Origin of the sequence: Streptomyces sp. LaPpAH-108 (assembly GCF_000373625.1) — a bacterium.
Taxonomy (GTDB): Bacteria; Actinomycetota; Actinomycetes; order Streptomycetales; family Streptomycetaceae; genus Streptomyces.
Genome location: NZ_KB891994.1, coordinates 172,150 through 229,820, shown reverse-complemented (window position 1 = coordinate 229,820; position 57,671 = coordinate 172,150). Strand labels below are relative to the sequence as shown.

At 73.1% G+C, this 57,671-nt stretch carries 50 protein-coding genes and 1 tRNA gene (1 of these 51 running past the window's edge); 35 read left to right on the top strand and 16 right to left on the bottom strand.

Features of this window, described 5'->3' with window-relative positions:
- Positions 1-62: 62 nt before the first annotated feature.
- The 5 genes from B079_RS0116725 to B079_RS32195 all read left to right on the top strand — a co-directional run bounded on the left by B079_RS0116725 (position 63) and on the right by B079_RS32195 (position 8,841).
- Complete coding sequence (locus B079_RS0116725) at positions 63-2,495, top strand: MFS transporter (RefSeq protein ID WP_018546985.1); 2,433 nt, start codon at positions 63-65, stop codon at positions 2,493-2,495.
- 553 nt (positions 2,496-3,048) lie between these two features.
- The gene (locus B079_RS0116720) at positions 3,049-5,562 is read left to right on the top strand and encodes a SpoIIE family protein phosphatase (protein ID WP_018546984.1); all 2,514 of its coding nucleotides are present in this window, start codon (positions 3,049-3,051) and stop codon (positions 5,560-5,562) included.
- Positions 5,563-5,684: 122 nt separating this feature from the next.
- Positions 5,685-6,404 carry a class I SAM-dependent methyltransferase gene (locus tag B079_RS0116715; RefSeq protein ID WP_018546983.1) on the top strand — a complete coding sequence of 240 codons (720 nt, stop codon included), beginning with the start codon at positions 5,685-5,687 and terminating at the stop codon, positions 6,402-6,404.
- 265 nt (positions 6,405-6,669) lie between these two features.
- On the top strand, positions 6,670-8,397 hold the full coding sequence (ctaD, locus tag B079_RS0116710) for a cytochrome c oxidase subunit I (protein WP_018546982.1): 1,728 nt from the start codon (positions 6,670-6,672) through the stop codon (positions 8,395-8,397).
- A gap of 3 nt (positions 8,398-8,400) precedes the next feature.
- The gene (locus B079_RS32195; RefSeq protein ID WP_018546981.1) at positions 8,401-8,841 is read left to right on the top strand and encodes a hypothetical protein; all 441 of its coding nucleotides are present in this window, start codon (positions 8,401-8,403) and stop codon (positions 8,839-8,841) included.
- Between the two features lie 16 nt (positions 8,842-8,857).
- On the opposite strand, the gene B079_RS0116700 is transcribed toward B079_RS32195, so the two are convergent.
- Both B079_RS0116700 and B079_RS0116695 read right to left on the bottom strand, forming a co-directional pair.
- Positions 8,858-9,214, bottom strand: coding sequence for an ASCH domain-containing protein (locus B079_RS0116700; protein ID WP_018546980.1), 357 nt, complete (start codon positions 9,212-9,214; stop codon positions 8,858-8,860).
- 80 nt (positions 9,215-9,294) lie between these two features.
- Positions 9,295-10,293 (bottom strand): NAD-dependent epimerase/dehydratase family protein, encoded by a 999-nt coding sequence (locus tag B079_RS0116695; protein ID WP_026248767.1) that lies wholly within the window; start codon positions 10,291-10,293, stop codon positions 9,295-9,297.
- A 415-nt stretch (positions 10,294-10,708) separates the two neighbouring features.
- Here B079_RS0116695 and B079_RS0116690 point away from each other — a divergent pair, with 415 nt between their 5' ends.
- The 8 genes from B079_RS0116690 (at position 10,709) to B079_RS0116655 (ending at position 19,162) form a co-directional block, all read left to right on the top strand.
- Entirely contained in the window at positions 10,709-11,908 is a 1,200-nt protein-coding gene (locus tag B079_RS0116690) for a radical SAM/SPASM domain-containing protein (RefSeq protein ID WP_199779926.1), read from the top strand.
- Between the two features lie 229 nt (positions 11,909-12,137).
- Positions 12,138-12,971, top strand: a complete 834-nt coding sequence (locus B079_RS0116685; protein WP_026248766.1) for a M55 family metallopeptidase — start codon at positions 12,138-12,140, stop codon at positions 12,969-12,971.
- Entirely contained in the window at positions 12,964-14,268 is a 1,305-nt protein-coding gene (locus B079_RS0116680) for a M20/M25/M40 family metallo-hydrolase (protein ID WP_018546976.1), read from the top strand. The genes B079_RS0116685 and B079_RS0116680 overlap by 8 nt, the downstream gene beginning before the upstream one ends.
- Before the next feature lie 4 nt (positions 14,269-14,272).
- Positions 14,273-16,237 carry a S9 family peptidase gene (locus B079_RS0116675; protein ID WP_018546975.1) on the top strand — a complete coding sequence of 655 codons (1,965 nt, stop codon included), beginning with the start codon at positions 14,273-14,275 and terminating at the stop codon, positions 16,235-16,237.
- Positions 16,234-17,157 carry a S66 peptidase family protein gene (locus B079_RS0116670; RefSeq protein ID WP_018546974.1) on the top strand — a complete coding sequence of 308 codons (924 nt, stop codon included), beginning with the start codon at positions 16,234-16,236 and terminating at the stop codon, positions 17,155-17,157. The genes B079_RS0116675 and B079_RS0116670 overlap by 4 nt, the downstream gene beginning before the upstream one ends.
- Before the next feature lie 38 nt (positions 17,158-17,195).
- Entirely contained in the window at positions 17,196-17,939 is a 744-nt protein-coding gene (locus B079_RS0116665; protein WP_018546973.1) for a MerR family transcriptional regulator, read from the top strand.
- The gene (locus B079_RS0116660; protein ID WP_018546972.1) at positions 17,936-18,601 is read left to right on the top strand and encodes a hypothetical protein; all 666 of its coding nucleotides are present in this window, start codon (positions 17,936-17,938) and stop codon (positions 18,599-18,601) included. The genes B079_RS0116665 and B079_RS0116660 overlap by 4 nt, the downstream gene beginning before the upstream one ends.
- A gap of 9 nt (positions 18,602-18,610) precedes the next feature.
- Positions 18,611-19,162, top strand: coding sequence for a GNAT family N-acetyltransferase (locus tag B079_RS0116655; protein ID WP_018546971.1), 552 nt, complete (start codon positions 18,611-18,613; stop codon positions 19,160-19,162).
- Between the two features lie 56 nt (positions 19,163-19,218).
- Here B079_RS0116655 and B079_RS0116650 read toward each other — a convergent pair whose 3' ends face one another.
- Positions 19,219-19,566, bottom strand: a complete 348-nt coding sequence (locus tag B079_RS0116650) for a VOC family protein (RefSeq protein ID WP_018546970.1) — start codon at positions 19,564-19,566, stop codon at positions 19,219-19,221.
- 271 nt (positions 19,567-19,837) lie between these two features.
- On the opposite strand from B079_RS0116650, the gene B079_RS0116645 reads away from it, so the two are divergent.
- Positions 19,838-21,682: a transketolase gene (locus tag B079_RS0116645; RefSeq protein ID WP_018546969.1), complete on the top strand. Its 1,845-nt coding sequence runs from the start codon at positions 19,838-19,840 to the stop codon at positions 21,680-21,682.
- A gap of 28 nt (positions 21,683-21,710) precedes the next feature.
- Here the strand turns inward: B079_RS0116645 and B079_RS0116640 are convergent, their stop codons facing one another.
- Both B079_RS0116640 and B079_RS0116635 read right to left on the bottom strand, forming a co-directional pair.
- Positions 21,711-22,538 carry a class I SAM-dependent methyltransferase gene (locus B079_RS0116640; protein ID WP_018546968.1) on the bottom strand — a complete coding sequence of 276 codons (828 nt, stop codon included), beginning with the start codon at positions 22,536-22,538 and terminating at the stop codon, positions 21,711-21,713.
- Between the two features lie 132 nt (positions 22,539-22,670).
- A complete protein-coding gene (locus tag B079_RS0116635; protein ID WP_018546967.1) occupies positions 22,671-24,167 on the bottom strand; it encodes a bifunctional phosphatase PAP2/diacylglycerol kinase family protein in 1,497 nt (498 codons plus the stop codon).
- Positions 24,168-24,292: 125 nt separating this feature from the next.
- Here B079_RS0116635 and B079_RS0116630 point away from each other — a divergent pair, with 125 nt between their 5' ends.
- The 5 genes from B079_RS0116630 (at position 24,293) to B079_RS0116610 (ending at position 29,808) form a co-directional block, all read left to right on the top strand.
- The gene (locus tag B079_RS0116630; protein WP_018546966.1) at positions 24,293-25,912 is read left to right on the top strand and encodes an ATP-binding cassette domain-containing protein; all 1,620 of its coding nucleotides are present in this window, start codon (positions 24,293-24,295) and stop codon (positions 25,910-25,912) included.
- Between the two features lie 97 nt (positions 25,913-26,009).
- Entirely contained in the window at positions 26,010-26,267 is a 258-nt protein-coding gene (locus B079_RS0116625) for a DUF6158 family protein (protein ID WP_018546965.1), read from the top strand.
- Between the two features lie 252 nt (positions 26,268-26,519).
- Positions 26,520-27,314 carry a hypothetical protein gene (locus B079_RS33300; RefSeq protein ID WP_018546964.1) on the top strand — a complete coding sequence of 265 codons (795 nt, stop codon included), beginning with the start codon at positions 26,520-26,522 and terminating at the stop codon, positions 27,312-27,314.
- A 149-nt stretch (positions 27,315-27,463) separates the two neighbouring features.
- A complete protein-coding gene (locus B079_RS0116615) occupies positions 27,464-28,717 on the top strand; it encodes an aminotransferase class I/II-fold pyridoxal phosphate-dependent enzyme (RefSeq protein WP_018546963.1) in 1,254 nt (417 codons plus the stop codon).
- Positions 28,714-29,808, top strand: coding sequence for an MBL fold metallo-hydrolase (locus tag B079_RS0116610; RefSeq protein ID WP_018546962.1), 1,095 nt, complete (start codon positions 28,714-28,716; stop codon positions 29,806-29,808). Before B079_RS0116615 ends, B079_RS0116610 begins: the two co-directional genes overlap by 4 nt.
- Positions 29,809-29,846: 38 nt before the next feature.
- Here the strand turns inward: B079_RS0116610 and B079_RS0116605 are convergent, their stop codons facing one another.
- Both B079_RS0116605 and B079_RS0116600 read right to left on the bottom strand, forming a co-directional pair.
- Positions 29,847-30,479, bottom strand: coding sequence for a DedA family protein (locus B079_RS0116605; protein ID WP_018546961.1), 633 nt, complete (start codon positions 30,477-30,479; stop codon positions 29,847-29,849).
- Between the two features lie 14 nt (positions 30,480-30,493).
- Positions 30,494-31,267: an MBL fold metallo-hydrolase gene (locus B079_RS0116600; RefSeq protein ID WP_018546960.1), complete on the bottom strand. Its 774-nt coding sequence runs from the start codon at positions 31,265-31,267 to the stop codon at positions 30,494-30,496.
- Between the two features lie 82 nt (positions 31,268-31,349).
- Here B079_RS0116600 and B079_RS0116595 point away from each other — a divergent pair, with 82 nt between their 5' ends.
- The 3 genes from B079_RS0116595 (at position 31,350) to B079_RS0116585 (ending at position 34,565) form a co-directional block, all read left to right on the top strand.
- Positions 31,350-31,781 (top strand): hypothetical protein, encoded by a 432-nt coding sequence (locus tag B079_RS0116595; RefSeq protein WP_037801635.1) that lies wholly within the window; start codon positions 31,350-31,352, stop codon positions 31,779-31,781.
- A gap of 189 nt (positions 31,782-31,970) precedes the next feature.
- Positions 31,971-34,046, top strand: coding sequence for an alkaline phosphatase family protein (locus B079_RS0116590; RefSeq protein ID WP_018546958.1), 2,076 nt, complete (start codon positions 31,971-31,973; stop codon positions 34,044-34,046).
- Between the two features lie 93 nt (positions 34,047-34,139).
- Positions 34,140-34,565, top strand: coding sequence for an OsmC family protein (locus tag B079_RS0116585; RefSeq protein WP_018546957.1), 426 nt, complete (start codon positions 34,140-34,142; stop codon positions 34,563-34,565).
- A gap of 66 nt (positions 34,566-34,631) precedes the next feature.
- On the opposite strand, the gene B079_RS0116580 is transcribed toward B079_RS0116585, so the two are convergent.
- A complete protein-coding gene (locus tag B079_RS0116580; RefSeq protein WP_026248764.1) occupies positions 34,632-35,696 on the bottom strand; it encodes an alkene reductase in 1,065 nt (354 codons plus the stop codon).
- 120 nt (positions 35,697-35,816) lie between these two features.
- Here B079_RS0116580 and B079_RS0116575 point away from each other — a divergent pair, with 120 nt between their 5' ends.
- Complete coding sequence (locus B079_RS0116575; RefSeq protein WP_018546955.1) at positions 35,817-36,293, top strand: MarR family winged helix-turn-helix transcriptional regulator; 477 nt, start codon at positions 35,817-35,819, stop codon at positions 36,291-36,293.
- A 47-nt stretch (positions 36,294-36,340) separates the two neighbouring features.
- Here B079_RS0116575 and B079_RS0116570 read toward each other — a convergent pair whose 3' ends face one another.
- Positions 36,341-37,204, bottom strand: coding sequence for a helix-turn-helix domain-containing protein (locus B079_RS0116570; protein WP_026248763.1), 864 nt, complete (start codon positions 37,202-37,204; stop codon positions 36,341-36,343).
- 166 nt (positions 37,205-37,370) lie between these two features.
- On the opposite strand from B079_RS0116570, the gene B079_RS0116565 reads away from it, so the two are divergent.
- Positions 37,371-38,114 carry a class I SAM-dependent methyltransferase gene (locus B079_RS0116565; RefSeq protein WP_018546953.1) on the top strand — a complete coding sequence of 248 codons (744 nt, stop codon included), beginning with the start codon at positions 37,371-37,373 and terminating at the stop codon, positions 38,112-38,114.
- A 221-nt stretch (positions 38,115-38,335) separates the two neighbouring features.
- Complete coding sequence (locus B079_RS0116560; protein WP_018546952.1) at positions 38,336-39,235, top strand: class I SAM-dependent methyltransferase; 900 nt, start codon at positions 38,336-38,338, stop codon at positions 39,233-39,235.
- 111 nt (positions 39,236-39,346) lie between these two features.
- On the opposite strand, the gene B079_RS0116555 is transcribed toward B079_RS0116560, so the two are convergent.
- Entirely contained in the window at positions 39,347-39,955 is a 609-nt protein-coding gene (locus B079_RS0116555; RefSeq protein WP_037801634.1) for a TetR/AcrR family transcriptional regulator, read from the bottom strand.
- Positions 39,956-40,023: 68 nt separating this feature from the next.
- Here B079_RS0116555 and B079_RS0116550 point away from each other — a divergent pair, with 68 nt between their 5' ends.
- Complete coding sequence (locus tag B079_RS0116550) at positions 40,024-41,376, top strand: alpha/beta hydrolase (protein WP_018546950.1); 1,353 nt, start codon at positions 40,024-40,026, stop codon at positions 41,374-41,376.
- 16 nt (positions 41,377-41,392) lie between these two features.
- Here B079_RS0116550 and B079_RS0116545 read toward each other — a convergent pair whose 3' ends face one another.
- The 4 genes from B079_RS0116545 to B079_RS0116530 all read right to left on the bottom strand — a co-directional run bounded on the left by B079_RS0116545 (position 41,393) and on the right by B079_RS0116530 (position 47,269).
- Positions 41,393-42,088, bottom strand: a complete 696-nt coding sequence (locus tag B079_RS0116545; protein ID WP_018546949.1) for a glycoside hydrolase family 75 protein — start codon at positions 42,086-42,088, stop codon at positions 41,393-41,395.
- A gap of 146 nt (positions 42,089-42,234) precedes the next feature.
- Positions 42,235-43,071 carry an aldo/keto reductase gene (locus B079_RS0116540; protein ID WP_018546948.1) on the bottom strand — a complete coding sequence of 279 codons (837 nt, stop codon included), beginning with the start codon at positions 43,069-43,071 and terminating at the stop codon, positions 42,235-42,237.
- 138 nt (positions 43,072-43,209) lie between these two features.
- Positions 43,210-45,045 (bottom strand): AMP-dependent synthetase/ligase, encoded by a 1,836-nt coding sequence (locus tag B079_RS0116535; protein ID WP_018546947.1) that lies wholly within the window; start codon positions 45,043-45,045, stop codon positions 43,210-43,212.
- 718 nt (positions 45,046-45,763) lie between these two features.
- Entirely contained in the window at positions 45,764-47,269 is a 1,506-nt protein-coding gene (locus B079_RS0116530; RefSeq protein ID WP_018546946.1) for an MFS transporter, read from the bottom strand.
- Positions 47,270-47,400: 131 nt separating this feature from the next.
- On the opposite strand from B079_RS0116530, the gene B079_RS0116525 reads away from it, so the two are divergent.
- Entirely contained in the window at positions 47,401-48,384 is a 984-nt protein-coding gene (locus B079_RS0116525) for an Lrp/AsnC family transcriptional regulator (RefSeq protein WP_018546945.1), read from the top strand.
- Here B079_RS0116525 and B079_RS0116520 read toward each other — a convergent pair.
- On the bottom strand, positions 48,353-50,155 hold the full coding sequence (locus B079_RS0116520) for a stealth family protein (protein WP_018546944.1): 1,803 nt from the start codon (positions 50,153-50,155) through the stop codon (positions 48,353-48,355). The two genes, B079_RS0116525 and B079_RS0116520, sit on opposite strands and share 32 nt — an antisense overlap.
- Before the next feature lie 324 nt (positions 50,156-50,479).
- On the opposite strand from B079_RS0116520, the gene B079_RS0116515 reads away from it, so the two are divergent.
- From B079_RS0116515 to B079_RS0116490, 6 genes are all read left to right on the top strand, one after another.
- Positions 50,480-51,520, top strand: coding sequence for a bile acid:sodium symporter family protein (locus B079_RS0116515; protein WP_018546943.1), 1,041 nt, complete (start codon positions 50,480-50,482; stop codon positions 51,518-51,520).
- A gap of 134 nt (positions 51,521-51,654) precedes the next feature.
- Positions 51,655-52,185 (top strand): isochorismatase family protein, encoded by a 531-nt coding sequence (locus B079_RS0116510; protein ID WP_018546942.1) that lies wholly within the window; start codon positions 51,655-51,657, stop codon positions 52,183-52,185.
- A 246-nt stretch (positions 52,186-52,431) separates the two neighbouring features.
- Positions 52,432-53,766, top strand: coding sequence for an OFA family MFS transporter (locus tag B079_RS0116505; protein ID WP_018546941.1), 1,335 nt, complete (start codon positions 52,432-52,434; stop codon positions 53,764-53,766).
- On the top strand, positions 53,741-53,890 hold the full coding sequence (locus B079_RS35520; RefSeq protein WP_018546940.1) for an MFS transporter small subunit: 150 nt from the start codon (positions 53,741-53,743) through the stop codon (positions 53,888-53,890). The genes B079_RS0116505 and B079_RS35520 overlap by 26 nt, the downstream gene beginning before the upstream one ends.
- Positions 53,891-54,079: 189 nt before the next feature.
- Positions 54,080-55,027, top strand: a complete 948-nt coding sequence (locus tag B079_RS0116495; RefSeq protein ID WP_018546939.1) for a beta-ketoacyl-ACP synthase III — start codon at positions 54,080-54,082, stop codon at positions 55,025-55,027.
- Positions 55,028-55,187: 160 nt separating this feature from the next.
- Positions 55,188-55,272: transfer RNA gene (locus tag B079_RS0116490), tRNA-Leu, on the top strand.
- Between the two features lie 121 nt (positions 55,273-55,393).
- On the opposite strand, the gene B079_RS33975 is transcribed toward B079_RS0116490, so the two are convergent.
- A complete protein-coding gene (locus B079_RS33975; RefSeq protein WP_158685004.1) occupies positions 55,394-55,972 on the bottom strand; it encodes a TetR/AcrR family transcriptional regulator in 579 nt (192 codons plus the stop codon).
- Between the two features lie 328 nt (positions 55,973-56,300).
- On the opposite strand from B079_RS33975, the gene B079_RS0116480 reads away from it, so the two are divergent.
- Entirely contained in the window at positions 56,301-57,275 is a 975-nt protein-coding gene (locus B079_RS0116480; protein ID WP_018546937.1) for an NAD-dependent epimerase/dehydratase family protein, read from the top strand.
- A gap of 203 nt (positions 57,276-57,478) precedes the next feature.
- Positions 57,479-57,671: the 5' end (the start) of an ABC transporter permease gene (locus tag B079_RS0116475; protein ID WP_018546936.1), read on the top strand. It continues 758 nt past the right edge of the window; the window shows 193 of its 951 coding nt (coding positions 1-193); its start codon is at positions 57,479-57,481; its stop codon lies beyond the right edge, outside the window.

Below are 57,671 nucleotides of genomic sequence, written 5' to 3'. Positions count from 1 at the left end.
TTGTTCGCAGTTGTCCCTTGACGCGGGAAATGTGCGAAAAATGCGACGAGGGGAGCGGTCACGTGGCCGGGACGACGCTGGTGCGGGACGAGCCGGACGAGGGGATCGCCGCGACGATCCCGATCCCGGTCCCGGCCGAACAGGCGGACGCGGAACCGCCGACTCCCGGGTCCGGCCTCGGTCTCGGGCCGCGCCGGGTCCGGCTGGTCTTCCTCGGGCTGATGTGCGCGCTGCTCCTCGCCGCGCTCGACCAGATGATCGTCGCCACCGCGCTGCCGAAGATCGTCGGTGAGCTGCACGGCCTGGACAAGATGTCCTGGGCGATCACCGCCTATCTGCTGACCTCCACCATCGGCCTGCCGCTCTACGGCAAGCTCGGGGACCTCTTCGGCCGCAAGGGCGTCTTCCTCTTCGCCATCGTGGTCTTCGTCGTCGGCTCCGCGCTCGCCGGACGCGCGCAGAGCATGGACCAGCTGATCGCCTTCCGCGCCGTCCAGGGCATCGGCGCGGGCGGCCTCATGATCGGCGTGCAGGCGATCATCGCGGACATCGTGCCGCCCCGGCAGCGCGGTCGCTACATGGGCCTGATCGGCGCCGTGTTCGGCCTCGCCTCCGTCGCCGGACCCCTGCTCGGCGGCTACTTCACCGACCACCTCTCCTGGCGCTGGTGCTTCTACATCAACGTCCCCTTCGGGCTCGTCACCCTCTGCGTCGTCGCCCTCGTCCTCAAGCTGCCCCGGCCGCGCGTGCGGGCCCGGCTCGACGTGCCCGGCGCCCTGCTGCTCGCCGCCGCCTCGACCTGCCTGGTGCTGCTGACCAGCTGGGGCGGGACCGAGTACGCCTGGGGCTCCCGGCAGATCCTCGGGCTCGGCGCGGGCGCGCTCGCCTCGATCGTGCTCTTCCTCGTCGCCGAGCGCTTCGCTGCCGAACCCCTCATCCCGCTCCGGCTGTTCAGGGACTCCGTCTTCAACGTCTCCGGACTCGTCGGCCTGGTGATCGGCGTCGCCCTCTTCGGCGCGGCCAGCTATCTGCCGACCTTCCTCCAGATGGTCGACGGCGCCAGTGCCACCGAGTCCGGGCTGCTGATGCTGCCCATGATGGCCGGGATCGTCGGCGCCTCCATCATCGGCGGCCAGCTCATCAGCCGCACCGGCCGCTACCGGCTCTACCCGCTGCTCGGCAGCGCGCTCGCCGCGCTCGGCATGTGGCTGCTCTCGCTGCTCGAAGTCGACACCTCCCGGCTGGCGTACAGCATCTGGATGGCCGTCCTCGGTACCGGCATCGGCCTGGTCATGCCCGTCCTCGTCCTCGCCGTGCAGAACTCCGTGCGCCCCACCGACCTCGGCACCGCCACCAGCGCCAACAACTACTTCCGGCAGATCGGCGGCAGCGTCGGCGCCGCCATCTTCGGCACCCTCTTCGCGAACCGGCTCACCGACGCCCTGCGCGAGGACCTGCCACCGGGTGCCGGAGCCAAGCTGCCGGACGCGCAGTCCATCACCCCGCAGCTCGTCCACGCGCTGCCCGCGGACCTGCGCGACGCCTACATCCGCGCCTACGCCGACGCGATGCCCCGGATCTTCCTCTATCTGGTCCCGGTGCTCGTCCTCGGCCTCGTCATCGCCTTCTTCCTCAAGGAGAAACCACTGGTGTCCCACAACGCCCCCGCCCCCGCCACCGAGCCGGAGACGGCGCCGTTCAACTCCGCCGTACCGCACGCGCGTTCGCCGTACGCGGCCGGAATCCCCGTGTGCGGCACGGTGCAGCACCCCGACGGGACCGTGGTGCCGCGCGCGGCGCTCACCCTGATCGACGTCGCCGGACAGCAGATCGGACGCGGTGCGAGCGGCGACGACGGCCGCTACGCGCTCGCCACCCCGGGCTCCGGCTCGTACGTCCTGATCGCCGCCGCCGGAGGCCACCAGCCGCAGGCCGTCTCCGTCACCGTCGGCGAACGGCCCGTCGAACTCGACGTGGTGCTCGGCGGCGCCGGGCGCCTCGCCGGAAGCGTGGTCACCGCCGACGGCAGCCCCGTACGCGACGCCATCGTCACCCTCACCAACGTGCACGGCGAGGTCGTCGCCACCACCCGCAGCGGACGCGAGGGCGGCTACGTCATCACCGAACTCGTCGCGGGGGAGTACACCCTCGCCGCGAGCGCCCCCGCCTTCCGCCCCGCCGCGCTCCCGGTCTCCGTCCAGGCCGCGCGCGAGACCCGGCAGGACGTCGAACTCGCGGGCGGCGCCGTCCTCAAGGGCACCGTCCGGGCGACCGGCGGGCGTGCCGTGGAGGACGCGCGCGTGACCCTGCTCGACGCCGCCGGGAACGTGGTCGACACGCTCACCACCGGCGCGGACGGGACCTTCCGGTTCGTGGACCTGTCCTCCGGGGAGTACACGGTGATCGCGGCGGGGTATCCGCCGGTCGCCACGGTGCTGCAGGTGGCGGGTGGGGGGCGTACCGAGCGGGATCTTCAGCTGGGGCACGAGGACTGAGGGCGGGGCCGTTTCCGTGCCGGGCGTGCGGGTCTGGGGCGGGAGCGGTTGGGCTCGGTGCGGGCTCGGACGGTTCGGTCGGGGCGTGTGTCCGGCTTGTTTGGGGCGCGCGCCGGGTTCGGTCGGGGCGTGCGGTCGGCTCGCTTGGGGCGCGCGCCTGGGCGGGGCGTGTGCTGGCTCGGGCGGAGTGCGCTGGCTGGGCCGGGTGGCGTGCCCTGCCGGGCTCGGGCGGAGTGTGCGCCTGGTCCGGGCGGGGTGCGCTGCTGGGCTCGGGCGGTGTGTGCCGCCTGGTCCGGGCGGTGTGTGTGCCTGGTCCGGGGTGGCGTGCGCCGTCAGGCTCGGACGGAGTGTGCTGTCGGGCCCGGGTGGCGTGCGCGCCCCGCTCGGGTGGGAGCGTGCGCCGGGAGCGTGACGGGGGCGCGGTGGGCGGGCCGGTCCGGGGCGGGGCGACCAATTCCAGGAATCTCCCCACATCGCGACCGGACGCACCCGTACGGTAGTGGCGGGCGGCACAGATCGTTTGCGGACAGCCGTGGGAGAGAGGGCCTGGGTCATGGACCGTGGCAGCGAACGGGACACACCTCCCGGCCGCGGCGCCGATGACACCGCGCCGGGCCGGATCCCGCTGGCCGTGGTGGTCGTCGACCGCGCCGGACTCGTCTCCCACTGGAGCAGCGGGGCCCGTCGGCTGTTCGGTCCCGGCCGCGAGGAGGCGGTGGGCCGCCCGGCCGCCGATCTGCTCCCCGTCGCGGGGGCGTTGCCCGACGATCTGCCCGATGCGGCACCCGCCGGTGACGGCGCCCACGACGCCTACGCCGACGAGGTGTACGACGGCCTCGGACCCGATCTGCGGGTCTCGCTCGGCGGCGAGACGGGATATCCGACCGCCGGACGGGCCCGACTGACCCCCGAGAAGGATGAGAAGGACACGAGGGACGCGGCCTCGGCGGAGTTCGAGGACTCCGCCGAGGCCGAGCGGATCGACGTGCTCTGGTGGGCCTACCCGCTGGTCGGCCCCGGCCCCTCCCGGATGCTGGTGCTCGCCGCCGACGCCACCCGGCTGCGCGCCGAACGCGGCCACGCGGACGAGACCACCGAGCGCATCGCCCCCGGCTTCGCCCGCCACACCGAACTCCCCGACCCCGACGGACTGGCCCGGCGGCTGCCCGAGATCCTGCCCAGCATGGGCCCGGGACTCAGCGCCCGCATCGTCTCCCAGGTGCTCGAACTCGGCTATCCCGTCCTGGAGTTCAACCAGTCCGACCGGGTGCCGGTCACCCCGTACTGGGGCGTGCCGCGCAGGGCGGGCCGTGTGCACGTTGACAGCGTTGTCCCCGCCCGGCGCAGCGCCCCCGTGATCCCCGCCGGAGCCGAACACGACCTGGAGTACGCGGCCGTACGCGAGCGGCTGGAATTCCTCAACGAGGTCAGCTCGGCCATCGGCACCTCCCTCGACCTCGGCGCCACCATCCGCGAGGTGACCAGCGCCGCCGTACCCCGCTTCGCGGACTTCGCGGGTACGCATCTGCGCGCCGCCGTGCTCGCGGGCGAGGGCTTCCCGGACGGGCCGCCCGACGCGACCACCGACATGCACCGCGTCTGGGTCGAGCACAACGACGAACCCGGTCGCTGGGACGACACCGTGCCGGTCGGCGAGTCCTTCGCCTTCCCCGAACACACCCCGTTCTACAAGTGCATGGTCACCGGTGAGCCGGTCCTCATCCCGAAGGTCACCGACGAACTGTCCGAGCGGATCTCCGGCGAGTTCGAGAAGCGCGACCTCAGGCCGCTCATCGGCGGTCGCTCCCTGCTGATCGTCCCGCTCAAGGCGCGCAACGTCGTCCTCGGATTCATGGTGCTGATGCGCCGCCCGGACCGGCCCGCCTTCGACGACATGGACCGCACCACCGGCGCCGAACTCGCCGCCCGCGCCGGGCTCGTGCTCGACAACGCGCGCATGTACACCTACCAGGAGAACGTCGCCGACACCCTCCAGGACAGCATGCTGCCGCAGGTCACCCCGCGCATGGCGGGGTGCGACGTGGCCACCCGCTATCTGCCGGGCACCCTGCTCGGGCGGATCGGCGGCGACTGGTTCGACACCATCAAGCTGCCCGGCTCCCGCACCGCCCTCGTCGTCGGCGACGTGATGGGCCACGGCCTCAACTCGGCCGCGATGATGGGCCAGTTGCGCACCGCCGTCCAGACCATGGCCGCGATGGCCACCCCGCCCGCCCAACTCCTGCGCAACCTGGACGACTTGGCCCGACGCCTCGGCGAGAACTACCTCGCCACCTGTCTCTACGCCGTCTACGACCCGATCCGCGGCGAACTCCAGCTCGCCAACGCCGGACACATCCCGCCCGTCCTGGTCCGCGCCGAGGACGGCAGCAGCACCCTGCTCGACCTGCCCACCGGCGCCCCCATCGGCGTGGGCGGGGTGCCCTTCGAGGCCGATGTGATCCGGGTGGCGCCCGGCGACCGGCTGGTGCTGTGCACCGACGGCCTGGTCGAGGTGCGCGGCACCGACATCGGGGAGGGCCTGGCCGCGCTCTGCGAGTCCGCCGCGCATCCCGCCGCCTCGATGGACACCGCCTGCGACACCATCATCCGCGCCCTCAACACCCGCGGTGGCCGCAAGGACGACGTGGCCCTGCTGATGGCCCGGCTCAACGGCATCCCCGACGACCATGTGGCCGAATGGCAGTTGGAGGCCGACCCGCGCGAAGTGGCCCGCGCCCGTCGGCTGATCGCCGACCGGCTGCTGGAGTGGGGGCTGCCGCAGGTCGTCGAGACGGCCCGGCTGCTGGTCAGCGAGGTCGTCACCAACGCCGTACGGCACGGCGGGGGCGGCTCGGTCGGGCTGCGGGTGGTGCGCACCGACGCGCTGCTCTTCGAAGTCACCGACGCGGAACCGGAGTTGCCCCGACTGCTCGCCGCGGGCCCGGGGGACGAGGAGGGCCGGGGGCTGCGGGTGGTGAACCGGCTGGCGCGGGAGTGGGGCGCGAGCGGGAGCGGGCACCGGAAGACGGTGTGGTTCGAGCTGGGGCTGGGCAGCGGTCGCTGAGGCGACGGTGGTTGACGGGTGAAGAACCGGTCGCGCATCCCGTAAAGGTGCCTTCCGGCCTCTTGCCCGGGCGGTGGCGGGCGCGATATCCCGAGCACGCCACCGACCTTGGGGAGATCGCCATGAACGTGTCCGACAACTACCGTTCAAATTGGGAGAGTTACTGGGAGGGGACGCCCGGCGAGGGCGGCTCCGCCATCTGGGACGCCGACCCGTCCCTCTCCGCCGGACCGCACAGCGAACTCCTCCTGCCGCACGCCGACTCCGGGCGCGTCATCGTGGACCTCGGCTGCGGCAACGGCACGCAGACCCGCTATCTCGCCACCCGGTTCGCCCGCGCGGTGGGCGTCGACCTCTCGCACGCCGCCGTCGAACACGCCCGCCGGGCCGCCAAGGACGACGCGGTGGAGTTCGAGCAGCTGGACCTCACGGACGCCGAGGCGGTGCGGAAGCTGCACGCCCGGCTCGGGGACAGCAACGTCTACATGCGGGCCGTCATCCACCAGAGCGAGCCCGAGGCGCGACCCGCCGTCGCCGCCGCCGTGGCCGAGCTGATCGGCAGCGCGGGGCGGGCGTTCGTGGTCGAGCTGACCTCCGAGTCGCGGGAGGTGCTGCAGCGCGCGGCCGCCGGTCCGGACGGGCCGCCGCCCAAGCTGCGCCGCGTCTTCCACCACCGGCTCAAGCCCGCCGACGCGCCGGACGGAGAGATCCCGCGGCTGCTGGGGGAGGCGGGACTGGAGATTCTGGCCACCGGAGAGACGGCGCTGCCGCAGACGGAGTACTTCCCGGACGGGTCGCGGATCGACCTGCCCGCGCGGTGGTTCGTGCTCGCGCGCCGGTAGGACCGGGCCGATCGGCGTAGTGCCGTTGGTCCCGGCCGTTCGATGAGGCCGGGACCGTTCGCCCCTATCGGGCCGGGGGTACCCAGCGACGATCATGTGGCGGCGGCCGGGAGACGCCGTGTCCCACCACTGTGTGTGCGGCCCATATGTGTGGGGCGCCCATGTGCGCGGTCACCAGGTGTGGCCTCACCACGTGTGGCTGCACCATGTGTGCGGAGCCTCCCCGGCCCGACAGCCACAAACGCAGATGGGGAGGCACCGTCCGGTGGACGAGGCACAGGTCGATCAGGGGACGAGCGCGGAGCGGGAGCGGATACGTCCGGCCGTCCGTGAGGAGGCCGGCGAATCCGGGGGGTCCGGCGAATCCGGCGTGGCCGTGCGGACGGCCGGTCGGCCGACGTGGGTGGAGTGGCTGACGACCACCGACCACAAGAAGATCGGGACGCTGTATCTGGTCTCCGCGCTCGTGTTCTTCATCGTCGGCGGGGTCCTGGCGCTGCTGATGCGGGCCGAACTGGCCCGGCCCGGGCTCCAGATCATGTCGAACGAGCAGTTCAACCAGGCGTTCACGATGCACGGCTCGATCATGCTGCTGATGTTCGCGATGCCGCTGTTCACCGGCTTCGCCAACTGGCTCATGCCGCTCCAGATCGGCGCGCCGGACGTGGCGTTCCCCCGGCTGAACATGCTGGCCTACTGGCTGTTCCTGTTCGGCTCGTCCATCGCCGCGTTCGGCTTCCTGACCCCGGGCGGGGCGGCCGACTTCGGCTGGTTCCTCTACGCCCCGCTGTCGGACGCGGTGCACTCGCCGGGTCTGGGCGCCGATCTGTGGATCATGGGGGTGGCCCTGTCCGGGTTCGGCAGCATCCTCGGCGCGGTCAACTTCATCACGACCATCATCTGTATGCGGGCGCCCGGCATGACGATGTTCCGGATGCCGATCTTCACCTGGAACGTGCTGCTCACCGCGCTGCTGGTCCTCATCGTGTTCCCGGTGCTGGCGGCGGCGCTGTTCGCGCTGGAGATGGACCGCAAGTTCGGCTCACACGTCTTCGACGCGGCCAACGGCGGAGCGCTGCTCTGGCAGCACCTGTTCTGGTTCTTCGGGCATCCCGAGGTGTACATCCTGGCGCTGCCGTTCTTCGGGATCGTCTCGGAGATCATCCCGGTGTTCGCCCGTAAGCCCATGTTCGGCTACATGGGTCTGGTGGCCGCCACCATCGCCATCGCGGGCCTCTCGGTGACCGTGTGGGCGCACCATATGTATGTGACAGGGGGTGTGCTGCTCCCCTTCTTCTCCTTCATGACGTTCCTGATCGCGGTCCCCACCGGGGTCAAGTTCTTCAACTGGATCGGCACCATGTGGAAGGGCTCCCTGTCCTTCGAGACACCGATGCTGTGGACCACGGGCTTCCTGATCACCTTCGTCTTCGGCGGCCTGACCGGCGTCATCCTCGCCTCGCCCCCGATGGACTTCCACCTGTCCGACTCGTACTTCGTGGTGGCCCACTTCCACTACACGGTCTTCGGCACGGTCGTGTACGCCATGTTCGCGGGCTTCCACTTCTGGTGGCCCAAGTTCACCGGCAAGATGCTGGACGAACGCCTCGGCAAGATCACCTTCTGGACCCTCACGGTCGGCTTCCACACGACCTTCCTGGTCCAGCACTGGCTGGGGGCCGAGGGCATGCCCCGCCGCTACGCGGACTACCTCGCGGCCGACGGCTTCACGGCCCTCAACACCCTCTCGACCATCGGCTCGTTCCTGCTCGGCCTGTCGGTGCTGCCCTTCTTCTACAACGTCTGGAAGACCGCCAAGTACGGCAAGCCGGTGGACGTCGACGACCCCTGGGGCTACGGCCGCTCCCTGGAGTGGGCGACCTCCTGCCCGCCCCCGCGCCACAACTTCACCTCGCTGCCCCGCATCCGCAGCGAATCTCCCGCCTTCGACCTCCACCACCCGGAGATCGCCGCCCTCGATCCGGTGCACTGAGCCGTGACACACCTGGTCCTGGGTGCCAGCGCCACCTTGATGACGGCGGCGGGCTCCGCCTGGTACGTCCCCGCGTACATTGCCCTCCGCGCGGGCGCCGACCGCCCGCCCTCCCATCGCACGGCCGCGACGGCGTGCCTGACGGGCTGGGCCACGGTAGGTGGCTCGGCGCTGGTGCTGTTCCTGACGGAGGGATGGTGGCCGGTCGCCGTGCCCCTCACCGCGGGCGCGGCGACGACGACGGCCCTCCGTCTCCGCGCCGCGATCCTCCGCCGCCGGGAGTCCAAGGAGGCGGCCCGCGACTGGGCCGAGCTGCGCGCGGCCCCGCCCGTGCCCATCCCGCGTCGACCTCGCGCGCTTCTCGTCACCGCTCTCTGTATGGCTGCGGCGATGACGACGGGGGTGGCGGCGCTGGTGACGGCGTACGGGGTCGGGGCGGACTGAGGAGGAGCCCAGCGGGTCAGCGACCGCTCCGCACGATCTCGATGGCGAGAACGCCCAGCGCCTCCTTCTCGGGCGGATAGATCTCCCGGATGTCCGCGAGCTGCCGCTCCCGCGAGACGGTCGGGTTGATGCTGCCCGGCCCCTCACCGTCGAGCAGCGCCTCGAACCCCGGGTACTCGGTGACCCGCCCGACCTCGACTTCACAGATGTCGTCTCCGCCCTTGACGCGGAAGCGGATGACGTCACCGGGCGCGAGGTCGGCGAGGTGCGGGTACTTCACCCGGACCTCGATGGTCTTCCGGCCGGAGGCGACGAGGTCGAAGTACTGGCGGTAGAGGGTGAGTTCGCGGATTCGGGCAGGGTGGTCGCTCATGGGGCCGGGTGGCTCCGGGCGTCTGGTGGATCTGGTGCGGGTGGGCGCGGGCGTGCCTTCAAGTCGGCCGGGGGCCGGAGTCAGACAGCGCCTCCGCCCAGCTTCTCCAGCAGCTCCCGTTCGCGCTCCGCGCTGAGGCCCGCTCGGCGGGGGCGGTCCAGGCCCTGTTCGCGTTCCCAGGACAGGGTGTCGAGGAGGAGTTCCGCGCGGGTGCGGTGGCGGAGGCCGGTGGCGTGGGCCGCCTTGCCGTTGCGGGTGGACCAGCCGCCGTGGCCGGGGCTGACCAGCCAGAGGGGGAGGGAGTCGGGGCCCATGTACTCGGCGACGCCGTTCGCGAGGAGCCAGTCCGAATCGGCGGCCACCAGGGGGCCGACGTGGCCGGCGACGGTGCGGGCGACGTGCAGCCACTCGGTGAAGGGGACGCTGGGGCCGACGGCGTTGTAGGTGCCGGTGACGCCGGACTCGGCGCAGTCGAGGAGCCAGGCGACGAGGTCCCGTACGTCGATCACCTGGGTCGGCAGGGCGGGGGTGTCGGGGATCAGCAGGGGGCCCTGCGGGTCGCGGGCGGAGCGGGCGGCCCAGTAGCCGGAGCGCCCGCTCTGGTCGCCGGGGCCGCCGATGAGACCGGCGCGGGCGATGAGGAGACGGTCGCCCACGGCGGCGGTCGACGCCTGCTCGCAGGCGACCTTCGCCTCGCCGTACGACGCCCGGTCGGCCTCGGCTCCCTCGGCCGGTGGCAGAAGGGGCGCGGACTCGGCCGCGTCCGGCACGTCGTGGGAGGCGTAGGCGCTGACGGAGGAGATGTAGGTCCAGTGCCCGGCCCGGTCGCCCAGCGCGGCGAGCGCCTCACGGACGAAGCCTGGCTGCCAGGAGACCTCCACGACCTCGTCCCAGTCGCGGTCCAGGAGCGGTGCGTACGCCGCCGGGTCGCTCCGGTCGGCGATCACCAGCTCCGCGCCGTCCGTGACCTCGCCGCTCTCCCCGCGAGCGAGGCAGGTCACCCGATGACCCCGCTCGATCGCCTGCCGCGACAGCTCCCGGCCCACCCACGCGGTTCCACCCAGCACCAAGATGTCCATACCGACAGCCAAGCAGTGCCGGCGGCCGACGCCCAGCCGGGTTCGCCGACAGCGGAGTGATGGGGGCGCCCTCCATGTGCGGGACCTCCATGTGCGGAGCCTCCATGTGTGCGGCTTCCCTGTGCGCGGCCTCCACGTATCCGCAGGGCGTCATGGCCCCCGCACACAGGGACCGTTGACCCACCCCGGCAGGACCATCGGCCGACGCGGGCGGGACCGGGCCCGGGGGATGCTCACGGGGACCGATCCGGAGGTATCCCGTGTACGAACGCATCGACCCTCCTCAAGGCCGATCCCGTCGCCGTCGCTCGCGGCGGGGAGTGTTCCGTGCCCTGGTCGGTCGTCGTCCGGCCGCCCGGATCGTCTGCCCTGACCGAGGGGCGGCCGGACGGTTCGTGTCCAGGGGGTGGGCCCGGTGAGCGGGGAACGGCGGGTGGCGCACGATCCGGCGGAGCGGCCGTTCGTCGTCGTGTGGGAGACGGACGGGAGTGAAGGGGAGCCCGGGGAACGGGAGTTGGACGCGGCAGAGGCCCGGGACCTGGTCCGGCAGGTCGCCGCGTTCGGGCGGCCCGCTCCGCTGTTCGTCGTCTCCGGCACTGATCCGTTCCGCCGGGACGACCTGCCCGCGCTGATCGCCTACGGCACCGGTCTCGGCGTACGCACCGCGCTCAGCCCGACCGGCGCGCCCGCGCTCAGCGGCGAACAGCTGCGGGCCGTACGGGACGCGGGCGCCGTCGGGCTCGTCCTCGGCCTGCACGGCTCGACCGCCGAACTGCACGACGCCGTAAGGGAGATGCCCGGCGCACACCGGCGGACCCTGGACACCTGGGACACCGCCCGCGCGCTCGGCCTGAAGGTACGGATCGACACCGCCGTGAGCCGCCGCAACCTCCGCGGCCTGCCCGACATCGTCCGCCTGGTCGACCGGCACGGCGCGGCCCTGTGGAGCGCCTGCTTCCCCGTACCCGCCGCGCCCGGACCCGGTGGCCTGCGGGCCCTCACCGCCCGCGAGGTGGAAGACGTGCTCAACTTCGTCCACGACGCGGGCCTCGCCCTGCCCGTCAAGACCACCGGCGCCCACCACTTCCGCCGCGTCGTCCTGCAGCGGCGGATCCTCGCCGAGCACGGTGACGACCCTGTCGCCGTACTCGGACTCGGGCCGCTCTACCGGGAGTTGCGGGACCGCACCCCCGGCCTCGGCACCCGCACCCGTCCGCCCCTGGACGCCGACACCGGCCGGGGCTTCGTCCACGTCTCGCCCACCGGCACCGTCCACCCCGGCGGATGCCTCCCGCTCAGCGCGGGCACCGTCCGCCGGGCGTCGCTCACCTCCCTCTACCGCACCTCCCCCCTCTTCACCGGCCTGCGCGCCGCCGGAATGCTCCGCGGTCGCTGCGGCGCGTGCGAGTTCCGCCGCGTATGCGGCGGCTCCCGCTCACGGGCCTACGGCATCACCGGCGACCCCTACGCCGAGGAACCCTGGTGCGCCTATCAACCGGGCGCCTTCCCGTACCGACACGAGGTCGCACAGGCACTCGCCACGCACTACGCCCGCCCCCGCCCCGCGAAGCCACCGTTCGCCGCACGGCGGACCGAGGAGGAGCAGCCCCGCTGAGCGCGACTCGCTGTCGGCCGTGGTGCTCGTGTCCGCGCAGTTCACGTAGGCGCCGGCAGCAAGCGGAGCCGCAGTCCCAGCCCTTCCTCGCCCTGTGATCAGTTCCCTGCATACACTCACGCTGCCCTCCGGCACACCCGCCACGTTCGTGTGCTGACGTCCGGCGACGTGGGTGTTGTCGACAATGGGGGCAGACGGGTGTGGCGAGTGGGAGAGGGTGGAGGTGCGGGTGAAGATCCTCATCAGTGCGGACATGGAGGGGGCGACGGGTGTCACCTGGCCGGGGGATGTGCTGCCGGGGACGCCGCAGTGGGAGCGGTGCCGGGGGCTGTTCACGTCGGACGTGAACGCCGCGGCGGTCGGGTTCTTCGAGGGGGGCGCCGATCAGGTCCTCGTGAACGAGGCCCACTGGTCCATGCGGAACCTGCTCCTGGAGGACCTGGACGAGCGGGTGGAGATGCTGACCGGGCGGCACAAGTCGCTGTCCATGGTGGAGGGCGTGCAGCACGGGGACGTGGACGGGATCGCGTTCATCGGGTACCACGCCGGGGCGGGGATGGAGGGCGTCCTCGCCCACACCTACCTCGCCAACCAGATCACCGGCGTCTGGCTGAACGACGTCCGCGCGAGCGAGGGCCTGCTCAACGCCCATGTGGCCGCCGAGTACGGCGTCCCCGTCGTGCTCGTCACCGGCGACGACCTGGCCTGCGAGGACGCGCTCGGCTACGCGCCCGAGGCGCTGAAGGTCGCCGTCAAGGACCATGTGTCGCGGTACGCGGCCGTCTGCCGCACCCCGGCCCGCACCGCGGCCGACATCCGCGCCGCCGCCAGGGAGGCGGCCCGGCTCGCGGTCCGCCAAGAACCGCAGGACGCGGGCCCGTTCACCGTCGCCGTCGAGTTCGACGCCGAGCATCTGGCGATGGCCGTCACCGTCGTCCCCGGGGTCACGCGGATCGGGGAGCGGAAGGCGGCGTACACCGCAGACACCATGTACGAGTGCATTCGCACGTTCAAGGCGGTCACCACGATCGCCTCGTCCGCCGTGGAGGAGCAGTATGGCTGACCAGCAAGCCCTGGACGAGGTCGTCGAGTTCACCTCGGATCTCATCCGGATCGACACCACCAACCGGGGCGGCGGGGACTGCCGGGAGCGGCCCGCCGCCGAGTACGCGGCCGAGCGCCTCGCCGGGGCCGGTCTGGAACCGGTGCTGCTGGAGCGCACACCCGGGCGGGGCAATGTGGTCGCCCGGATCGCGGGCACCGACCCGGACGCCGACGCCCTCCTGGTGCACGGGCATCTCGACGTGGTGCCGGCCCAGGCCGCCGACTGGAGCGTGGACCCGTTCTCGGGCGAGGTCCGCGACGGCGTGGTGTGGGGGCGCGGCGCCGTCGACATGAAGAACATGGACGCGATGATCCTGGCGGTCGCGCGCGCCTGGGCCCGGGAGGGCGTACGGCCGCGCCGTGACATCGTGATCGCGTTCACCGCCGACGAGGAGGACAGTGCCGTCGACGGCGCCGGGTTCCTCGCGGACGCGCACCCGGAGCTGTTCGAGGGCTGTACGGAGGCCGTCGGGGAGTCGGGGGCCTTCACCTTCCACGACGGCACCGGGCGCGAGATCTACCCCGTCGCGGCGGGGGAGCGCGGCACCGGCTGGCTGCGGCTCACCGCGAGCGGCCGGGCCGGGCACGGCTCGAAGGTGAACCGCCAGAACGCGGTGACGCGGGTCGCCGCCGCCGTCACCCGCATCGGTGAGTACGAGTGGCCGCTCAGGATCACCCCCACGGTCCGCGCCGCGCTCACCGAACTCGCCGCGCTCTACGGCCTGGAGGACGACCCGGACGACGCCGACCTGCTGCTCTCCAAGCTCGGCCCGGCCGCCAAGCTCGTCGAGGCGACCGTCCGCAACAGCGCCAACCCGACCATGCTGGGCGCCGGTTACAAGGTCAACGTCATCCCCGGCGAGGCGAGCGCCCACGTCGACGGCCGCTTCCTCCCCGGCACCGAGGACGAGTTCCGCGCCACCCTCGACCAGCTCACCGGCCCCGACGTGGACTGGGACTTCGTGCATCACGGCGTCGCCCTCCAGGCACCGGTGGACGCGCCGGTCTACGCCCGGATGCGCGCCGCCGTGGAGGAGTTCGCGCCCGGCGCGCACGTCGTGCCGTACTGCATGTCCGGCGGCACCGACGCCAAGCAGTTCTCCCCACTCGGCATCAAGGGATACGGGTTCGCCCCGCTGCGGCTGCCCGAGGACTTCGACTACCAGGCACTCTTCCACGGCGTGGACGAGCGGGTGCCCGTGGACGCGCTGCACTTCGGCGTCCGCGTCCTGGACCACTTCCTGCGCACGGCCTGAACGGATGGGGGAGGACATGATCGAGCAGGCGTACGGCAGTTGGCCCTCGCCCGTCGACGCGGCCCTGGCCGCCGCGCACGACGGGCACCCGGAGTGGGCCGGGTTCGTCGGCGACGAGGTGTGGTGGACCGAGCCCCGGCCCGCCGAGGGAGGCCGCCGCACCCTCGTCCGGCGCACGGCCGACGGCACCGAGGAGACGGTGCTGCCCGCGCCGTGGAACGTGCGCAACCGCGTCATCGAGTACGGCGGCCGTCCCTGGGACGCCGTACCCCACGGCGGTCACCCCCTGCTCGTCTTCACCCACTTCGCCGACCAGCGGCTCTACCTCCGTGAACCCGGCGCCGAGCCGCGCCCGTTGACCCCGCTCTCCCCGGTCGGCGGCGGGCTGCGCTGGGCCGAGCCGCGCATCGACCTCGCCCGGGGCGAAGTCTGGTGCGTCCTGGAGGAGTTCACCGGCGAGGGGCCGGGCGACCTGCGCCGCGTCCTGGTGGCCGTACCGCTGGACGGCTCGGCCGCCGAGGACCGTACGGCCGTACGCGAACTCGCCCCGGAGCGGCACCGGTTCGTCACCGGAGCCCGGCTGTCGCCGGACGGGCGGCGGGCCGCGTGGCTCGGCTGGGACCATCCCCGGATGCCGTGGGAGGGCACCGAACTCCTCGTCGCGGAGGTCGGGGACGACGGAACGCTGGGCGAGCCCGAAGTCGTCGCGGGCGGGCCCGAGGAGTCCGTGACCCAGGTGGAGTGGTCCGCCGACGGGCGGCTGCTGTACGCCAGTGACCGCGACGGCTGGTGGAACCTCTACCGGGACGGCACCCCGCTGTGCCCGCGCGCGGAGGAGTTCGGCGGCCCGCTGTGGAAGCTGGGCCTGCGCTGGTTCGCGCCGCTGGACAGCGGGCTGATCGCGGTGCTGCACGGGCGCGGTGCCGCCGTGCTCGGGATACTCGACCCCGAGTCCGGCGAGGTGGCCGACGCCGCCGGACCCTGGACCGAGTACGCCTCGACCCTGGCCGCGCACGGCGCGAGAGTCGTCGCCGTCGGTGCCGGTCCGCACCGCGGGTACGAGGTCGTCGAGCTGGACACCGTCACCGGGCGGGCCCGCGCCGTGGGCGCCCGCCACCACGACCCCGTGGACCCCGCCTACTACCCCGAGCCGCGGGCCCGCGTCTTCACCGGGCCCGGTGGCCGCGAGGTGCACGCCCACGTCTATCCGCCGCACCACCCCGAACGGAGCGCCCCCGACGGCGAGTTGCCGCCCTACGTGATCTGGGCGCACGGCGGTCCCACCAGCCGGGTGCCGCTCGTCCTGGACCTCGACATCGCCTACTTCACCTCGCGCGGCATCGGCGTCGCCGAGGTCAACTACGGCGGCTCCACCGGTTATGGCCGCGCCTACCGCGAGCGGCTGCGCGAACAGTGGGGCGTGGTCGACGTCGAGGACTGCGCGGCCGTCGCCCTCGGCCTCGCGGAGGAGGGCGCCGCCGACCGGGACCGGCTCGCGATCCGGGGCGGCAGCGCGGGCGGCTGGACCGCCGCCGCCTCGCTGACCGGCACCGACGTCTACGCCTGCGGCACGATCAGCTACCCCATTCTCGACCTCGCCACCTGGGGCCCCGGCGACACCCACGACTTCGAGTCGCGCTATCTGGAGTCGCTGGTCGGACCGCTCCAGGAGGTGCCCGAGCGGTACGCCGAGCGCTCGCCCGTCACCCGCGCCGACCGGCTCACCGCTCCGTTCCTGCTGCTCCAGGGCCTGGACGACGTGATCTGCCCGCCCGCCCAGTGCGAGCACCTGCTCGCCGAACTCGCGGGCCGGGGCGTCCCGCACGCCTACCTCACCTTCGAGGGCGAGGGCCACGGCTTCCGCCGTACCGACACCCTCGTACGCGCCCTGGAAGCCGAACTCTCCCTGTACGCCCAGGTGTTCGGACTGGACGTGACGGACGTACCGAAGCTGGAGCTGCACGGATGAGAGAACTGGTACGCCCCGCCCGGCTCGCCCCCGGAGCCCGCATCGCCGTGGTCGCGCCCAGCGGGCCGGTGCCCGGCGAACGGCTGCGCGCGGGCCTGGACGTGCTGCGCGACTGGGGCCTCGAGCCGGTCGTCGCGCCCCATGTCCTGGACCGGCACGACGAGTTCGCCTATCTCGCGGGCACCGACGCCGACCGCGCCGCCGACTTCCAGCGCGCCTGGTGCGACCCCTCCGTGGACGCCGTGCTCTGCGCGCGCGGCGGCTACGGCGTCCAGCGCATGGTCGACCTGCTCGACTGGGAGGCGATGCGGGCGGCCGGGCCGAAGGTGTTCGTCGGCTTCAGCGACATCACCGTGCTGCACGAGGCCATCGCCACCCGGCTCGGCCTGGTCACCCTGCACGGCCCGATGGCGGCCGGGATCGACTTCATCGGCAGCGAGCGCGCCCGCGACCACCTGCGGCTCACCCTGCTCGCCCCGGAGAAGGTCCAGGTCATCGCCTCGGGCGGCGGCGCCCTGGTCCCCGGCCGGGCCCACGGTGTCACCCTGGGCGGCTGTCTCTCCCTGCTCGCCGCCGAACTCGGCACCCCGCACGCCCGCCCCTCGGCCCACGGCGGCCTGCTCTGCCTGGAGGACGTGGGCGAGGAGACGTACCGCCTCGACCGCTACCTCACCCAACTCCTGCGCTCCGACTGGCTGGAGGGGGTGCGCGGCGTCCTCCTCGGCTCCTGGGAGAAGTGCGACCCCTACGACCGGGTCCGCCCCCTGCTCGCCGACCGGCTCGGCCCCCTCGGGGTGCCCGTCGCCGAGGAGTTCGGCTTCGGGCACGGCGCGGACGCGCTGACGATCCCGTTCGGGGTGACGGCCGAACTCGACGCGGACCAGGGCACGCTGACCTTGGCGGAACCGGCGCTGCGATGAGTTGACCCTGCCGCGACGTCAACGTTTTTACTGGCCGCATGCGCATCGGAGAGATCGCCGCGCTCGTCGGAGTCACCACCCGAGCCGTGCGGCACTACCACCACATCGGCCTGCTGCCCGAGCCGGTCCGGCGGGCCAACGGCTACCGCTCCTACACCCTGCGGCACGCCGTGCTGCTGGCCCGCATCCGCAGGCTGACCGAACTGGGCCTCTCGCTGGACGAGGTGCGGGACGTGCTCGCGGACGACGCCGGGCGCGAACTGGCCGAGGTGCTGCGGGAACTGGACGCCGACCTGGCCCGCCAGGAACAGGAGATCCGGCGGCGCCGCGAGGTCCTGGCCGACCTCCTGGCGGGCCCCCTCACCCCGGACGCCCCGCTCTCACCCGCCCTCTCCGCCCTGCTGCGCGCCGCCCCCGCGACCACGTCGCCCTCCGCCGCCAAGGACCGCGAACACCTGGCCCTGCTGGAGACGGTGGCGGGCGGCGAGGCGGTGTACGACGCCCTGTTCCCGCTGTCCGAGGACCCGGCGCTGCTCGGGCTGTACGAGCGGCTGGACGCACTGGAGGACGCGGCGCCGGACGACCCCCGGATCGCGGCCCTGGCCGAGGACATGGCCGCCGCCGTGCCCGACGAGGTCGTCGCCGCGATCCCGGCGGGACCGGGCCGGTCGAACCCCGGCTTCGGCGAGGCGCTGCTCGCCGACTACCCACCGGCCCAGGCCGAGGTGGTACGCCGGGTGATGACCGACCTGGCCGCCCGGATCGAGCGGAGCGGAGCATGACCACCCGCGCCCGACGGGCCGCGGCCCTCGCCGGACTGGTCCCCACGCCCGTACGCCGGATCGTCGCGCACGAGGTCCGCGCCCTGTACGCCCTCGCGCTCTGGACCCTGCGCCGCCGCCAGGTCCCCGACGGCGCCCTGGCCGTCCCCTACACCGAGCCCCAGACGGCCATGGTGTACGGCCTGCTCTTCGTCTCGGTCGTGGAGACCGTCATGCTCGCCCTGCTGATCCCCTGGCCACTGGTCCACCGCATCCTGCTCGTGCTCGACGTGTACGGGATCGTGCTGGTCCTCGCGCTGCACGCGGCCTGCGTGACCCGGCCGCACCTCGTCGGCCCGGACGGCTCGCTGCGCGTACGGTACGGCGTGCTGTTCGACCTCCACGTCCCGGCCGACGCCATCGCCTGCGCGCGCGTCGACCGGCGTTGTCCGGGCCGGGGCCTGCTGTGCGTCGGCCCGGCCGGGGAGCTGGACCTCTCGGTGGGCGGCCAGACCACGGTGACGGTGGAGCTGGCCGAACCGGTGCCGTACGTCCGCCCGTTGGGTAAGCGGGGCCGGGTGCGCACCCTCAGGTTCCACGCGGACGATCCGCGTGCGCTGGTCCTCGCCCTCACCCGGGATCGCGCGGCCGACTCCGTCGAAGGGCCGGGCGGTCGAGCTTAAGCTGGGCCGATGCCGCACAGTTCGCGTCACCACCTCGCCGAAGGTCCCCGCGTCGCCGTCCGGCGGTTCCGGAGGGAGGACGGCGAGGAGTTCGTCCGGCGGGTGCGGGAGAGCAAGGACCTGCACGCGCCGTGGCTGGTGCTGCCCGACAGTGAGGCCGCCTACGCGGAGTACGCCGCCCAGCTGATCGACAGCCCGGCGCGGGCCGGATTCCTGGTCTGCGAGAAGGGCTCCGGGGACATCGCCGGGTTCGTCAACATCAACAACATCGTGCGGGGCGGCTTCCAGTGCGGCGCGCTCGGGTACGGCGCCTTCGCGCACGCCGCCGGACGGGGGCTGATGCGGGAGGCGCTGGAGGTGGTGATCGGGTACGCCTTCGGGGCGCTCGGTCTGCACCGGCTGGAGATCAACGTCCAGCCCGGGAACACCGCGTCGATCGCGCTCGCGCGGGGCGCGGGGTTCCGGCTCGAGGGCTTCTCGCCGAAGATGATCCAGGTCGGCGGCGAGTGGCGCGACCATGAACGCTGGGCGCTGACGACCGAGATGCGGGCCGGGGGCTGACGACCGATACGGGCCAGAGCCGACACCGGCGTCCGCACCTCGTCGGGGCGCCCCGCTCAGCCCGGCTGGTCGACGTACTCGAAGACCGAGCCGTCCGGGTGCACCGCGAGCAGGTTCCGGCCCGCCGGGGTCGCCAGCGGACCCGCGACCACGCGCGCGCCCAGCTCCGTGAGCTGCCGGTGGGCCTCGTCCACGTCCTTCACCGCGATGGTCGCCGTCACCTTGCGCAGCACCTCCAGCTCGGCCTCCGGCCCGCTCATCAGCAGGAACGAGCCGATCGCCGCGGCCTGCACCCCGCCCCGCCCGAACCGGTGCGCCCGGGTGCCCGTCAGCCGCTCGTAGAACGGGATCGTGGTCTCGAGGTCGTCGACGCAGATGCGCAGTGTGGCGCCCAGAATCTCCATACGGACGAGCCTAGTTGGGACGACCCGGCCCGCACAGGCGGTCCCCCCGGCCCGCACAGGCTGTCCCCGGCCCGCGCAGGCCGTCGCCTTCGAGGGCGCCCGGGCAGCGGCCGTCACCCGGATGACCCGCGGGGCGTTTGCCCGGCGCCCCTCCGGATACGCGGAGGAGGTCGGACGGGCCGCACACCCTGCGCTCACGCACGGTGACCGTAGGCGGCGGCCCCGGTCCCGGACGCCGTCCGACCGTCTCGGACCCCACGGAAGGAGACTCATGAACACCGCAGAACTCGCCGCACTCGGACAGCAGTTGCGGGTGGACAGCGTACGGGCCGCGCAGGCCGCGAACTCCGGTCACCCGACCTCCTCCATGTCGGCCGCGGACCTGATGGCCGTCCTGCTCGCGCACCACCTCCGCTACGACTTCGAGCGCCCGGACAACCCCGCCAACGACCGCTTCGTCCTCTCCAAGGGCCACGCCTCCCCGCTGCTGTACTCCGCGTACAAGGCCGCCGGGGCCATCGACGACGGCGAGCTGCTCACCTTCCGCAGGCTCGGCAGCCGCCTGGAGGGCCACCCGACCCCGCGCCGGCTGCCCTGGGTGGAGACCGCCACCGGCTCGCTCGGCCAGGGCCTGCCCGTCGGCGTCGGCATCGCCCTCGCGGGCAAGCGCCTGGACCACTCCGACAGCCGCGTATGGGTGCTGTGCGGGGACAGCGAGATGGCCGAGGGCTCCGTGTGGGAGGCCGCCGAGACCGCCGCGTACGAGCACCTGGACAACCTCACCGTCATCGTGGACGTGAACCGGCTCGGCCAGCGCGGCCCCACCCGGCACGGCCACGACCTGGACGCCTACGCCCGCCGCTTCCAGGGCTTCGGCTGGCACACGATCGAGGTCGACGGGCACGACGTGGACGCCATCGACCGTGCCTACGGCGAGGCCCTGTCGACCACCGGGCAGCCCACCGCGATCCTCGCCCGCACCCTCAAGGGCAAGGGCGTCGCCGCCGTCGAGGACCGCGAGGGCCAGCACGGCAAGCCGCTGCCCGACGCCGACGAGGCGATCGAGGAGCTGGGCGGCCGTCGCGACGCGCGCGTCCGGGTCGCCGAGCCGCCCGCCGGGGCCCCGCGCCGCATCGCCACCGAGCCGCTGAGCCTGCCGCGCTGGAACGTGGGCGACGAGGTCGCCACCCGGGACGCCTTCGGCGGCGCCCTCGCCGCGCTCGGCACCGCGCGCGGCGACGTGGTCGTCCTGGACGGCGAGGTCGGCGACTCCACCCGCACCGAGCAGTTCGCCAAGGAACACCCGGACCGCTTCTTCGAGACGTACATCGCGGAACAGCAGATGGTCGCCTCCGCCGTCGGCATCGCCTCCCGCGGCTGGCTGCCCTACGCCGCCACCTTCGCGGCCTTCCTGACCCGCGCCTACGACTTCGTGCGCATGGCCGCGATCAGCGGCTCCGGGATCAACCTGGTCGGCTCGCACGCGGGCGTCGCCATCGGCGAGGACGGCCCCTCGCAGATGGGCCTGGAGGACCTGGCGATGTTCCGGTCCGTCTACGGCTCCACGGTGCTCTACCCGTGCGACGCCAACCAGACCGCCCGGCTCACCGCCGCCATGGCCGACCTGAAGGACATCCGCTATCTGCGCACCTCGCGCGGCAAGACCCCGGTGATCTACGGCCCCGACGAGGAGTTCCCCATCGGCGGCAGCAAGGTGCTGCGCTCCAGCGCCGAGGACCGGCTGACCATCGTCGCCGCCGGGGTCACCGTGCCCGAGGCGCTGACCGCCGCCGACCGGCTCGCCGAGGACGGCGTCCGGGTCCGCGTCATCGACCTGTACTCGGTCAAGCCGGTGGACGTGGAGACCCTGCGCCGGGCCGCCGAGGACACCGGCTGCCTGGTGACCGTGGAGGACCACCGCGAGGAGGGCGGCATCGGGGACGCCGTGGTGGAGGCCTTCACCGACGGCCGCCCGGTGCCCCGCCTGGTCCGGCTCGCGGTGCGCACGATGCCGGGTTCCGCCACGCCCGAGGAACAGCTGCACGCGGCCGGGATCGACGCCGCGAACATCACGGCCACGGCGAAGCTGCTGGTGGAGGAGGCGATGGTGAGCTGAGGGGCGTCGGGAGCGGGGGACGGCCGGTTCAGTCCCGGGGTTCCTTCCGGCACAGGATCTCCCCGTGCAGCACCGCGAACCAGCCGTCCTCCCGCCGCCCCCACTCCCGCCACGCCCGCGACACCGCCCGCAGCTCCTCCGCGCTCGCGTGGCCGCCCCCGACGGCCCGGTCCGCGTACGCCGAGGCCAGCGTGCGGTCCGCCCACAGCCCGCTCCACCAGGCCCGTTCCTCGGCGGTGGCGAACGTCCAGGTGCCGGAGGTCGCCGTGATGTCCCGCAGCCCGGCCGCCAGCGCCCAGCTCTTCAGCCGCCGCCCGGCGTCCGGCTCGCCGCCGTTGGCCCGGGCGACCCGCTCGTACAGGTCCAGCCAGTCGTCCAGCCCGTCCACCGCCGGGTACCAGGTCATGGCCGCGTAGTCCGCGTCGCGCACCGCGACGATCCCGCCCGGCCGGGTCACCCGGACCATCTCGCGCAGCGCCCGCACCGGATCGCCCACGTGCTGGAGCACCTGGTGGGCGTGGACCACGCAGAAGGTGTCGTCCGGGAAGTCCAGGGCGTGCACGTCCCCCACCGCGAACTCGGTGTTGGTGAGGCCGCGTTCGGCCGCCGTCGCACGGGCCTGCTCCAGGATCCCGGGCGCGCGGTCGACCCCGGTCACCCGGCCGTCCGGGACCAGCGCGGCCAGGTCGGCGGTGATGGTGCCCGGACCGCAGCCGATGTCCAGGACGTTCATGTGCGGCTTCAGTGAACCCAGCAGATATGCCGCCGAGTTGGCGGCCGTCCGCCAGGTGTGCGAGCGCAGTACGGACTCGTGGTGCCCGTGCGTGTAGACGGCGGTCTCCCGCGGTTTCGGCATGGCCGGATCTCCCTCACCGCTCGACGGTCCGGCCACGGGCCCGTTGCGGACACCGTGGCCGTGCTGGACCGAACGCTACGCCCGGGCGCCGTATCGTGAGACCCGCGTTTCACCATACGGACTGACTGAGTGTCAGTTCACGGTGGCGCCGGGGCTGTAGACCGTCAGGGCGCGGGGCAGCACCTCCAGCGTCATCCGGCCGCCGACCGGGGTCACCTCGCCGTCGTAGGCCAGCGGGGTGCCGGGTGCGATGCCGGACAGGCGCAGCCGGGCGAGCTGGACGGCCGCGTGGGAGGGGGAGCGGGTGAGCGGGCCCGCGACGGCCGCCGTGAGCAGCCGCAGCGCCGGGTGGCCGCTGCCGTTCACCACCCGCACGTCGAGCCGCCCGTCCGACAGGTCCGTACGGCGGCCCGCTCCGAGACCCCGGCGGTGGTAGACGCCGTTGCCGACGAACAGCATCCACAGCGCCCGGCGCCGCCCGGCCGCCTCCACCTCCAGCGGATGGCAGTCCGCGCGCAGCACCCGCAGCGCGGCGAGGACCCCCGCGGCCCAGCCGCCGATCCGGGGCGACCAGTGCTCCCGCTCGCGCACCAGCTCCGGGTAGACCCCGAGGCTGAGCGTGTTGAGGAAGACGCCCGAGCCGGTGTCGGTGGTGAAGCGGCCCACGTCCACCCGGACCGCCTCGCCCTCGCGCAGGGCGTCGGCCAGATCGCGCTCGTCCTCCACGCCGAGGTCGTAGGCGAAGTGGTTGAGGGTGCCGCCGGGCAGCACCGCGAGGGGCAGCCCGCGCCGCAGGGCGATCTCCGCCGCCGCGTTCACCGTGCCGTCGCCGCCGCACACCCCGAGCACCCGGGCCCGGGCCGCCGCCTTCTCCAGCTCCGCGACCACGTCCTGCGGCGCGCACTCGACGATCTCGGCGCCCGGAAGCGCCGTACGCAGCACACTCACCCGGTCGGCGGTACCGGACGCCTGGTTGGCCACCATCACCAGCCCCTCGCCCTCCGGCAGCGCCGGGGCGTCGGCGGACGGCCGTGCGGTGGGCCGCGCCTGGGCACGGGTCTGCACCAGGGCCCGTACGGCGAAGGCGGCGCCCACCCCGAGCGCCGCACCGGCCAGCACGTCGCTCGGGAAGTGGACGCCCGTGTACACCCGGGACATCGCCACCGAGAACGCGATCGGCGCCACCGCCGCGCCCCACGCCGGGGACTCCAGCGCGACCCCGGTCGCGAAGGCGGCGGCCGAGGCGGCGTGGCCCGAGGGGAACGACGTGGTGATCGGCTGCCGCTTCAGCCGCCGGACCGCTGGAACCGGCGCGATCACCGGGCGCGGCCTGCGCACCGAGCGCTTGCCGAGGGTGTTGATGGTCAGCGAGGCAAGACCGAGCGAGGCCATGCCGCGCACCGCGGCCCGGCGGGCGCGCGGGGTGCGGGTCGCGGCGATGGCGGCGCCCGCGGCGAACCACAGCACTCCGTGGTTCGCCGTTCGGCTCAGCTTCGGCAGGACGCGCTCGGCGCCGGGCCAGTTCCGTTCGGCGGCCACCTCGAACAGCCGGGCGTCGGCGGCGAGCAGCCGCCGCAGCACCGAGCGGCCGGGGACGGGGACGGCGGTCAGGTCGACATCAGGGCTCATGGCGTCCGACTACCCCGAAGCGGGGCTTCCTTGTGCGGGATGTGGGCCGTCGGGGCGCGGGCCCCGCCGCCGACCACGGGAAACGAGTTTGCGTGCCGCTGTCGCGCCACCGGAGAATGCGCCGCATGGGACACCTGGAAGCCGCGCATCTCGAGTACCACCTCCCCGACGGGAGGACGCTGCTCGGCGACGTCTCCTTCCGGGTCGGAGAGGGCGCCGTGGTGGCCCTGGTCGGGCCGAACGGCGCGGGCAAGACCACCCTGCTGCGGCTGATCTCCGGTGAACTGAAGCCGCACGGCGGCACGGTCACCGTCGGCGGCGGCCTCGGCGTGATGCGCCAGTTCGTCGGCTCCGTACGGGACGAGACGACCGTGCGCGACCTGCTGGTCTCCGTCGCCCCGCCCGGCATCCGCACGGCCGCGAAGGCGGTGGACGAGGCCGAGCACGCGATCATGACGGTCGACGACGAGGCCGCCCAGCTCGCCTACGCGCAGGCGCTCGCCGACTGGGCCGAGGTGCGCGGGTACGAGTCCGAGACCATGTGGGACATGTGCACCATGGCCGCGCTCGGGATGCCGTACGACACGGCCCAGTGGCGCCTGGTGCGCACCCTGTCCGGCGGTGAGCAGAAGCGGCTCGTCCTGGAGGCGCTGCTGCGCGGCCCCGACGAGGTGCTGCTGCTCGACGAGCCGGACAACTACCTGGACGTGCCCGGCAAGCGCTGGCTGGAACAGCAGCTGGGGGAGACCCGCAAGACCGTCCTGTTCGTCTCCCACGACCGCGAACTCCTCGCCCGCGCCGCCGAGAAGATCGTCTCCGTCGAGCCAGGGCCCGCCGGGGCCGACGCCTGGGTGCACGGCGACGGCTTCGCCACCTATCACGAGGCCCGCCGTGAACGCTTCGCCCGTTTCGAGGAGTTGCGCCGCCGCTGGGACGAGAAGCACGCCCAGCTCAAGAAGTTGGTCCTGAACCTCCGCCAAGCCGCCGCCGTCAGCCATGAGATGGCCTCGCGGTACGCCGCCGCGCAGACCCGGCTGCGCAAGTTCGAGGAGGTGGGACCGCCCCCGGAGCCGCCGCGCGAGCAGAACATCACCATGCGGCTGCGCGGTGGCCGCACCGGCGTCCGCGCCGTGACCTGCGAAGGGCTCGAACTCACCGGTCTGATGCGGCCGTTCGACCTGGAGGTGTTCTACGGCGAACGCGTCGCGGTGCTCGGCTCCAACGGCTCGGGCAAGTCCCACTTCCTGCGCCTGCTCGCGGGCCAGGACGTGGCGCACACCGGCGCCTTCAAGCTCGGCGCCCGCGTCGTACCCGGCCACTTCGCGCAGACCCACGCCCACCCCGAGCTGCAAGGCCGTCCGCTGCTCGACATCCTCTGGAAGGAACACGCCCAGGACCGGGGCGCGGCGATGTCCCGGCTGCGGCGCTACGAGCTGACCGCGCAGGCCGAGCAGCCCTTCGACCGGCTCTCCGGCGGCCAGCAGGCCCGCTTCCAGATCCTGCTCCTCGAACTCGCCGGAGTCACCGCCCTGCTGCTCGACGAGCCCACCGACAACCTCGACCTGGAGTCCGCCGAGGCGCTGCAGGAGGGCCTGGAGGCGTTCGAGGGCACCGTCCTCGCGGTCACCCACGACCGCTGGTTCGCCCGCTCCTTCGACCGCTTCCTGGTCTTCGGCACCGACGGCCGGGTCCGGGAGACCCCGGAGCCCGTGTGGGACGAACGCCGGGTGGACCGCGTGCGCTGAGCCCCGCACGACCCCCGCTCCGGGCGCGGAGGCCCGCCGGTCCGGATGTTCGTACAGTGGACGCAGGGAACGCGGACACGACGAGCGGGGTACCACCATGACCGGAGTCGACCCCAGCCGGCTGGACGATCAGCAGCTCATGAAGGAGCTGGAGACCATCCACCGCACACGCCACGACACGCTCCTGTACGGCTCGAACGACGCGCTGCGCGCCCACAACGAACGCATGGCGCAGCTGGAGGGCGAGTATCTGCGCCGCAACCCGCGCCGCCTGGTCAGCGCGGGGCGCACCCGCGAGGGGGCCCGCGAGCGGGGCTGCGGCGAGGCGGCGGCGCCGGGGACGGCCGGGACCTGACGCGACTTGAGCAGGGGATGCCCGGGACCTCAGGGGACCTGGGGAGAGCCCCGTTTCGGGCTGCCCGCATCACCCGCACGGGTGTTCGCGTCCCGCGAATGGGGTCCGGCCGCGCGCGGTGCGGCGTGCGGCGGGCTGTGATGGCAAGCGAGGGCACGAGAGCCGTGTCCCGCAGACGGGCCGACGACCGGCGCGGTACCGGTTGCCGACAGGCGTCGGCCGTCATCGCCGCCCCGCCGAGGAGCCCGCCCCATGCACCGCACAGCCCGCGCCCTCACGGCCGCCACCGTGCTCGTCATAACCGGCCCGACCGCGGCCTTCGCCTCCGGGTGGGGCGCGGACGCGCCCGCCGCGCGGGCCGCCGCCGCGTGTGACACCCCTGCCGTGCCGCGCGCGGAGATCCCCGAGGACGATTCCGGGGACCTCCCCGACGACGACCTCGGGGACGCCCCCGAGGACAGCGCCGGGGACTGCGAGGGCGCGTCCGACGTGCCCGACGCGCCCGACGGGGCGGACCAGCAGCTCGCGCCCGGAGTGCCGGACCGGGCCCGGGACACGCCGGGCACGGACGCGGGGTCCGGCAGCGGCACCGGCGCGGCCCGCTCCCAGGCGCCCGGTACCGGTGAGGGCCGCTCCCCGGCGCCCGGCAAGGCCGACCCCGGGACGGGGCAGACCCCGGGGCGGGACAGCGGCAGTGGCACGGGGGACCGCCCCGGTACCGGCGAGGGCACGGGCAGCGGCACGGGCGACCGCCCGGACACCGGGAGCGGCAACGGCAACGGCACCGGGAGCGGCACCGGCGACCGCCCCGGCACCGGCAGCGGCAGCGGCCACGACACCGGCGGCACTGACGGCACCGGTGACACCGGCGACCGCCCGCCCACCGTCCAGCACGGCGTGGACGCCGGGACCGGTGGTTCCTTCGACGGCTCCGTCCCGCTGCTGGTCGCGGGCGGCGTGCTGATCGCCGCCGCGTGCGCCGCCGCCCTGCACCGGATCGGCGCGCCGTATCTGTCCCGCAGGCGACGGCGTCCGTCCGACGTCTGACGCCCCGCGCTGTGACCAGGGCAACCCGGACCGGCAGCCATGTCGCGTCGATCGCCGGGTACACACCACACCGAGGGCACTACCGGCACACGGGTCACACGGCACCAGGCGAGTGAGCGGCAACGAGCACACCCAGCGCGGAGGCGACGATGCGACCGACGGAGACCGAGGGCCACGGCCCCGTCCGCTACGGCCCGTCCCTGCCCGGCGACGGTCTGCCGGTGCTGCCCGAACTCGCCGCGCGCCTGGCCGCCGCCGACCGCGCCCCCGCCCAGCCCGTAGGGGGCGCCCCCGGCCTCCTGGAGGCCGCCTGCGGCTACTGGACCCGCCGCGCGCTGCCCACCGTCCCCGACCAGGTGGCCGCCGCCCCCGGCGCCCCCGCGCTGCTGCTCGCGATCACCGCCGCGCTCGCGGCCGACGGCGGCGACGTGCTCGTACCCCGCCCGCACGCCGCCTGGTGGGAGCCGTGTGCCCGGCTGCTCGGCAGACGCGTCTTCCATGTGCCGGTGCCGCCCGAGAGCGGGGGCGTACCGGACTCGTACGCCCTGCTGGAGACCGTCCGCCGGGTACGGGCCGAGGGCGGTGACCCCCGGCTCCTCGTGCTCTCCGTCGCGGACGACCCGACCGGCACCGTCACCCCGCCCGAGCCGCTGTACGAGACGGTCGAGGCGGCGGTCGCCGAGGGGCTGCACCTGGTCAGCGACGAGACCTGGCGCGACACCCTGCACGCCCCGCACGAGACCGTGCTGCTCAGCCCCGCCGAGATGCTGCCCGACCGGGTGACCGTCGTCAGCGACCTGGCCGGTGCCCTGCTCCCGTCCGGCTGGCCCGCCGCCGTCGCCCGCTTCCCCGCCGGACCCGCGGGGGAGGGGCTGCACGCGCGGGTGCTGGACGCGCTCACCGCGCTCGGCGCCCATGTCGCCGCGCCCGTGGCGGAGGCCGCGCGCTACGCGCTCGACGAGCCCGAGCCCGTCACCGCCCGCCGCGAGGCCGCCGTACGGCTGCACGCGCGGCTGGCCGCCGCCGTACGGCACGTGGTCGTGGCGGGCGGCGCGCTCGCCCGGCCGCCGCAGGCGGGCCGCCAGCTGTACGCCGACCTCGGGCCGCTGCGCGAGGCGCTGGCCGCGCGGGGTGTCGGCGACGCCCAGGAACTGGAGGACTGTCTCACCGCCCGGCTGCCGATGCCCGCCCCGGGCGGCCACCGTTTCGGCGACGACCTCGGCGCGCTGCGGGTACGGCTCGCCACCGGCTCCCTGACCGGCACGACCGACGCGGAACGCATCGAAAGCCTCACCTCACCCACGCCGACGGAACTGCCGCATGTGCAACGCGCGTTGATGTCCTTGGGGTCGGTCTTCGACGATCTCCGTGACGACGCTCAGCGATGGGAGCATCCTCGATGACGCAACAGACGCACGAGCCCGGGTCCACCACCACGACCCCCGAAGCGACCAGCGCGACCGTCGGCACGACCACCGCCCTCCCCGTGAGCGGGGTGCCCAAGTCCCCGCCACCGCCCGCCTTCCCGCCGCTCGCGGAGCCGCGTCCGCTCGGTGAGCGGCGGGTGTGGCCGCGCACCTTCCACGACCGGCTCACCGCGCCGCTGCCCGGCCTGAAGGCCATGGCCCGCTTCGCCCGCGAGGGCGCCATACGCCCCGACCCCGAGGGCCTGGCCGACATCCCCCGACTCCCTTACGAACCCGGCCCGTTGCCCCTCGTGGGCGCCACCACCGTCGCGGCATCCTGGGTGGGGCACGCCAGTTGGGTCGTCCAGGTGGGCGGTCTGACCGTGCTCACCGACCCGGTGTGGTCGCGCCGCATCCTCGGCACACCCGCCCGCGTCACCCCGGTCGGCGTCCCCTGGGAGGCGCTGCCCCCGGTGGACGCGGTGGTCATCAGCCACAACCACTACGACCATCTGGACGCCCCCACGCTGCGCCTGCTCCCGCGCGACACACCGATGTTCGTGCCCGCCGCGCTCGGAGGCTGGTTCCGCAGAAGGCGGTTCACCCGCGTCACCGAGCTGGACTGGTGGGAGGGCGCCGAACTCGACGGTGTCCGCTTCGACTTCGTGCCCGCGCACCACTGGTCCAAGCGCACCCTCACCGACACCTGCCACAGCCTGTGGGGCGGCTGGGTGCTCACCGCGCCCGACGGACAGCGCGTCTACTTCGCCGGGGACACCGGGTACGGCCACTGGTTCGGCCGGATCGGCCGCCGCTACCCCGGTATCGACCTGGCCCTGATGCCGATCGGCGCCTACGACCCGCGCTGGTGGCTCAGCGATGTGCACTGCGACCCCGAGGAGGCCGTCCAGGCCGTCGAAGACCTCGGCGCCCGGCGGATGGCGCCGATGCACTGGGGGACCTTCGTCCTGTCGGCGGAACCGGTCCTGGAACCGCTCACCCGGGTGCGCACCGCCTGGGAGAAGGCCGGGTACGACCGGGACGACCTGTGGGACCTGCCGATCGGGGCCTCACGGGTGCTGGACTGACCCACACCCCGGGGCCGCACCCCCGTACAAGAGCCCCCTCAGCTTCTCCTGACCCGCCCCCGCAACCGCCGTACCACCCCTGGCACCGCGCTGACCAGCACCGTCAGCGCGACCGCCGCCACCACGCCCTCCCAGGGTTCGGGGAACAGCGAGCCCCCCAGGATGCCGATCAGCTGGTACGTCACCGCCCACGCCAGACAGGCCGGCAGATTCCCCCGGGCGAAGCGCCGGAGCGGCCATTTCGCCAGCAGACAGGCGAGCATCACGGGTATCCGGCCCGCCGGGACCAGCCGGGAGAGCACCAGCACCGCGACCCCGTGGTCCGCCAACTTCTCCTGGGCGCCGGTGAGTTTGTCCTCCGGGGCCCGGTCGCGTATCGCCTCGAGCCAGCGCGATCCGCTCTGCGAACGCAGCCCGCGCAGCCCCAGCCAGTACAGCGCCGCGTCCCCGAGGAAGGCCGCGAGCGAGGCCGTCACGAAGACCAACGCGAGGGAATAGGGCGCCGTTTGATGGAAGGCGACCACCGCCGCCGAGCTGACCAGCGCCCCCGTCGGCACCACCGGCACCAGCGCCCCGATGAGCACGAGCAGGAACAACGACGGGTAGCCGAGAGCCTGTTGGGTGGACTCGGGCGGTACGACCTGAGGGACGGCCGCCGCCAGCAGCGTCACGCCCGCCGGGCATCTCACCGGGCGACCTCCAGCCGTACGCTCTCGCCGTGCCCGAGCCGGTGCACCGCGACCCCGGGCGCGGTCTCGGCCGCCAGGCGCGCGAACTCGTCGCCGGGGGCGTGGAATTCGTGCGGGCGGACCGCGTCCATGCCGATCGGCCAGTACGTGCCGTAGTGCACCGGCACCGCGCAGCGCGGCCCGAGTCCGGCCAGCGCCCGCGCCGCCCGTCCCGCGTCCAGATGCCCCTCGCCGAGGAACGGACCCCAGCCGCCCACCGGCAGCAGCGCCACGTCCACCGGGCCGACCTCCTCGGCCATGGAGTCGAACAGACCGGTGTCCCCGGCGAAGTAGGTCCGCCCCTCGCCCTCGATCACGTACCCGAGCGCGGGGGAGCGGTGCGGGCCGAACGGCAGCCGCCGTCCGTCGTGCCGGGCGGAGACCACGCGTACCCGCAGGGGGCCGACCCGGACCTCGTCCCCGGGTTCGACCTCGGCGATGTCCAGGTGGCGCAGCCGTCGCAGCCCCGGCACCGCGCGCGGGGCGCCCCGGGGCACCAGCAGCCGCGTACCGGGTTCCAGCTCGGCCAGCGACGGCAGGTGCAGATGATCGGAGTGCAGATGGGAGACCAGCGCCAGATCCGCGCGCCGGGCGCGCGCCGGGGGCAACGCGCCCCTGCGGCGGCGCAGATGCGCGAGACGCGCGGCGAACAGGGGATCGGTGAGCACGCGGGTGTCCGAATCCTGGATCGCACAGGTCGCATGCCCCCACCAGGTGACCTCCACCGGCACTCCCGCACCTCCTTCGCGCGACTCCCCTGAAGCCTACGGGCAGCGGTAGGGTCTGCGGCGAACCCGGAGGTGAGGGGACGCCATGAGACCGTTACGGGGTGCCGCCGACGGGATCGCGCCGGTGCGGGTCACCGCCATCGCCAGCCTGACTCCGCTGGAGGAGCTGGAGGAGGACCCGTTCCTGGTCGACTCCCGCAGCCAGCACGCCATGTGCGCCCGCTGGGCGGCCGAGCAGGGCTACGTGGTCACACGGGAACTCCTCGTCGGCGGCCTGCGCTTCGACCACGGCGCGCTGTGGGACGGCGTGCGCTCCGGCGTGGACGTCTTCGTCGCCCCCAGCAGACGCGTCCTGGAACGCGCCCTGTCCTCCGTGGAGGAGTTCACCGCCGAGTGCGCCCGGCGCGGGGTGCGCGTGGAGACCGTGGGGCGCGCGGAACCGGCGTACGACGCGGCGATGAAGGCGCGGGTGCACCGCAGGCTCTCGATGCCGACGGCCGGGTACGACGGCCTCTGACGCCACGGTCCCCGCCGCTGACCGCACGGACCCGCTTCTGCTTGTACGGCCCCCGCCTCTGCCCGTACGGCCCCCGCCTCTGCTTTCGTCCCGGACCGCCCAGGACGACCGCCCGGGGCTTCGCGCGCCGGTGTGGCAAGGTGGAACGGGGCCCGGCGCGGTGCGGGCCGGAGGAGAGGTGCACGGGGCGTGCGGGGCGTACGGTGGCGGCGGACCGCCGGTCAGATCGGGCGGAGCGTCACGGTGTGGGCGGTCTCCACGCTCACCATGCTCGCGCTCGCCGCGCTGCTGCCCGACTTCCGGCTCCAGTCCGCCGACGGCGACAGCGCGACCCGGATCGCGATCACCGCGGCCTGCGGCGCGGGCGCCTTCGGTCTGCTCTCCGCCCTCGTCTGGCCCCTCCTGGTACGGCTGCTGCTGCTCGTGCCCGCCCTCTTCCTCGGCCTCCTCGTCTTCGCGCTCAACGGCTCCCTGCTGCTGCTCGCCCTGCGGCTGAGCCCCACCGGGCAGGGCGAGGCCGCGCCCGAGACCGCCGTCATCGTGGCCGCCGTGATGTCCGCCGTCGCCTCCGCGACCGGCGGCGCCCTCGCCGTGCGCGACGACGACGCCTACCGGCGCAGACTGCTGCGCCTGGCCGACCGCCGCCGCCGGGGCACCCCGCCCTGCCCGGCCGGTCCCGGCCTGGTCTGCGTCCAGCTCGACGGCGTGGGCCACGACGTGCTCACCGCCGCCGTCCGTGCCGGGCGGCTGCCGACCCTCGCCCGCCTGCTGACCGGAGGCGACTTCGGTGAGCCGACGCACCGGCTCACCCCGTGGCGCACCGACTGGTCCAGCCAGACCGGCGCCAGCCAGCTCGGCATCCTGCACGGCAGCACCTTCGACGTGCCCGCCTTCCGCTGGTACGAGAAGGAGCGCGGCGAGGTCATGGTCTGCAACCGGCCCACCTCCGCCGCCGAACTCCAGCGCCGCGCCATGATCCGCACCGGCGAACGCGGGCTGCTCGCCATGGACGGCGCCAGCCGGGGCAACCTGTTCAGCGGCGGGGCCGGGGAACAGGCGCTCGTACTGTCCATCGCCACCCGCCGCCGGGGCCGGGAGAACCGTTCCCGCGCCGGATACTTCGCCTACTTCAGCGACCCCGCCAACGCCGTGCGCACGGCCCTCTCCTTCGCCGCCGAGATCGGCCGCGAGATCGGCCAGTCCGTGCGCGCCCGGCTGCGCCAGGAGCGGCCCCGGGTGGGCCGGGGCGGCCTCTACCCCTTCATCCGCGCCTTCGCCACCGTCGTGGAACGCGACGTGGTGGTCGCCGCCGTCATGGGCGACCTGCTCGCCGGGCGCAGCGTCGTCTACGCCGACCTCGTGGCCTACGACGAGGTCGCCCACCACTCCGGACCGCACAGCCGGGACGTGGAACAGGTGCTGCGCCGCCTCGACCGCTCCGTCGCGCTCATCGAGAAGGCCGCCGAACACGCGCCCCGCCCCTACCACTTGGTGATCCTCTCCGACCACGGCCAGAGCCCCGGCGAGACCTTCCGCTCCCGTTACGGCCTCACCCTCGCCAACCTCGTCCGCGCGGGCTGCGGGCTGCCCGTACCGCGCCGCGCCGAGCGCACCCACAGCGGCGCCGAGGCCCGCGCCGCCGTCCGCGCCGCCCTCGGCAGGCCCGACGAGCCCGACGAGGCGCCCCCGCGCCCCGCGCGCCGTCTCGAACCGGTCGTGCTCGCATCCGGCAACCTCGGCCTGATCTCCTTCCCGGACATGCCGCACCGGCTGACCAAGGAGGAGATCGACCTCCGCCACCCCGCCCTGCTCGCGACCCTCGCCAACCACCCCGGCGTCGGCTTCCTGCTGGTGCGCAGCGAGAAGCACGGCGGTGTGGTGCTCGGCCCCGCGGGCACCGAGATCCCGCTCGCCGACCTCGACGAACGGCCGGGCCCGCTCGCCCCCTTCGGCCCCGGCGCGGTGGAAGCCGTGCGCCGCACGCACGCGTTCCCGCACACCGCCGACGTCATGGTCAACTCCTGTTACGACCCCGAGACCGGCGAAGTCCTCGCCTTCGAGGAGCAGATCGGCTCCCACGGCGGCCTCGGCGGCGCCCAGTCCCGCCCCTTCCTGCTCTCCCCGCTGGCGCTGTCCGCACCCGCGGAGGACGGCGGTGAGCCTTTCGGGGCCGAGGACGTGCACACCGTACTGCGGCGCTGGCTGCGGGAGTTGAGCGGCCCGGAGGTGCCGCTGGACACCGACGGCGACCGGCGCGCCGCCTGAGCGCGGACGGGTCCTCACACCGCCGCGCCGCCGAATGTGATCGGATGGGTGACACAGAGCCCGGAAACGGGATCACATGCGAAAGGAACCACCGTGGCCACCACGCGCACCGCACACACCGTCTGGGAGGGCGAACTCCTGACGGGCAACGGCACCGTCACCTTCGACTCCTCCGGCATCGGCTCCCAGCCGGTCTCGTGGCCGTCGCGCGCCGAGCAGGCGAACGGCCGCACCAGCCCCGAGGAGCTGATCGCGGCGGCCCACTCCAGCTGCTTCTCCATGGCGCTCTCGCACGGCCTGACCGGCGCGGGCACCCCGCCCACCAGCCTCACGACCAAGGCCGACGTCACCTTCCAGCCCGGCGAGGGCATCACCGGCATCCACCTCACCGTCCGCGGCGAGGTCCCCGGCCTGGACGAGTCGGCCTTCGTCTCGGCCGCCGAGGACGCCAAGAAGAACTGCCCGGTCAGCCAGGCCCTGACCGGCGTCCCGATCACACTGACGGCCGAACTGGCCTGATCCGGACGGGCGGTGCCCCTGGGACGACCGGGGGCACCACGCCCCCCGGCAGCACAGGGAGCGGCGTCAGGCCGACAGCGTCGGGTAGTCCGTGTAGCCGGTCGCGTCACCGCCGTAGAAGGTGGCCGGGTCGGCCGTGTTGAAGGGGCCGCCTGCGGCGAGGCGGGCGGGCAGGTCGGGGTTGGCGAGGAAGAGCTGCCCGAAAGCGAGCATGTCGGTGGTGCCGTTCTCGATCAGGACGAGGTCTTCGGGTCCGGTCGGGCGCTCGCCGGTGTTCGGGTTGAGGATGAAGGTGCCGGGGAACAGCCCGCGCAGGGCCAGTGTCACGTCCCGGTCGCCCGCCTCCAGCACGTGCAGGTAGGCGAGGCCGAGCGGGGCGAGTTGCCGCACCAGCGCGTCGTAGGTGGGACGCGGGTCCGGCTCGTGGATGTCGTTGAGCGTCGAGCCGGGGGACAGCCGCAGACCGAGTCGGTCGGCGCCGATGGCGTCCGCGACCGCCGTGGTGAGCTCCACCGCGAAGCGGATGCGGCCCTCGACCGAGCCGCCCCAGGCGTCGGTGCGCCGGTTGCTGTCGGGTGCGAGGAACTGCTGGATCAAGTAGCCGTTGGCGCCGTGCAGTTCGACACCGTCGAAGCCTGCCTCGATCGCGTTGCGGGACGCCGTCACGTGGTCGGCGATGGTCTGCTCGATGTCCGCCTCGGTCAGCTCGCGCGGGACGACGAAGTCCTTCGGGCCCTCGGGCGTGAAGCCCTGCCCCTCGGCGGCGACGGCCGAGGGGCCCACCGGTACGAGACCGTCGGGCAGCAGGACCGGGTGGCCGATGCGTCCGGTGTGCATGATCTGGGCGAAGATCTTGCCGCCCTGCGCGTGCACGGCGTCGGTGACCTTGCGCCAGGCGGCCACCTGCTCGGCGCTGTGCAGGCCCGGGGTGAAGGGGTAGCCCTGGCCGACGACTGAAGGCTGGATGCCCTCGGTGATGATCAGCCCGGCGGAGGCGCGCTGTGCGTAGTACTCCACCGTCAGCTCCGACGGCAGACCGCCGTAGGCGCGGCTGCGGGTCATGGGTGCCATCGCGATCCGGTTGGCGAGCCTGGTCTTCCCGATGGTGACGCTGTCGAAAGCAGTAGGCATGACAGTCCCCTCGACTGTTATTTGGTCGGCCAATGATTCGGCCCGGGCTCACCGTAGCGCAATTACTTGGCCAGCCAACATAATGGAGTCAGAACCGCAGCGGCCAAGGAGGCTGACCTCGTGACCCACACCCCGACCGACGCGACCCGTGACGACTTCCGTACAGGTCAAGACGCTGGTGGCAACGGGCAGATCAGCCACGCCATCTCCCGTGTCGCCCGGGCCCACCGGGGCACGGCCGGGCAACTGCTGCGTCGCATGGGCCTGTACGCCGGACAGGAGCTGCTCATGATGCGGCTGTGGGAGACCGGCCCGCAACGGCAGTCCGAGCTGATCAAGATGCTCGACCTCGACGCGTCGACGGTGACGCGGATGGTGCAGCGGCTCGAACAGAAGGGGTTCGTCACCCGGTGCTCCGACCCGGCAGACCGCCGTGCCGTGCTGGTGGCGGCGACGGAAGCCGGGGAAGCGCTGCGCCCCGAGGTGGCGACGATGTGGCAGGAACTGGAGGACCGCACGCTGGCCGGTGTCGGCGAAGAGGACCGCGCTCATCTGGCCAGGATTCTGGCGGCGGTCGAGCGGAATCTCACCGAGTGAGCCTCCAGACCTCCTGGCGGTGAAGACCCGGCTCCGCGTGAAGGGTGCTACAAGCTCTCGCGGAACTCCCGCAGCAGTTTCTGGGTGCGTTGGGCGGATGCCGCGCGGGCCGTCATGTGGTCCAGGACCTCCAGGTGGGTGGCGACCTCCTCGCGGGAGTCGAGGTACAGCGCGCCGGTGAGGTATTCGGTGAAGACCATGTCGGGCAACTCCCGCTGGGGGAAGCGGAAGAGGGTGAACGGGGCGTACGTGCCGGGGTGCGGGCCCGTGGCGAACTCGGCGAGCTGGAGGGTGATGCGGTCGCGCTCGGCGTATTCGAGGAGCTTGTCGAGCTGGTCGCGCATGACCTCGGAGCGGGTGCTCACGGGGCGGCGCAGGACCGTCTCGTCCATGACGATCCACAGGTGCGGCGGGTCGTCCCGCTCCAGCAGGTGCTGCCGCTCCATGCGGAGGGTGACGTGTCGCTCGACCGAGTCCGGCGCGTGCTGGCCGATGGTCCCGGCCTCCAGTACGGCGCGCGCGTACGCCTCGGTCTGCAACAGGCCCGGGACGAAGTGGGGTTCGTAGGAGCGGATCAGCCGCGCGGCGCCCTCCAGGCTGACGTAGAGGCTGAACCACTCCGGCAGCACGTCGTGGAACCGCTGCCACCAGTCAGGGCGGTTGGCCTCCTCGGCCAGCTGGACGAACGCGGCCGCCTCGGCGCCGGTCACGCCGTACGTGGACAACAGTGCCTGTACGTACGGGATCTTCAGGGCGACCTCGGCCGTCTCCATGCGCCGTACGGTCGCGGCGTTCACATGGAGCACCCGCGCGGCCGCGTCCCGGCCGAGACCGGCCGCCTCGCGCAGCTCCTGCAACCGCTTGCCCAGGACCACTTGGCCCACGGTGGGCGCGGCCCGCCGCTCACTCACGCCCGCCCCTCCCCTGCGTGCCGACGTCGTGCCACCAGTCTGTCATGAGCGGGGCCTCCGCACACGTGCCCGAAGGTAAGAAAGATCGGGAACGTATACCTGATGATCTGTCAACTCCTTTACAAATAACGGGACATGGCGATCACGCCGACCTCACACTGGCCCCGTGCTCGACTACGAGAAGGAAGCCGACACCTACGACGCCTCCCGTGGCGGCGAGGCCCGCGCCGAGGCCGCCACCGAAGCCGTCCTCGCCCTGATCCCCGCCCGCACCGGCCGCCTCCTGGACCTCGGCTGCGGCACCGGCACGGTCACCCGGCGCCTGGTCGCCGCCCGCCCCGGGCTGCGCGTGACCGGCGTGGACCGCGCCCGCGCGATGGTCCGCCGCTCCGCCGCCCTCGTCCCCGGCGCGATCCTGCGCGCCGACTGCCGTCAACTCCCCTTCCCCGACGCCACCTTCGACGCCGTCACCAGCATCTGGCTGCTCCACCTGCTGACCGCCCCGGCCGACCGGCGCGCGGCCCTCGCCGAGATCGCCCGCGTCCTGCGCCCCGGCGGGACCTACGTCACCACCGTCGGCAAGGCCCGCTCCCACGACGTGGGCAGCGACATCGACGCCGTCCTCGCGCCCCGCACCCGCCCACCGGCCGCCGACGCCCCCGACACCGTCACCGCTCACGCCACCGAATCCGGCCTGATCCCGTCGGGCGAAGGCCACTTCGTGGGCGTAGGCCAGGGCCGCAGCCCCCGTACCACCATCACCGACCTCGGCCGCGGCTGGTTCAGCACGCTCCCCCCGGGCGCCCCGCAGGCGACCCGTTTCGCGGAGCTTCTGTCCCGCCTCCCGGACCAGGACCGACGCCGGGCGGACCCGGTGTTCAGACTGCGGGCCTATCGGAAGCCGGGGTGAGCCGGGTGCCGTCGCCCGGAGTCGGCACGTCCGGCCCGTCTGGCCCGTCCGCTTCGGGCGACAGGATCGCCGCGATCACATCGTCGGGTGCTCCGTGGGTTCCGCCGCCCCGTCCACCACTCGTACGGCATCCGCACTTGCCGTAACGGCAACAGAACTGGCCCCTGCTCGTCCCGCAGCCGCACGCTGGGCCCATCGGCAGAGAAGAGAGGCGGGCCACCATGGCACACGATCACCACCAGCACCACGGGCACCACGAGGCGCACGGGCACACCCACACCGACCTCGACTGGGCCGAGCAGGGCCCCATGCTGGAGGCGCAGGCGGAGCTGTACACCCCCGCGTACGAGCAGGCCCTCGCCTGGCTCGCGGAGGAGGTGCCCGCGCCGAAGCTGATCGTGGACGCGGGCAGCGGACCCGGTGTCGTGGCGTGCCTGTTCGCGCAGGCGTTCCCACAGGCGCACGTGGTGGCGGTCGACGGCGCGGGCCCGCTGCTCGAACGGGCGCGGGAGCGTGCCGAACAGCAGGGGCTGGGCGACCGTTTCAGCATCCTGACCGGTGAACTCCCGGACGTGCTGGGGAAGTTGGACCGTCCCGTGGATCTCCTCTGGGCCAGCCGCAGCCTGCATCACCTCGGCGACCAGCAGGCCGCGCTCACCGCCTTCGGTGAACACCTCGCCCCCGGCGGCACGTTGGCCCTCCTGGAAGGCGGACTCCCCGCCCGCTTCCTGCCCCGCTACATCGGCATCGGCCGCCCCGGACTCCAGTCCCGCCTGACCGCGCTGGAGGAGGAGTGGTTCGCCCGGATGCGCGCCGGACTCCCCGGCGCCGTCCCCGAGACCGAGGACTGGCCCGCCCTGCTGACCGCCGCCGGACTGCGCCCCACCCGCACCCGCAGCTTCCTCCTCGACCTCCCCGCCCCGGCCACCGACCAGGCCCGCGCCCACGTCGCCACCACCCTCACCCGCCTGCGCGACGCCGCCCCCGACGACCTCACCCCCGAAGACCGCACCACCCTCGACCGCCTCCTGGACCCCACCGACCCGGCAAGCGTCCACCACCGCCCGGACGTCTTCCTCCTGGACGCCTACACGATCCACACGGCGGTACGCCCCGCGTAACCGGAGCCCTGGGCCCTGACGGAGAAGTCCCCGGCCCTGACGGAGGCGCGCCCTCGGTCAGAGCCGGACTCCGTCAGGGCCCACGCACTCTGCCAGGGCCCACGCACTCCGTCAGGATTCACGCCGCAGGTCAGGAAACGCCTCGGCCGTAGCCCACCCCCGCAACGTCGCCCCCACCGCCGCCCCGAACGCCGCGTCGGCCGCCACCACGTCCAGCGCCCCGGCCAGTTCGAGCGTCACGACCCCGTGCAGCGCCACCCAGAACGAGAGCGCGATCGCCGTGGCGTCGCCGTCGAGGACCCCCCGCGCCACCGCCCGCTCGATCGCCGCGACGAGCGGCCCCACCGGGTCGGCCGCCCCGGCCTCCCCCGACGGCTCGAAGGACTGCACCCCGCCGAACAGCACCGTGTACAGATGCCGGTGGCCGTGCCCCCAGCGCCGGTACGCGACGGCGAGCGCGTGCAGGTCGGTGAGGGGGTCTTCGGTGGCCGGCACCGCCGACAGGTCGGCGAAGAGTCCGGCCACGGCACGGCCGCGCACCGCCGCGATCAGCCCGTCCTTGCCGCCGAACAGGGAATACACCGCCGCCGTCGAGGTCTCGGCGTCCGCCGCCACGACGCGCACCGTGACCGACTCCCGGGGGCGTGTGGCCAGCATCTCCGTCGCGGACGCCACCAGTCGCTCCGCGACACCCTCGTCGTTCGTTCTCGGCCTGCCCATGACGAGCAGCCTAGCCCCTCTGGTAACGTCGTTTTGAAACAGCGTTCGGAAACTCTGGGGGATCCGTCATGCCCGCGTTCGCCTTACGTCTCGTCCGCTCAACCGCACGCCTGGCCAAGGTGGTTGGCGCTGTCCTCGCACTGGTCGTCGCCTTTCTCCTGCTGATCGTCCTCACCGACGGGGCGGGGTCCGGGCTCGCCGCCTGGTGCGTCACCACCGGGCTCGCCGTAGCCGTCGCACTCCGGTGGGGCAGGCACCGTACCCGCGCGCGCCGCCTCGCACTGTTCGGGCCCGTACTCCTCGCGGCCGCGCTCACCGGGTCGGTCTGCGTGCCCACCGCGCCCACCGCCCGCCGGTATCCGCCCGCACTGCCCTCCGCCGCGATGCGGCACTGGGACCTGTCCACCGGCAGCCGCGTCGCGGTGTACCACTATCCGCCGACGGGCTCCGCACCTCGCTCGGCCGTCCCACTCGTCTACCTCAACGGCGGCCCCGTACGCGGCATTTCACTGCTCGACCACCGCTTCCTGCGGCTGCTGGCGAGCCAGGGGCACGATGTGTACGCCTACGAACCGGCGGGTGCGGGCCGCAGCGCGCTGCTCCCCATGGACCAGTACTCGATATCCCGGTCGGTCCGTGACCTCGCCGCAGTCCTCGACCACTTGGGCGCCGCGAAACCCCGCAGCACCGCCAAGGCCGACATCCTCGGCTTCTCCTCCGGCGCCGTCGTCCTCACCCGCGCCCTCGCCACCCCCATGGTCGCCGCCCACATACATCGCGCGATCATCGCGGAGCCCGGCCCCATGGACGGCCCCACCGCACGCATCGACGGACAGCGAGGCCGCCCCTCCGCGCGCGGGCTCGCCCCCGCGATGACGGGCCCCCGCTCGACCCACGTCCCCCGGTACGCGGTGGCGTTCGGCCTCATGCGCCTCGGGCTCCTCACCCCCGGCACCGGGCTGATCGGACAGGCCGAGGGGGACAACGCGTTCACCACCGCCGACCTCGGCAGCGACACCGCGTCCGCCTACTGCGCCCGCGACGCGCACCGCATCCCCGCCGAGGACAGCGCGCGGAACTTCTCCTTCAGCCCCGCCGCCAGCCTTCGCGTGCAGCGGACGGTGAAGGACTCACCGTCCCTCGCCCCACGCCTGAAGCACTCCCGCGTCCCGGCCATGCTGATGATCGCCGAATGCTCCTCCCAGGTACGCCGGTGGGCCACCGCCGTCCTGGCCGCCGACCCCGGCATCCGGCGCACGCAGTACCTGCCCGGCGTCGGCCACCACCTGTGGAACGGGCTGGACGACAACAACCGCCGCGCGGCAGCCGTGATCACCGCGTTCCTCCGGGACGCACCCGCGCCCCTGCCGGACTACCCGACGCGCGAGGACATTCCCGCCTTCCTCCGCGCCCGTAAGTGACCGGCCGGGCGCCCGCTCAGTCCCGCCCCGTGAACTCCCGCGCCAGCCGTTCCCCCAGTTCCACCGCCGCCTCGTGGCTCTCGATCGGGGTGACCTTGGACTCCGCGCCCGTGAAGAGGATGTACGTCACGCCCGACTCCGCGCCGCCCGTGGCCGGGTCGGGGTCGATGCCCAGGCCCTCGGCGGCGGCGTACGAGGCTTCGCCGATGATGCGGGACGGGCCGGTGTCGCCGACGACCGCGTACTCGACCTTGTCGTCGTGGATGACGGCGACCACACCGCCGCCCTTCACGCCGGACTTGGTGTAGTCCCACAGGGCGCTGGAGCTGGGGACCACGACGTAGGGGAGAGTGTCGGCGCGCAGGGGCTTGCCGTCGGACTGGTGGAAGGCGGTGTCGTCCTGGAACCAGGGGTCGCGGTCCTTGTTGCACGTGGCCGTGCGGACGCCGTCGCAGTCGACGTCCATGTCCGCCTTCCAGAAGACCGCGCCCTTGGTGCCGCAGACGGGGACGGTGGCCGGCTTCTCCTCGTCGGTGCGGTAGAGCCCGTCGGAGATCCGGTCGCAGGACTTCACCTTGGCCAGCAGGTCGGACGCGGACACCGCGCCCTCGCGGGCCGAGCCGGTGGAGCGGTCCAGGACGACGTAGAGCGTCGCCGAGGCGAGCAGGACGACTCCGGCCGCGGTGGCCAGGCCCAGGGGGCGGGGGCGCATGGGTGATCCTTCACGTCGAAGCGCTTCAAGTCGGGGGAGAGGAGGAAGAGTTGGGGGGCCTCGTGCACAAAACCGTCCGCCCCGGTGATGGCGGGGCGGACGGCCTTGTGGCGTACGGGAGTTCAGGCCGTGGGCCTGAAGAGGTCTCAGACCACGTTGAACTCGGCCGGGTTCGGCCCCAGCCGCTTGTCCTCGTTCAGCGCGCTGATCGCCGCGAGGTCCTCGTCGTCCAGGCTGAAGTCGAACACCTCGATGTTCTCCCTGATCCGCGACGGCGTCACGGACTTGGGGATCACGATGTTGCCCAGCTGGACGTGCCAGCGCAGCACGACCTGCGCGGGCGTACGGCCGTGCTTCCGCGCGATCGCGACGATGGCGGGCACCTCCAGGAGGCCCTTGCCCTGGCCGAGCGGCGACCACGCCTCGGTCGCGATGCCCTGCTCCGCGTTGAACTCCCGCGCCGCGCGCTGCTGGAGGTGCGGGTGCAGCTCGATCTGGTCGACCGCCGGGACGATGGAGGTCTCCGCGATCAGCCGCTCCAGGTGCTCGGGAAGGAAGTTGGACACACCGATCGCGCGGATGCGGCCGTCGGAGTACAGCTTCTCGAACGCCTTGTAGGAGTCGACGTAGTTGTCCTGGGCCGGAACCGGCCAGTGGATCAGATACAGGTCGAGATAGTCGAGGCCCAGCTTCTCCAGGGAGGCGTCGAACGCGCGCAGCGTCGCGTCGTACCCGTGGTCGCTGTTCCAGAGCTTGGTGGTGACGAAAATGTCCTCGCGGGGCAGGCCGGAGGCCGCGATGGCCTTGCCGGTGCCCCTTTCATTGCCGTAGATCGCCGCTGTGTCGATGCTGCGGTACCCGGCCTCCAGCGCCGTGGCGACCGCGCTCTCGGCCTCGCCGTCCGGCACCTGCCAGACGCCGAACCCCAGCTGGGGCATCTCGACACCGTTGTTGAGGACGATCGGGGGGACCTTGCTGCTCACGAGCTCTTGATCCTTCGGTTGTGGACAGGGTCGTACACCATCGTCAACGATCACGGGCCCGAATGCATTCCTGACCGGGCGATCCGACCGGCCCCGACCTGCGGTCCGTCGGGCCCCGGCCGGCCGGCCGGTCCCCCGTCAGCCCTGGTACAGCGCCTCGATCTCCCGCTCGTACGCCTTCTCGATCGCCTTCCGCTTCAGCTTCAGCGACGGCGTCAGCAGCCCGTGCTCCTCGGTGAACGGCTGTGCCAGGACCCGGAACGTACGGATCGACTCCGCCTGCGACACCAGCGTGTTGGCGGCCACCACCGCCCGCCGCACCTCCGTCTCAAGCGCCGGGTCGCGCACCAGCCGGGAGATGTCCGGGCGCGGCTTGCCCTGCATCTGGAGCCAGTGCTCGACTGCGTCCTGGTCGAGGGTGATCAGCGCGGCGATGTACGGCCGGTCGTTGCCGACGACGATGCACTGGTGGACCAGCGGATGGTCACGCACCCGCTCCTCCAGGACACCCGGGGAGACGCTTTTGCCGCCGGAGGTCACCAGGATCTCCTTCTTGCGGCCGGTGATGGTCAGATAGCCGTCCTCGTCCAGCGTGCCCAGATCACCGGTGGCCAGCCAGCCCTCGTGCAGCGACTCGTCGGTCGCCTTGGGGTTGTTGAGATAGCCCTGGAAGACGTTGCCGCCGCGCAGCCAGACCTCGCCGTCCTCGGCGACGTGCACCGAGACCCCGGGAACGGCCTGGCCGACCGTGCCGTAGCGGGTGCGGTCGGGCGGGTTCGCGGTCGCGGCGGCCGTCGACTCGGTCAGGCCGTAGCCCTCGTAGATCTGCACGCCCGCGCCCGCGAAGAACAGGCCGAGACGGCGGTCCATCGCCGAGCCGCCGGACATCGCGTTGCGGATCCGGCCGCCCATCGCCGCGCGCACCTTGGAGTAGACGAGCTTGTCGAACAGCTGGTGCTGCATCCGCAGCGCCGCCGAGGGTCCTGGCCCGGTGCCCCACGCCTTCGCCTCCAGCGCGTCGGCGTAGCGCACCGCCACGTCGACCGCCTTCTGGAACGGGCCCTCCTTGCCGTCCTTCTCCGCCTTGCGGCGGGCCGCCGCGTACATCTTCTCGAAGATGTACGGCACCGCGGTGATGAACGTCGGCCGGAACGCGGCCAGATCCGGCAGCAGCGCCGAGGCGTGCAGCTCCGGCTGGTGCCCGAAGCGGACCCGGCCCCGGAACGCGGCGACCTCCACCATCCGTCCGAAGACGTGCGCCAGCGGCAGGAACAGCAGCGTGGACGCCTCGTCGCCCTTCTTGGAGTGGAACACCCGCTCCCAGCGGTCGATGATCGCGTCCGCCTCGAACATGAAGTTCGCGTGGGTGAGCACACAGCCCTTGGGTCTGCCCGTGGTGCCCGAGGTGTAGATCACCGTGGCGACCGCCTCGGGGGTGACCGCGCGGCGGTGCCGGTGCACCAGCTCGTCGTCCAGGTGCGCGCCCGCGTCGTACAGCTCCCGTACGCAGCCCTCGTCCAGCTGCCACAGGCGGCCGAGGCGGGGGAGGCGGTCGATGACGGTGGCGATCGTCATCGCGTGGTCCTCGTGCTCCACGATCGCGGCGGTCACCTCGGCGTCGTACAGCATCCAGAAGCACTGCTCGGCCGAGGAGGTCGGATAGACCGGCACCACCTGGGCGCCGATCGTCCACAGCGCGAAGTCGAACAGCGTCCACTCGTAGCGGGTACGGGACATGATCGCGACGCGGTCGCCGAAGCGGATCCCGTTCGCGAGCAGCCCCTTGGCCAGCGCCAGCACCTCGTCACGGAACTCGGCGGCGGTCACGTCCCGCCACTGGCCCGACCCGTCCTTGCGGCCGAGCGCGATGTGCTGCGGGTCCACCCGGGCGTACTCGAAGACGGTGTCGGCCAGTCCGCCGGCCGGCGCCGGTGCCGACGTCGTTGTCGTCGGAGGATTGGTGAAGCCCTGCAAGTTTCCGCCCTCCGTTCCTCACAGCGCCGTGACGCTACCCCACCCGTTGGCCGGATGGGAGCCGTCCCGAATCCGGGCAACCCGCGCATTCGCGCCCGCCGTCGCCCGGAAAATGCCCGCACAAGGGGAAGGTACGGACACGACGGGGGCGACCGCTCAGCCGAACCCACCCCAATCTCCACCGAATCTGTACGGCCTGGTCACGGCTTGCCGTCCGGCGGTTCGACGGAGTGCGAGGCTGCTGGGGGCGGGTTCGGGTGTGCGGGTGGGGTGGTCGGGTGGTGGGGGCTCGGGTGGTGCGGGTGGCGTGATGCGGCAGTGTCGGGATGGCGGGGCGCGGGGAATCGGGCCTGCTGGTCGGGTGGTAGGGGCTCGGGTGGGTGGTGCGGGTGGCGTGATGCGGCAGCGGCGGCGTCGGGATGGCGGGGTGCGGGGGCGGCGGGCGCCGGGTGGCGTCCGCCGGGGCGCCCCCGTCGCGCGCACCAGGCGAGTCCGCCCTGGCGCACGACGGGTCCGCTCTGGCGCACGACGGGGGCGCCCTGACACACGACGGGTCCGCTCTGGCGCACGACGGGGGCCGCCCCGGCACACAACGGATCCGCCTCGGCACACAGACGGGGGCGGCCCGGCCGACAGACGGGGGGCGGCCCGGCCGACAGGCCCGAGCCGCCCCTTGCTCGCCGGTGGCGCCCTCCGCAGGGCGTCACCGGCCCGGCACCTACCGCCGTCCGGGCACCGGTGTCTCCACCGGCGCCCCGCCCGCCGTCGGCCGCTCCGCGGCGGGCCGCGGCGTGCGGACCACCGCCAGGACGAGCGCGCCCGCAGCAAGACCCGCCACCCCCGCCGTCAGCAGGGCCCGGTTCAGGCCGGAGGCGAAGGCCGCGTGCAGGACCTCGTCCGGGAAGCTCGCCCGCAGGGCGCCCGCCGCGCCGCCCGCCAGGGCGTGGGCCGCGCCGTGGGGGAGGGTGGACTCCATGCGCGAGGTGAGGATCGTGCCGAAGACGGCGACGCCGAGGGCGTAGCCCAGCTGGCGCACGGTGTTGACCGCGCCGCCCGCCATGCCCGCCCGGTGCGGCTGCACCGAGGCGAGCGCGGCCCCGGCGACGGTCGGCGAGACCAGCCCCGTACCCGCGCCCACCAGCACGAACCCGGGGATCAGCGCCGTCCAGTCGGAGCCCGCCGAAAGGACCGCCTGGCACACGCAGCCCGCGCCGATCAGCAGCAGCCCGCCACCGATGGTCAGCCGGGACGGCGCCCCGTGCAGCAGCCGCCCCACCAGCACCGCGACGATCATCGCCGCGACCGTCATCGGCAGCAGCGTCAGCCCGCTGCGCACCGGGCTCATGCCCAGCAGCGTCTGCATCCACAGCGAGAGGTACGGCGTCACACCGAACGCCACCGCGTTGAAGGCGAAGGCCCCCGCCATCACACCCACGAACGTGCGGTTGCGCAGCAGCGACAGGTCCAGCAGCGGATGCGCCACCCGCCGCTCCACCAGCACGAACACCACCAGCGCCAGCAGCGCGCAGCCGAACGCCGTGAGCGTCGCGGACGCGCCCCAGCCGTCCTCACCGGCCCGCACGACGGCGTACGTCAGCCCGCCCGCGAACGCCGCGAAGGCCGCCGTACCCGCCCAGTCCACCCGCTGCCAGGCGCTGCCCGCACCGCCGCCCCGCGACTCCGGCACCACCCGCAGCGTCAGCCACACCGCCGCCACGCTCACCGGAAGGTTCACGAAGAAGATCCACCGCCAGCCGGGCCCCTCGGTCAGCAGCCCGCCCAGCACAGGCCCGACCGCCGCCGCGCCGCCGCTCACCGCGCCCCACACGCCGAGCGCCACCGACCGCTGCTTTCCCTGGTACACCGAGCCGAGCAGCGGCAGCGTCGTCGCGAACATCGCCGCCGCGCCCACGCCCTGTATCACCCGCGCCGCCACCAGTGTCCCCGGCCCGGCCGCGAGCCCGCACAGCAGCGAGGCCGCCGCGAACAGCACCACGCCCGCGACGTAGGTGCGCCGCCGCCCCAGCACGTCCGCCGCCGCGCCCGCGCCGAGCAGCAGCGCGGCGAGCGCGAGCGCGTAACCGTCCACCACCCACTGGAGATCGCCCAGCGACGCGCCCAGCGCGTGGCTCATGTCCGGCAGCGCCACCACCACGATCGTCACATCCAGCAGCAGCATGAACGTGCCCAGGCACACCGCCGTGAGCGTCCCCCAGGTCCGCATGACCCGCCTCCCGCCATTCCCGTTTCCGTACACCGTGACGCGTGACCGCGCCCTCGCCCGTACGATGCGCGGGACCGGGCCGAACACCCCGGCCACGGCCCTCGGGCCGGTGAAAACCGACGGGGAACCTCATGCAGACGACGAAATCCGACAGGTTCGACGAGCTGGACGTGCTGATCCTCTCCGCCCTGGAGGTCGACGCCCGCGCCTCCTTCGCCCGGATCGGGCAGGTCCTCGGCGTCTCCGACCAGACCGTCGCCCGCCGCTACCGCCGCCTCACCGCCGAGGCCGGTCTCCGGGTCGTCGCCCGGCGCGACGCGTTCGTCCTCGGCCAGGACCAGTGGATGCTCCGGCTGCGCTGCGCCCCGGACAGCACCCCCGTCATCGCGGACGCCCTCGCCAAGCGCCCCGACACCTCCTGGATCGGCCTTGCCTCCGGCGGCACCGAGATCGTCTGCATGACCCACCCGCGCAGCCCCGGCGACCACGACGACCTCCTGCTCGGCAAACTCCCGCGCACGCCCAGCGTGATGGAGGTCCACGCCCAGCAGCTCCTGCACCGCTTCGACGGCGGCCCGAGCGGCTGGATCGTCAAGTCCGGTGCGCTGGAAGCGGATCAGATCGCCGCGCTACGGCCCCGCCACCCGGCCCGCCCGGAGGGGGAAGCCCGCATCGAACCCGAGGACGAACCGCTGCTCGCCGTCCTGCGCCGGGACGGCCGCGCCGGACACCAGGAACTCCAACGGGCCACCGGACGCTCGGAGTCGGCCGTCAAACGCCGCCTCGGCGCCCTGCTCGCCTCGGGGGCGATCTACATCGACATCGAGTACGACTACGAGCGCTCCGGACAGGCCCGCACGGCCGCCCTGTGGATCACCACCGAGCCCGCCGCGCTGCACTCCGTCGGCGAGGCCCTGTCCGGGCACGGCGAGGTCGCCTTCGCGGCGGCCACCACCGGGCCCTCCCACCTCGTCGCCACCGTCGTCGTCCGCGACACCGCGAGCCTGTACGCCTACCTCAGCGGGCCGCTCGGCCGCCTGGACGGGGTGCGCCACGTGGAGACGACCCCGTTCCTGCGCCGGGTCAAGCAGTTGACGTATCGCGGGGGCCGCTGACCGGTCCCCGCGCCTTCTCCCAGCGGCTGGGGAAGGGGAAGTACGCCTCCAGGAAACCGGCCACGAGCCGCCCGACCTCCTCCTGCCGCTCGGCGGGCGTGTTCACGTCGTTGACGCAGAAGAAATCGTAGGCCCGCCCCTCCAGGAGCTGCGCCATCCGCTCGGCCGCCTCGGGCAGCGCCACGTCGATGTAACGCAGCTTGAACTTGCCCGGCACCGCACGGCCGGTGAGCAGCGCGTGGTGATGGTGGAGCGAGGCACCCGGCGCGATGTCGGTCACCGAACGGAACCGGGACCGGCTGGTCCGCTCCAGCGCCTCGGGGTAACACCGCTCCATGTCCCGCATCACCTCACGGATCTGCGGATGCGGGGTGTGCATGAACTTGTTGACGGTGAAACGCCCGTGCCGCTCCTCGATGAGGGAACGCACGTTCTTCCCGGCCGAGTTGGGGGCAGGCTCGTCCGCGTTCGGGGCGCCGAGCCCCAACTGGTACGAGGAGAAGGGGATCTTGGCGATGCCGTTGCCGTGGAAGAAGTGCTCGGGGGTGACGGGACGGCCGAGCAGCACGTCGTCGTTGAGATAGAGGTAGCGCTCGGAAAGACCCTCGATGTGGTGCAACTGGGTCGTGATGGCGTGCGAGTTGAAGACCGGCAGCACGCCGGGGTCGGTGAACACGTCCTTGTGGTCGATGACCTGGACGCCCGGGACGCCGGTGTCCAGCCACTCGGGGGTCTGGCCGTCGGTCACGATGTAGATGTCGCGGACGAACGGCGCGTACATCTCCAACGAGCGCAGCGAGTACTTGAGTTCGTCCCGGCTGGTGTACCGGGAGCTGCCGGTCTCGCGGGCGTGGATACGGCGCGGTCCGCCGGGCCGGTGCGCCTCGCGGGCGGCGGCCAGCTCGGGGTCGTCGCCGTCGACCCAGGTGTAGACGACGTCGAGCGGGAAGTCGACGGCCTCCACACGGGGCCGCTGGAAGGCGTCCCAGGTGGGGTAGGAGCGGCCCGCCACGGTACGGGTCGCGGGGGTGCGGGCGTCGGCGGGCAGCACGTCGGAGACCGGGTTGCCGCGCGGGGCGACCAGCGCCTCGGCGAGCACCGGCTCGGGCGCCTGGACGCGCAGGGAGCGCAGCCGCTCGGCGGTGCGCGGCTCCTCGGCCTTCGCCAGGAGGGCGGCGCCGTCGCGCCAGTACTCCACGTCGCAGCCGTGCACGAGCCCGGCCAGCACCTGGTCGTCGGGGCCGAGCAGGATCTCGCCGACCCGCATGACGTCCTGGCGCTTGAGCGGGGTGGGCAGCGCGCCGTCGGCGTACAGCGCGGCCTCGGCGGGCCACGGGTCCTTGCCGGGCTTGAGGGCGTACAGGGCGGTGTCGGCGTACAGCTCGCGCAGTGCGCCGAGGAACGCCTTGCGGTCCTCGATACGGATGCCGACGGCGTGGCGCAGCGGGGAGTTCCCGGGCAGCAGGAAGTACGCGACCCCGGCGTGCTCCAGCGCGTCCGCGACGAGCGCGAGATTGCGGGTGCGGGCGTCGGCGGCGCTCAGGGAGCGCACCCGGCGGCCGATGTAGACGCGGTCCTGCCGGGATATCTCGCGCAGCTCGGCGTCCCCCGCGAGCAGCCGGGCGCGCCGGGCGGCGACGGCCTCGGCGTGCGCCCGCTCCGCCTCCTCGCGCTCGGCCTCCTGCCGTGCGGCACGGCGCTGCTCGGCACGTTCGTGCCGGACGCGGGCGGGCAGGAGACGTTCGCCGAGGGCGGCGAGACGGGACGGCATGGCAGAACCGGTCCTTCCCAGAGGGGCGCGACGCGGTGGCCGCGGGCGACGCCAGGTGTTCGAGGACTCCGGAACGACCTGCGGTTTTGATGTGAACAAACGATGTACCCCGGTCAACCCTGCGTCAAGCCTTGGTCAAGGGTATGGGTGTATAGCCCATGCTTTGCAGGGGTTGATTCCGCGCCCGGAAGAGGCGGACGGCGGCGGGAGGGGTGATTCCGTGCCGGAGGGGGCGCACGGGGCGCGGGGCATCATGGAAGCCGGGCCGCGTCGCTCGTCGGCCTCCGCTCGTCCCTGTCCCCGTCGTCCAGCACCCGGAGCACCGTGAAACGCCCGCACCTGCCCCGTCGGCTGCCCGTCGACCCGTACATCCTGCTGCTGCTCGCGACGGTGGGCGTCGCGGCTCTGCTCCCGGCGCGCGGGACCGGCGCGGACGTGGCCTCCGGCGCCGCCACGGCGGCCATCGCCTTCCTCTTCTTCCTCTACGGCGCCCGCCTCTCCACCCGCGAGGCGCTGGACGGACTGCGCCACTGGCGGCTCCATCTCACCGTGCTGGCCTGCACCTTCCTCGTCTTCCCGGTGCTCGGCCTGGCCGCGCGGGGCCTGGTCCCCCACGTCCTGACCCAGCCGCTCTACCAGGGCCTGCTCTTCCTCACCCTGGTCCCCTCCACCATCCAGTCCTCCATCGCCTTCACCTCGATCGCGCGCGGCAACGTGCCCGCCGCCATCTGCGCGGGCTCCTTCTCCTCCCTCGTCGGCATCGTCCTCACCCCGCTCCTCGCCGCCGCGCTGCTCGGCGGCAGCGGGGGCTTCTCCGCCGACTCGCTCCTGAAGATCGTGCTCCAGCTGCTGGTGCCGTTCCTCGCCGGGCAGCTGCTCCGGCGCTGGATCGGCGGCTTCGTCGCCCGTCACAAGAAGGTGCTCGGCCTGGTCGACCGGGGCTCGATCCTGCTGGTCGTCTACACCGCCTTCAGCGAGGGCATGGCCCAGGGCATCTGGCACCAGGTGAGCCCGCTGCGGCTCGGCGCGCTGCTCGGTGTGGAGGCGGTGCTGCTCGCCGTGATGCTCTGCGTGAGCTGGTACGGCGCCCGGGCGCTCGGCTTCGGCCGCGCCGACCGGGTCGCGATCCAGTTCGCGGGCTCCAAGAAGTCCCTCGCCTCGGGGCTGCCCATGGCGAGCGTGCTGTTCGGCGCGCACGCCTCGCTGGCCGTGCTGCCACTGATGCTGTTCCACCAGATGCAGCTGATGGTGTGCGCGGTGCTCGCGAAGCGGCGGGCGGCCGACGCCCCGGAAGCGGAGCCAGGGGAAGAGCCGGAGCGGGCGCCGGAGCCGGACCGTCCGGACGTACGGCCGTCCGCGCGGTGATGCGAGGCGACGTGACGTGACGTGACGCACGGTGGCCGGATCCTTGCGCCGCCCCACCGCCGAACGCGTTCAGTTCACCGCCCCGTTGACCCGGATTAGCGCCACGGACCGGGGGCGACGGCTAACGTTCCGTCATGACCGCAGCTCCCGTACTCGATCCGCAGCGCACCGCACTCGTCCTCGTCGACCTGATGGAACGTATCGTCGCGCTGCCCCTGGAACCCCGTAAGGGCATCGAAGTCCAGTCCACCGCCGAGGAGTTGGCGTCCGTCTTCCGGGCCGAGGGCGCCCTGGTCGTCCTCGTCCGGGTCGAGCGCCCGGCCCTCGCCGAGCAGCCGCCGGGCAGCGGGCTCGTCGCCGGACTGCGTCACGCGGGCGACCTGGAGGTGGTCAAGCGGACCATCGGCGCCTTCCAGGGCACCGAGCTGGACGCCCGGTTGCGCGAGCACGGCATCGACACGCTGGTCTTCGGCGGCATCACCACCAACCTCGGCGTCGAGTCCACCGCCCGCGCCGCCGCCGACCTCGGCTACGACCTGGTCTTCGCGGAGGACGCCATGTCCGCGTTCACGGCTGCCGAGCACGAGGCGTCGGTACGGCTGGACTTCCCGAGGCTGGGGACCGTGGTGCGGGCGGCGGAGGTGCGGTTCGGGGCGGGGGAGTGAGGGAGCCGTCGTAGGGCGTCGTAGGAGGTGAGCGGCGCCGACGCGACGGCCGGGCGGCACCGCTGTAGCGGCTGAGGGGCACCGTCGTAGCCGCTGAGCGGCCCCGATGCGAGGCCGAGCGGCACTGGCGCGGCGGCCGGTGGCCAGGTCCGTACCGACCGCTGGACGCACGACGCCTACCGCTCACCGCATCCCGCCGCCCCGCCACCTTCTCAACTCCCGTGCCCCGCCCTACCGTCCGGCCCCATGAGCAGCCCCCCTGTCGCATCCGCGGGCTGGAGCCGGTGGCTGGTCCCGCCCGCCGCCCTCTCCGTCCATCTGTCCATCGGCCAGGCCTACGCCTGGAGCGTGTTCAAGCCGCCCCTGGAATCCGCGCTGCACCTGGACGGCACGCAGAGCGCGCTGCCGTTCCAGCTGGCGATCGTGATGCTCGGCCTGTCCGCCGCGTTCGGCGGCACGCTCGTCGAGCGCAACGGCCCGCGCTGGGCGATGACCGTGGCCCTGGTCTGCTTCTCCTCCGGGTTCCTGATCTCCGCGCTCGGCGCGCAGACCGAGCAGTACTGGCTGATCGTCCTCGGCTACGGCTTCGTCGGGGGCATCGGCCTCGGCATCGGCTACATCTCGCCCGTCTCCACCCTGATGAAGTGGTTCCCGGACCGGCCCGGCATGGCCACCGGCATCGCCATCATGGGCTTCGGCGGTGGCGCCCTGATCGCCTCGCCGTGGTCGGCCCAGATGCTGGAGTCCTTCGGCACGGGACCGCACGGGATCGCCCTCGCGTTCCTCGTCCACGGACTGTCGTACGCCGTGTTCATGACCCTCGGCGTGCTGCTGATCCGCGTCCCGCGCGCGCCCGAGCGGCCGACGGGCGAGGCGGTGGCCGCCGTACCCACCGGCATCCGGGTCTCCGCCCGCAGCGCGGTGCGCACCCCGCAGTTCTGGTGTCTGTGGGTCGTCCTGTGCACCAACGTCACGGCGGGCATCGGCATCCTGGAGAAGGCCGCCCCGATGATCACGGACTTCTTCGCGGACAGCTCCGCCCCGGTCTCCGTGTCGGCGGCGGCGGGCTTCGTGGCCCTTCTCTCGGCGGCGAACATGGCGGGCCGCATCGGCTGGTCGTCCGCCTCCGACCTGATCGGCCGCAAGAACATCTACCGCGTCTACCTCGGCGTCGGCGCGCTGATGTACCTCCTGATCGCCCTGTTCGGCGACACCGCCAAGCCCCTCTTCGTGCTCTGCGCCCTGGTGATCCTCTCCTTCTACGGCGGCGGCTTCGCCACGATCCCCGCCTATCTGAAGGACCTCTTCGGCACGTACGAGGTGGGCGCCATCCACGGCCGCCTGCTCACCGCCTGGTCCACCGCGGGCGTCCTCGGCCCGCTGATCGTCAACTGGATCGCCGACCGGCAGGAGGACGCGGGCAAACACGGCCCCGCCCTGTACGGGCTCTCCTTCGCCATCATGATCGGCCTGCTCCTCGTCGGCTTCGCCGCCAACGAACTCGTCCGACCCGTCCACGACCGGCACCACGTGCCCGACCCGAAGGAGGCCGCCGATGGCCGGCGAGAGCAGCCCGCGTGATCCCGAGAGCGCCCCGCGCGATCTGCGGGGCCTGATCGTCTTCGCCTGGCTGTGGGTGTCGGCGCCGCTGGCCTACGGGCTGTACGAACTCGTACGGAAGGCGACCCAGCTCTTCACGGGGTGAGCGGCCGGTGTCACGGACCGTGGGCCTGAGCCCGGCGGGCTCGGAACGCTGAGTATGCGGACATCCGAGGGTCTGCGGGAAGCCGACAACTCGGATGCCCGATTCCTGTGGCTTCACGTGTCCGCGTACCCGTGAGTCACTGATCAGACTGGACGGTCCCGTGACTTACGGCGACAAGGGGACCTCGACATGATCGGCTCGCGCATCACCGCGATCGGGCACTACCAGCCCGCCAAGGTGCTCACCAACGAGGACCTGGCGGGCATGGTCGACACCAGCGACGCATGGATCACCAGCCGGGTCGGCATCCGTACGCGGCACATCGCGGGCCCCGACGAGCCGGTGGACGAGCTGGCCGCGCACGCCGCCGCCAAGGCCCTCGCGGCGGCGGGCCTGGCCCCCGAGGACATCGACCTGGTCCTGGTCGCCACGTCCACGGCCATCGACCGCTCCCCGAACACCGCCGCCCGCGTCGCCGCCCGCCTCGGCATCCCGCAGCCGGCCGCGATGGACGTCAACGTGGTCTGCGCCGGGTTCACCCACGCGCTGGCGACCGCCGACCACACGGTCCGCGCGGGCGCGGCGACGCGTGCGCTGGTCATCGGCGCGGACAAGATGTCCGAGGTCACCGACTGGAGCGACCGTACGACCTGCGTCCTGGTCGGCGACGGGGCGGGTGCGGCCGTGGTTGAGGCGTGTACGGCGGATCAGGAGCCCGGCATCGGCCCGGTGCTGTGGGGCTCGGTGCCGGAGATGGGCAACGCCGTGCGTATCGAGGGCACGCCGCCGAGGTTCGCCCAGGAGGGCCAGAGCGTGTACCGCTGGGCCACCACGCAGCTGCCCCCGATCGCCCGCCGGGCCTGCGAGAGGTCCGGCATCGAGCCCGCCGACCTCGCGGCCGTCGTCCTCCACCAGGCCAACCTGCGCATCATCGAGCCCCTGGCCCACAAGATCGGCGCCGTGAACGCGGTTGTCGCCCGCGACGTCACCGAGTCCGGCAACACCTCCGCCGCCAGCATCCCCCTCGCCCTCTCCAAGCTCGTCGAACAGGGCGCCGTCCGCACCGGCGACCCCGTCCTCCTCTTCGGCTTCGGCGGCAACCTCTCGTACGCGGGCCAGGTCATCCGCTGCCCGTGACCCCGCCCCGCTCACGCGCGGCTACCGCTCGCTGACACTCCGTACCCCCAGGTCCACCCCCCTCCCACGGCACGAATACGCAGGTGAAACGCACTCCGAAACCTTGGTATTGTTGTCCATGTCGCCGCGGGGAACACACCCCGAAGGCGACAGACACCTGGTCCGGGTGGCGGAATGGCAGACGCGCTAGCTTGAGGTGCTAGTGCCCTTTATCGGGCGTGGGGGTTCAAGTCCCCCCTCGGACACACCTGCCGTAGCGATACGGATGCGAGGGCCTCGACCATCAAGGTCGGGGCCCTCGCCGCGTTGTCCTGATCGCGTTGTGTCGAATGCGTTGTGCGAATGCGCGGACGGTGTTCCGCCCGGTCAGCCGGTCAGCATGCCGTTCAGGACGGTGTCCACGACGAGGCGGGCGTCGACTGTTCCCAGGGGTTCGTTGCTCATGAGCGCACGGGCGTGGAGCGGGCCGACGAGCATTTCGAAGATCACGCGTGAGTCCACGCTCTCCGGAATCCCGTCACGTTCACGGGCCCGCTCGATCACGATCGCGCACTGCTCGAGCCGGGTGTGCCAGTAGCCGCCCCGGAGGTCGGCGAGCGAGTCGTCCGTACTCCGTATGACGTCGAACAGGACCTTCCCCATGGGGGACTCCAGGAGATCACGGACCTCTTCGAAGAGGTCGATGAGATCCGACCGGAGATCTCCCGTGTCCGGCACCGGGACGGCGAGGTCGACGGCTTCGAGCAGCACCTCGCGGAGGAGGCTGCCGCGGCTGTCCCACCGCCGGTAGATCGACGTGTGGTGCACGCCGGAACGTTCGGCGATCGCCGGGATCGTCGTGGCGTCGAGGCCCGACTCGATCAGCAGCTCCGCCGCCGCGTCCAGGACCGCGCGTCGCACCCGGGCGCTTCGGCCCCCGGTGCGACGAGTGATGAGGTCGGTCACACTGTGCATATTAGTGGATAGTCCCAGGTCGTAGCTGCTGGTCGGCCCGCCGGATATGAGGGTGGTCCGCTCCGTCCGTGCCGACGCCTGACGGGCGCTCAAGCGGCATGCGCATGGCTTCTGCGGGCCCGGCCGCACACCCTGTGACCTCCTGTTTTTCCCGTCCGGTGGCAGCCGCGTCGGACGCCGAACGCGCCGTCGCGCGATCTGTGCCGGTCCCTGAGAACGACCGCGGAACCGGTGGTCCTCCTTTTGCCCCGCCTCCTGGGGCGCGGCTACCATCGGCTTATCGCACAGCAATGTGCGTTAGTGAGACGAGAGGTGCGGAATGAAGATCTTCGTCATCGGCGCGACGGGCTACATCGGCTCGGTCGTCGCGGAGCGCCTGCGGGCCGATGGTCATGTGCTGTCCGGACTGGCCCGTTCGGACGCCTCGGTAGCGGCACTGTCGGACATGGGGGTGACCCCGGTGCGCGGCGCGATGGGAGACACCGCGGTCCTCGCGCGGGCCGCGCGGGACGCCGACGCCGTGGTGCAGATCGCCACGGGCGGTTTTCTGGCTCAGGCGCTCGAGACCGTCGACGCGGCGATGCGGACCACGGACGTGATCCTCGACGCGCTGGCGGGCACGGACAAGCCGTACCTCTACACCGGTGGCACCGGGATGTGGCTCGACACGGGCATCATGGTCCCGGAGCGCGTGGTCACCGAGGCCGACCCCGTCGCCCCGCCCTACTTCTACGCGCATCTGGTCGAGATCTACCGGAAGTTGATGTCCGCCGACGCGGTGCGGACGATCATCCTCGCTCCCGGGCAGCTGTACGGCCGTGGCGGCGGCTACATCGGACCGATCGCCCGTCTGTTCAACGGTGTTCGGCAGCACGGTTTCGTGGCCGCCGTGGCGCCCGGGGACAACGCGTTCACCTATGTCCACGTCGACGACCTCGCCGATCTGTACGCGCTCGCCCTCAACGCCCCGGACACGCGCGGCCTGTTCATCGGCGCGACCGACACGGTGCCGCAGATGGAGGTCGCCCGGGCGGTGAGCCGCGCGGCCGGTCTCGGCGGCGAGGTCGAGCTGGTCGACTATCCGACGATGCGCGCACTCAACGGACGCGCCAACGAACTCGACTTCTGGCTCAACTGCCGTGCCTCCTCGGACAAGGCCCGCACGGAGCTGGGCTGGCAGCCGCATCGCCCCGGTGTGATCGACACCCTCGCGCAGCTGCCCGCGCCGCTCGACCTCGGGACCGTCTACCCCGAGCCCAAGCGCCAGGCCGCGGCCTCCCAAGTCTCGCTCTGACTCACCCAGGCCGGTCGCGCAGGCCGGTCGCGGCACGGAACCCCTCGGCCCGTCCGACCCGGCTCCGCCGCGACCGGCCGCCTGTCGCCGTCACCTTCTTCCCCAGGATCACTTCTTTGTCCCAGCAAGTCGCCACCCACCGACCTCACCGGCACGTCCCGGACCCAGCCACCCCTGCCTCCCCCTCCGGGACCTGGCGTGCCGTGCTGCTTCCCGTGGCTGTCGTCCTGCTGATCGGCGCCGTGTTCGTCAGCGTCTATCTCGCCGCCTTCCACGCACCGCGCCCCCACCAACTCCGCGTGGGCACGACGGAGACCGGCACGCACCAGACCCATCTGCGCCAGGACCTCGCCCGTGCCGTTCCCGGCGGCTTCGCGCTCGTGACCTACCCGGACG

Bases quoted from the DNA above. Each gene is read 5' to 3' on its own strand.
- B079_RS0116550 (WP_018546950.1), top strand. From the start codon at position 40,024: ATGCCCGCGTTCGCCTTACGTCTCGTCCGCTCAACCGCACGCCTGGCC.
- B079_RS0116480 (WP_018546937.1), top strand. From the start codon at position 56,301: ATGAAGATCTTCGTCATCGGCGCGACGGGCTACATCGGCTCGGTCGTC.
- B079_RS0116580 (WP_026248764.1), bottom strand. From the start codon at position 35,696: ATGCCTACTGCTTTCGACAGCGTCACCATCGGGAAGACCAGGCTCGCC.
- B079_RS0116510 (WP_018546942.1), top strand. From the start codon at position 51,655: ATGACCGCAGCTCCCGTACTCGATCCGCAGCGCACCGCACTCGTCCTC.
- B079_RS0116655 (WP_018546971.1), top strand. From the start codon at position 18,611: ATGCCGCACAGTTCGCGTCACCACCTCGCCGAAGGTCCCCGCGTCGCC.
- B079_RS33300 (WP_018546964.1), top strand. From the start codon at position 26,520: ATGCACCGCACAGCCCGCGCCCTCACGGCCGCCACCGTGCTCGTCATA.
- B079_RS0116645 (WP_018546969.1), top strand. From the start codon at position 19,838: ATGAACACCGCAGAACTCGCCGCACTCGGACAGCAGTTGCGGGTGGAC.
- B079_RS0116545 (WP_018546949.1), bottom strand. From the start codon at position 42,088: ATGCGCCCCCGCCCCCTGGGCCTGGCCACCGCGGCCGGAGTCGTCCTG.
- B079_RS0116610 (WP_018546962.1), top strand. From the start codon at position 28,714: ATGACGCAACAGACGCACGAGCCCGGGTCCACCACCACGACCCCCGAA.
- B079_RS0116635 (WP_018546967.1), bottom strand. From the start codon at position 24,167: ATGAGCCCTGATGTCGACCTGACCGCCGTCCCCGTCCCCGGCCGCTCG.
- B079_RS0116495 (WP_018546939.1), top strand. From the start codon at position 54,080: ATGATCGGCTCGCGCATCACCGCGATCGGGCACTACCAGCCCGCCAAG.
- B079_RS0116595 (WP_037801635.1), top strand. From the start codon at position 31,350: ATGAGACCGTTACGGGGTGCCGCCGACGGGATCGCGCCGGTGCGGGTC.
- B079_RS0116640 (WP_018546968.1), bottom strand. From the start codon at position 22,538: ATGCCGAAACCGCGGGAGACCGCCGTCTACACGCACGGGCACCACGAG.
- B079_RS0116560 (WP_018546952.1), top strand. From the start codon at position 38,336: ATGGCACACGATCACCACCAGCACCACGGGCACCACGAGGCGCACGGG.
- B079_RS0116660 (WP_018546972.1), top strand. From the start codon at position 17,936: ATGACCACCCGCGCCCGACGGGCCGCGGCCCTCGCCGGACTGGTCCCC.
- B079_RS0116670 (WP_018546974.1), top strand. From the start codon at position 16,234: ATGAGAGAACTGGTACGCCCCGCCCGGCTCGCCCCCGGAGCCCGCATC.
- B079_RS0116555 (WP_037801634.1), bottom strand. From the start codon at position 39,955: ATGGGCAGGCCGAGAACGAACGACGAGGGTGTCGCGGAGCGACTGGTG.
- B079_RS0116630 (WP_018546966.1), top strand. From the start codon at position 24,293: ATGGGACACCTGGAAGCCGCGCATCTCGAGTACCACCTCCCCGACGGG.
- B079_RS0116505 (WP_018546941.1), top strand. From the start codon at position 52,432: ATGAGCAGCCCCCCTGTCGCATCCGCGGGCTGGAGCCGGTGGCTGGTC.
- B079_RS35520 (WP_018546940.1), top strand. From the start codon at position 53,741: ATGGCCGGCGAGAGCAGCCCGCGTGATCCCGAGAGCGCCCCGCGCGAT.
- B079_RS0116625 (WP_018546965.1), top strand. From the start codon at position 26,010: ATGACCGGAGTCGACCCCAGCCGGCTGGACGATCAGCAGCTCATGAAG.
- B079_RS0116525 (WP_018546945.1), top strand. From the start codon at position 47,401: ATGCAGACGACGAAATCCGACAGGTTCGACGAGCTGGACGTGCTGATC.
- B079_RS0116520 (WP_018546944.1), bottom strand. From the start codon at position 50,155: ATGCCGTCCCGTCTCGCCGCCCTCGGCGAACGTCTCCTGCCCGCCCGC.
- B079_RS0116695 (WP_026248767.1), bottom strand. From the start codon at position 10,293: ATGGACATCTTGGTGCTGGGTGGAACCGCGTGGGTGGGCCGGGAGCTG.
- B079_RS0116675 (WP_018546975.1), top strand. From the start codon at position 14,273: ATGGGGGAGGACATGATCGAGCAGGCGTACGGCAGTTGGCCCTCGCCC.
- B079_RS0116720 (WP_018546984.1), top strand. From the start codon at position 3,049: ATGGACCGTGGCAGCGAACGGGACACACCTCCCGGCCGCGGCGCCGAT.
- B079_RS0116680 (WP_018546976.1), top strand. From the start codon at position 12,964: ATGGCTGACCAGCAAGCCCTGGACGAGGTCGTCGAGTTCACCTCGGAT.
- B079_RS0116530 (WP_018546946.1), bottom strand. From the start codon at position 47,269: ATGCGGACCTGGGGGACGCTCACGGCGGTGTGCCTGGGCACGTTCATG.
- B079_RS0116615 (WP_018546963.1), top strand. From the start codon at position 27,464: ATGCGACCGACGGAGACCGAGGGCCACGGCCCCGTCCGCTACGGCCCG.
- B079_RS0116665 (WP_018546973.1), top strand. From the start codon at position 17,196: ATGCGCATCGGAGAGATCGCCGCGCTCGTCGGAGTCACCACCCGAGCC.
- B079_RS0116700 (WP_018546980.1), bottom strand. From the start codon at position 9,214: ATGAGCGACCACCCTGCCCGAATCCGCGAACTCACCCTCTACCGCCAG.
- B079_RS0116650 (WP_018546970.1), bottom strand. From the start codon at position 19,566: ATGGAGATTCTGGGCGCCACACTGCGCATCTGCGTCGACGACCTCGAG.
- B079_RS0116715 (WP_018546983.1), top strand. From the start codon at position 5,685: ATGAACGTGTCCGACAACTACCGTTCAAATTGGGAGAGTTACTGGGAG.